Below are 57671 nucleotides of genomic sequence, written 5' to 3'. Positions count from 1 at the left end.
GCCGTGACGCGTGGGCTGCGCGACATGGCGACGGCGCTCGCTGCGCTCCCCGCGGGGTCGCCGATTCGCCTCTCGCTCGACGGCGCGGTGACGCGGCGCGGGAGCGACGGCGGCTTTGGCGCGCTCGAGGAGAACCGCACACGCTTCTCCACCGACCTGGGGGCGGCGCACGCGCCGGCGGCGGCGCTCTTGCAGCTGGAGCTGTCGCGGGTCGACGTCACCGCGGCGGCGATCACGGCGGCCGCGAAGCCCATCGCCCGTCTCCGTGACCAGTTGCTTGGCTTCCTTCGGCAGTTGGGGATCAAGCGCGTGGGAGATGGCATTGGCGCGATCCTCACGGAAGTGCTTGAGGTGGCGAGTCCGCAGCGCCTGGCGGCGATCGTCGTCCCCATCTTCACCGCGGTGCGCGCTCGCGCGACGGCGTTGCTCGCCTCGGTCGTCGATCCCGTCAAGCAGGCCATCGACGACCTCATCGCCCTCCTGCGCTCGCTCGACCTCGTGCGACTCACGCAGGGAGTGAAGGACGTGATCAACGCGGGAAAGCAGCAAGTCCTGGCGCTCGACCCGGCAACGCTGCTCGCCCCCACGCTGGGCGCCTTCACCACGCTCAAGCAGGAACTTCAGGCCTTCGACCCGCTGGCGGCGGTGCGCAGCATCCTCGACGCGCTCAAGGGGCTCATCGCGCGACTCATCGGGACGCCGGAGTCACCAGGGACACTAAGTGCGCAGCGCATCCTCGCACCGGCGTCGGAGTTGTTCGATGCCATCATCCAGCAGTTGCGCGCCCTCGATGTGGAACCGATGCTGCGTCCGCTGCTCGACGCGTTGCAGCAGCTGGCGCAGGACATCCACGATGGCGTGGAGGGATTGCGTGGCGGATTGAAGCGGTTGCAGGAGGCGATCCCGTCGACCGACGGGCTCGGCGTGGGCGTGTCCGTCGACATCGGCTTCTGAGGGAGGCGCGCGATGCCAGCCATCCTCACGCACCAGGCGATCATGCTCCTCGCGCGCGAACGCGTGCGCGACATTCGCGATCGCCTGCTGTGGAAGAAGATTGCCAGCGGGCCGTTGACCGACCTCGAGCTGCGCGTCCTGCGCCTGTCGTCGCTGACCTTCATCATCATGTCGGACGGTGATGACCGGCCGGCGGTGAACCCGGCGCTTCCCAGCGACCCGGCGTGGCCCGCGGGGTTCGGGCAGGGGGTCTCTCGTTATGCGGTGATGGGATCCATGGGGCCCGACATTCCCGGGTTGGCGGCGATCGTCGCGCCGGGGCAGGCCACCTGGTTCGACACCCTCCACAAGGGGACGCCGGACAGCAATCGCGAGCCGATCAACTCGCGCTCCACCGACATGGCGCTCGAGTTCTACCGTCGCGCGTCGCTGGCGCTCACCGACCGTCCGTCAGATGGGGCCGACGCCGCGCGCGCCTACCTGCGCGACCTGAATCGCATCCGGGCGTACATTCTCGGGCACGTCACACACATTGCCGGCGACGTACTCGCGCACCCGTTCATCAACGACGTCGAGTGGCATGTCCCGTCGCGCGAGACGGTGAAGCTGTTCAACGCCATCCGCCTCACCGAGCTGCGCAAGTTCGGGCACGACAAGGTGGAGGGCTCGCTCGACAGCCAGGTGGCGCGCGCCTTCTACAACCGCCCGGGGCCCCGTGAGGGTCAGCCGTGGAGCGCGTGGTGGCCGACGGTGGACGAGGTCCCCGCCGAGCTCTTTGCCGGCTACGCGCACGCGTATGATGAGACCTACCGATCCGGAGCGGCACGGGCAAAGGGGCTGGGCGGCTTCGAGGAGGAGATCAGCAAGTTCACGCTCCCGGCTCCCGACGCGGACTTCTTCCGAGACGGCTATCGCACGCTCAACCACGCCGGCGTCGGTCTCCTGTACGACTGGGGGTACGGGCACTGGCTGGGCTTCCTCTCGATCGCGATCCTCCCGTTGCTGGCAACGATGCCGATGGCGTTCGCCCTGGCACGCGGCAAGAAGGTCTTCGAGACCAGCATCCCAAACGCGGGAGAGCGTGCGGCGTTCGAGGTTTTCACTCTCCCGCTGGCGATGAACTGCATCACGCCGCTGGCGATCGGGATCCTGGCCGCGGGGAAGACATGGCGCGGGGCAGAGGGAGAGTTGACGTCTGGACTCATCGGAGCGGGTTTCTCGACGTTCACCGGGCTGTTCGCCCTCCCATTCTTCTTCGTCGACGGCGACATCGGCGCCGGGTGGCGCTGGGTGCTCCTCTTCGCGCTCCCCGCGGCGTACGGCTTCGCGATGTCGATCGCCTCGCTGGTGCAATCGCTCAGGGGGGAGAGCCGGCGTAGCAAGCTGCCGTTGATCTTCGCCCTCCCATTCATCATTGCTGGCGCACTCGCACTCCTCCTTCTCCTCTTTGCGGAGTTGATCGGGAACGAGGCGAGCGAGGATGCAGGCAAGGTGCTCTGGATCGTCTTCTCGGCGATCATCGGTGTCGTGGCGCTGATCCTCCTGTTCGCGCTTCCGGCCACGTTGCGCGACGCGAAGCTCCCCGAGAAGCCGGCGCCGTTCCCGGCGTTGCGCCCGCACCATGTGCGACTGTTCGACCGTTCGTCGCTCTTCGAGCTGCGCGGCCAGCGGGACGACACCGTGCAGGAGGCGCACTTCCCCAGCGGGGTGCGTCCGCTGCTCAAGGTGTGGTGGACGGGGGCGGGAACGCTCTTCATCCGCTCGCGGCGCACGCACCTCGAGGTGGTGACGGCGATCGACGGCAGCGCGCCGACGATCGTCCCCGCCCCGATCACGCCGATGACGCTCGAGCAGCTGGCGACGTACCTCCCGGCCGCCTTCGCCTCGCACGGCTTCAACGGGCTGCAGTGCGCGCTGGCCATCCCCGAGGACAAGGCGGTGAGCCTCCCGCCAGGTGCAACGTTCGCCGACATGGGCGACCTCAAGCAGCGGGATGAAGGCGATGCGCCGGAGTCGGTGTTGAGCAGCGCGGCCGCCGACTTCGCGCAGCTCACGGGGGCCAACGACGGCGACAGCGTGAAGCTCTTCCACGCCCCCAAGCGTGCGCAGGCGGTGCGATTTGACCGCTTCGGCCCCGCCCCGTTCGACCCGCGCGAGTCGGAGACGGTGCGCGGCCCGGGGACGGTGACGGGAGACGGGAACCGGCTGAGCGGGACCGGGACGTCGTTCCGCTTCTTCTTCGCCGAGGGGGACCGGGTCGTCATCAACGGCAACGTGCGCATCGTGACGCGCATCGAGTCCGACCTGGCGATGGTGATCTCGTCGGCATTCTCGCCGCAGCCTAACGGCGCGACCTACGAGCGGCTGGGGCAAGGCGACGAGATCGGTCGCGGCTACACCTTCGTGGCGCGCCCGCACGCGGCGCGCGATCGCGGCGACTCGATCATGGAGCTGGCGGGAGACCTCGGCGCGATCATGGCCATGGGGGCGGCGTCGCACACGCTCGATGCCATCGAGGCGCGCGTCGACAGCTTCGATCGCATGACGTTGCAGGGGGGCGGCGCCATCCCGCAGGCGTCGCTGACCAAGGTCACGCGCACCTTCCGCAACTGGTCGCTGGACCGGCGGTTGGTCGACGAGTGGCGCGAGATCGTCACCGGCGGCGCGCCGGTGCCTAACGGGGCCAGCGTTGGCGAGACGATCCTGCGGCAACAGGGGTGGATTCCTGCGCTGCGCAAATGGCTGCGCGTGGTGGACGACGAGACGGAGAGCGCCGCCGACGCGGCGCTGCACAGCGCCGGTGCAAACGAGCCATCCAACCTCGAGCTGTCGCAGGCCATCGCGACGCTGTTCGACATGCCGGCGCCGAGCGTCGTGGTAGCGGCGCCATGAGCGGCCAGGACTTCGACCCGTTCGCGCCGCGCGAAGACGAGGACGCGCGCGAGGAGCGTGCCGGCGAGATCGCGCGCCACTTCGGGACGACCCCGAACGGGCTGTCCGGGGTGACCGAGGCGGCGCGGCGCGCGGCGGTGACCGCGACGCCGGACGCCAATGCGAGCAGCTGGGTCCCGTTAGGTCCGCGCAACGTGGGCGGGGCGATTCGCTGCGTCGCGTTTCGCCAGCCCACGGCCAGCGAGCTGGCGCAGAAGCTCCCGTTGCATCTGGCGGCGGGTTCGGCGCAGGGCGGGCTGTGGATCTCGCGGACGAGTGGCTATCGCTGGGAACAAGCGGGGCTTCCCGACATCGTGGGAGCCGTGGGGGCGGTGGCGTGGTCGGCCGCCGACCGGCGCGTGCTGTATGTCGGGACGGGCGACCTCCCGCTCCCGTACCCGGGAGGGATCGGCTTCTTCCGGTCGGAGGACGGCGGGGCGTCGTTCACGCGGCTGGTGACCGACAGCGGCGGCAACGGTGCGGCGGCGCACTACCTCAAGATTGCCATCGACCCTAACGACGCGCGCCGCGCGTGGATTGCGTCGGACACCGGGCTGTGGCGGTTGGATGGGAACTCGTTCTCCGCCGAGGCGATCACGGGCGTCGCCGCGGGGAGCACGGTGACCGACGTCGCCCTCGCGGCTGATCCGGCGAACAACAACCAGTACTTCCTCCTCGTCGGGATCCAGGGGATCGGGACCGCGATCGGGACGTGGGATCGTCGCAACCGCCGCATGACAGGGTGGCAGGTGACGACCGCCGGTGCGGTGGGGACGCCGTGGCCGGCGATGGTGGGGATCGTGCGCGTGGCGTGGGGGCCGACGAATCCGGTGCCGACGGCGCACGCGATCATGCAGGACACGACGCCGGTAGGCGCGCCGCCTGCGGCGAGCAATCGGCCGACGCCGCTCTTCACGTCGACGAACCTCGGGGTGGGTTGGGCCTCGGTCGCTGGTGCCAACTCGCCGGAGCCCGGCACGCGCATCGCCTGGTATGCGTTGTCGCTGGCGGTGAACCCGCTCAACCCGGCGATGGTCATCGCGGGGTCGACGGATCTCTTCCGCACCACCGACGGCGGGGCGACGCCGTGGACGCGGATCATGGATTGGACGCGCTACGACAACGGCGACCACGCGCAGCATGCCGATCACCATGCGACGGTCTTCGAGCCCGGGTCGACGCGGGTGTGGGTGTGCAACGACGGCGGGATGTCGACCACGGACAACATCGGCGCAGCGGCGCCGGTGTGGCGCAAGCGGAGCTATGGCGTGGTGGCGGCGCAGCTGTTCGACATCACCTCGCACGCCACCTTCCCCGGGCTCTGCGGCGGGGGGATGCAGGACAACGGGACGTTCGTGTCGTATGGCGGGCCGTCCTGGTACTCGATAGACGGCGGCGATGGCGGGGCGATGGCATGGCACCCCACGAGCCCGTATCGGATGTACAGCAGTTGGCAGGGCTCAGCCGATCGCGTTGACGTCTCCACCTTCAGCGTCGCGGCGTTCCACATCGTTCCGCTCGTCGACCTCGCGCCGCCTAACAACCAGTTCGCGCCGTATCACGAGACGCAGGCGATCCAGGCGCCGACCAACTTCTTTGTGCGCGCCCTCGCCGCACACCCGACTACGCCCGATCTCGCGCTGTACGGGTCGACCGGGGTGCTCCAGTTCACGAGCGACGGCTTCAACATCGCGACGGCCAACACGGGGATCCCCGCAGCGTCCAACGTGACGACTGTCGCCTTCTCCCCGGATGGCAACCACGTGTGGGGCGGGGGCGACCGGGGCGAGGTGGTGCACCTGGCGGGCGCACTCCCCTCCAGCGTCGGAGGCGGCGTGGTGGGGCCGGCCTGGACGCGCGCGCTCACGCTCGCCGGCTTTCCGATCACGTCGATCGCGGCGCATCCCGCCAACGCCGCCGTGGTGGCGGTGACGACTGCACTCAACGGTGGTGCACGAGGGCAGGTGCACATCACGCACGACACCGGCGCGAACTGGCACCAGGTCGACACCGGGCTCCCGGCGAGCCCATACCTTGCCGCGGCGTGGGACCCGGCGAGCCAGACCACGCTCTTCATCGGGACGGCGGCGGGGGTCTACGTGGCGCGCGACCTGCCCGCCGTGGGATCGATGGCGCCGGGTGCGGGGGCGAACCCGACGTGGCGCACCTTCAGCCAGGGACTCCCGCTCGTCCCCATCACCGACCTCGAAACACACGCCGTCACGCAGACGCTGCGCTGCGCGACGTTGGGGCGCGGGGCGTTCGAGGTGTCACTCGCCGGGGTGACGCCCGCGGCATTCCAGTTCCCCCCCGTGCGACTCGTGATCCGCAACCACGCGGGCGACGATGGACGTCCGTACGTGGCGGCCAACACGTTAGGCGCCGACCCGCGCGTCGGCATCGCCGCGCGTCCGCCGGTGGGGGCGGCCGCGCCAGCGGCACCGCCGACCCCCGCCGGCCCCGTCGATGTCACGCACGCGATCGACATCCGCATCGACTCACCGCGCTACCAGCGCTCCGAGGCGTGGAACTTCGGCGAGCAGATCGACGGCGCCGAGTTCGACGAGGTGCTCGTCCCCGACCGCGCGCTCGTCGGCGACCAGAACATCGTCTACGTGCAGGTGCAGAACCGCGGGCACTCGGTGGCCAACAACGTCGACGTGCATCTCTACTATGCCGACGCCGGCAACCCGGTCGCCGTCCCGGCCATCGACGCGGCCTTCAACTTTCCCGGCACCCCCGGCGCCGGGTCACCGTGGACCAAGGCGGACAAGATCACCGAGGGAGAACTGCGACCCGGTGAGCCGCACGTCGTCGCGTTCCGTGTGATCCCGAAGCTGGAGATCACGACGAACATCGCCTTCCTCGCCATTGCCACGAGCGGACAGGATGCGCTGGCGAACGTCCCGGCGGGGGCGGTGGACGCCTTCGTGCGCGGCGAGCGGCGGGCCGCGTTGCACGTGGCGGGGGTGGATCGCGACACGATCCTCATCCGCGACGTGACTTCGGACCGCGGCGAGCGCGGAGGGGTGGCGTGGGGGGGGCGCAGCCCCGATATCATCGTCCGGCAGGCGCAAGTGCCGGCCGCCAGCCTCGCCAATGAGTTCGTCGACCTCACCGACGCGCACGCGGGCGACGTGGCGCACGGCGGCAGCAACTTCGTCTACGTGCGGGTGACCAACCGCACGCAGCAGCCCATCCCGCGCAGCGTGGTGCGGCTCTTCATCGTCCCCCGCGTCGCGCTGGGTGTTCCCGGCCCGGATGGCGCCAACTGGCGCGAGGTAATCCCCTCGGCGACGCTGACGAACATCCCCGCTGGCGGGTGGGCCGTGGCCGAGTTCCCGATGAACTTCGCCGCCGGTCCGGCGAACGACCCCGACCCGGACAACGCGCCCGGGCAGAAGGGGATCATCCTCGTGGCGATGGCGAACGTGACCGACGCGGCGGGGACGACGGTGCTCGACCCGTTCCCCGACCTGGTCGACATCACGGGGATCGACAGCTTCTGGCGCTTCTTCAATGGCGGCGCGTTAGGCAACAACGCCGCCATGCGTGCCCTGGCGTTCCAACCGTGAACGAGGGGACATGCGCATCCGGCCGATGATCGGGGGGTGGTCCCCGCCCAGCATCACCCGCATCCGCGCCTCCGAGGCGCGGCGCCTGGTGACGCTCGAGGTGCCGGGACTCTCCGGCGACCTGCACCAGGACCTGGGGCGCGGGGCGCTGGTGATCGAGATCGAGGGATCGCTCTCCGGCGACGACGCGCGCGACACCTTCCTCAAGGACGTGCGCGAACAATACCTCGCCGGCGCCCCGGTCGACTTCGTCGCCGACATCGCCAAGGAGAGCGAGCTCGAACAAGTCTGGATCGAGGCGCTGGCCTTCGAGGAGTCGGCCGATGCACCCGACACCTTCTTCTATCGCATTGTGCTGCGCGAGTTCACCGAGCCACCCGCGCCGCCAGCGCCGGCGAGCGACCTTGGCTCGGAGCTGGGGCTGGAACTCGATGCGCTCGCCGAGCTCGGGCTCGACGCGCTCGACCTCCCCGCCATGGTCGACACACTCCCCGAGGTGGGGGATGTGGTGGCCCCGATCAAGCCGGGGGCCGATGCGCTCAAGTCGGCGTTAGGCGGATTGGGCGAGGTGCTGTCACCCCTCAAGTCGCTCTTCGGGGGGGCGTGACATGGCCGAACTCGCCTTCCTCGATGCAGTCACCACCTACCTCGCCGCCACGCCGCTCTCCCCCGTGGTAGCCGCGTCGCGCATCGGGGTCACCGATCCCTTCGCCGCCGGCGACCTGCCGAGTGTGGTCTTGTCGCTCGATGCCACCGAGCGGCGTCGCGTGGGGCTCGGCGATCGCGGCGAGTTGATGCACGGCGCACTCCCGGTCGCGACGTCGATCGATCTCGCCAACCCCGTACTGGCAACCGACCCGACGTTCACGCTGTTGAGCGCCGACCGTCGCTCGCTCGTGATGCCGCATGGTGGGCAGGTGCGTGCCGACGGGAGCGAAGGGGCACTGGCCAATGTCGACCTCATCGTGCGGCTCGGCGCGTCGACGTTCACCGTGGTGCCGGGGGCGCCGCAGGCGGGAGACGTGCGCGCCGATGCGCTCACGGGGACGCTGGTCTTTGGCGATGCGCTCCCCAACGCCGGCACGTTGCAGCTGCAGTACTTCCTGGGGGAGTGGGAGCGGCGCACGGAACGCATCGTGGGGACGCTGCGCGTCGACTGTTGTGCGGCGAGCGCCGCCGACGCGCAGGCGCTGGGCGCCTCCGTGGTGCGGCGCCTCCAGGGCCCGGAGGCGCGCGACGACATCCAGCTCCTGCTCTCGATCTCCCTTACGTCGTTAGGGGTGGCGGCGCATCGCCCGCCAATTGCCAACGTCGCGCCCGCCCAGCAGGCGGTCGCGCACTTCCGGCGTGCGGCGACCTTCGCCTTCGAGTACCAGCACCTCATCGACCGCGCCGACTCGTCAGGCGGCGTGATCCGGCGCATCCCGGTGAGGACGCGCCTCGAGGCAATCACGACCGACCGCGCGACGGGCGCGATCGTGCGCGACGTCATCACGGTACCCGGTTGATGCCTCCACCCTTCACGCCCCACTCGCGCGACGTACCCAGCGTCGCATCGCACCCTCACCACCCACGCACCACACGGCACGCCCTGGCCACAAGGAGATGACATGAGCGAGACAATCACCGAGACGATCCTCCCGGGCACGTACATCGACGTGCGGGCCGAGGGCTTGATAGGCGTGGGAGGGATCGCGACTGGCAACGTCGGCATTGTTGGCACGGCGCAACGCGGTCCGCTGGGGCAGGTGGTGACGCTGGGGAGCTACAGCGAGGTGCTCGACACCTTTGGGGCAGCCGACCGCTGGCCCGACGCCACCAGCGCGCAGGCCGCCGCGCTCACCCTCACGCGCGCCTGCCAGCAACTGTTTGCCGGCGGCGCCTCCACCGTGCTCGCCGTACGCATCGACGGGGCGGGGATGGACTCGGCGGAGTGGAGCATCCCAGATGCAGCTGGCGGCAACAGCCCGGCCACGCTCTTCACGCTCACCGCGACGTCCAGGGGGACGTGGGCCAACAGCGTCGTGGTGACGGTCACCGACGCCCAGGGGGAGCCGGCAACGATCACCCTCACGCGCGGGCGTGAGAAGGAGACGTTCAGCGGCGCCGGCGCCGGCGAGCTGGCGGCGGCGATCAACGACACGTCGCGCATTGCCACGGCGGGAGTCGTTGCAGCTGGCGACGTGGCCAAGCGGCCGCGTGCCGGCACCGTCGCGCAATCCAAGGCGGGGGCGGGGAACGGGAATCCCGCCACCGCTACCACCATCGCCGACGCGCTGGCCCTTCTCGAGGGGGCGACGGTGAACATCGTCGTGGTGGCAGGGGAGGGGCCGGCCACGGCCTCGGCGCCGCTCCTGGCCCATCTCGAGGCGACCGAGAACGCCGCGCACGAGCGCATCGGCGTGCTGGGCGCCTCGAACGGCGACGCCAGTACCGTCAACAGCGAGGCGACCTCGTTGCGCAACGGACGCCTGGTCTTCGTGGCGCCGGCCATCCGCGCCGATGACCCGGCGCGCGCGGGGGAGAAGACGACGGTCGTCACGCTCCCGCCCCCATACACCGCGGCACTCATCGCCGGGAAGATGGCGGCGCTGGCCCCGCACATCTCGCTCACCAACAAGGACCTCCCGGTGGCTGGCCTCGTCCCCGAGTACACGCGCGCCCAGCTCAAGGGGCTCGTGAACTCGCGCGTCCTCGCCGTGAGGAAGGACCTGGGCTTCCGCATCGTGAAGGGGATCACGACCGATGACGGCCCGTTCAAGCAGGTGAGTGTGCGCCGCATCGTCGACTTTGCCAAGGAGGGCGTGCGGCGCGGGAGCAATCCGTACATAGGGCGCCTCAACAACTCGCGCGTGCGCGCCGCGCTCAAGGCGACGCTCGATGGCTTCCTGTCGGGGATGGTGCTGGACGAGATGCTGACGGGCTACACGCTCGCCGTCACCGCAACGCGCGCGCAGGAGATCAACGGCGAGGCCATCGTGACGATGACGTTGCAGCCGACGTTCTCGATCGATGTCATCAAGGTCATCATGAACCTTCAATAACCAGACGGAGCATCGCACATGGCCACCACAGTGTACCACGGCGCCGACGGAACGATCTCCGTGGCGTTCGAGAGCGGTCCCGCCGGGGATGCCGCCAAGAAAGTGTCGGACACCTTCTCGCTCACGCCGGTTGGGCGCTGCACCGGCGTCACCATCAAGGTCACCAACGACGTGCGGGCGTTCCACGAGCTGGGGCAGCGCTTCGCGACCGACATCCGTCCGGGGAATCTCAACGTCACCGGGAGCATCCAGCGCGCCTACGTGAACGGCGCCCTGCTGCGCCTGATGTTGGGCGACGCCGCGGACGCGCGCCCGGCGGGCGCCTTCGTGGGGCCCTCGTTCAACCTGAGCGTCGAACTCAAGAACCCCGCCGATCCCGACAATCCTGCCACCGTCACGGTGATGGGGGTGCAGCTCAGCGCGTGGAACTACTCGCTCCCGGAGGATGACTTCGTGATGGAGAATGTCGACTTCCGCGCGTTGTGGGTGAAGACGGACGAGAAGAAGGCGAGCTGACCGTGGCCCGCCGACTGTCGGCCAGCGACCTGCTGGCGTCGAGCGAGACGACGTTCACGGTGGAGATACCGGGAGCGCTGTTCGGTCGCACGCCGGCCGCCGCGGGCCACTCCAACGACGACGTGCCTGCGGGGGAAGTGGTGTTGCGCCCGCTGCAGGTGCGCGACGTGGACCGCGCCGTGCGCGCCGCGCGTGAACAGCGCGTCCTCACCAGCGTCCTGATGGTGCAGCAGTCGCTGGTGTCACCGGCCATGACGGTGGAACAGGTGGCATCGCTCCCCGCCGGCGTCGCGCAGTACCTCACCGAGCAGGTCAACGCCATCAGCGGTCTTGCCGTGGACGGTGACGACCTCGAGGAAGCGGTGCGCGCCCCGCTCGCCAAGGCGTGCTTCATCCTGGCGCGCGAGTTCGGCTGGACACCGAACGAGTGCGCCGAGCTCACGGTGGGGCAGGTCCTGCTCTACCTGGAGATGCTGTCGCGCGAAGAGCGCCCGGTGGCCACGGCATGAGCCGCGCACCGCTCCCCTCGCTTCGTTCGCTCTTCGCCGCCGGCGGGGCGCCACTGGCGCTCGTCCGTCACGACGAGCAGCTGGCGGAGCGACTGGTGCGCATCGCGCGGGATCTCGTCCCGCCGATCGTGGAGCAGGGAGCGCGCGCGACGCAGGTCCTCACGGCGGTTCCCGACATCGCGCAGTTCCCCTCGTCGATCGATGCGCATGCCGACGAGTCGAGCGACGCGAGTGAGGCGCGAAACGACGAGCGCGCCGCGTCGCCGCGCCGACGCTCGTCGAGCACCGTGTCGAGCGCTGCGCCGCACGAGATGGAGAAAGCCGGCCACCCGCGCGGACCGGTGGCCGAGTGGCACAGGGTAGATCAGTTGTTGAAAGAGGAGAAGCGCGCAGCCCGACCAGAGCTCGGTGCCGCCGGCGAGGAGCGAGCGAGGACCTCGCGGGCCATGGAGCACGAAACCACGCGCAAGGAGAACGAGGGAGAGCGTCTCGCGAAGCTGCTCGGCGACCTGCTCGCCAACGTCGCGCGCCGCCAGATGGCACTCGGAAGGACGCCCGCCGTCAGGCGCAAGACTGACGCGGCAGGTGTGGCGCGCAGCGTGGTGCGTGAGGTCGCGAAGTCTGCCGCTGGAGTCGCGCGCATCCTGTCGCAGTTCGACAAGGACGCTACGACGTCACGAGGCGCCAAGGAAGGTGAGCGACAGGCTACGCGAGACAAGGCCACGACGCGTGAGAGGGTGCGCGACGCGCTCGGCGCCATCGACGCCATGACCAACCTGGTGCGCCGCCTCGAGCGTCGAGGCGCGAAGGAGTACGATGCGCGGGCGAACAAGGCGTTCACGACTCGGAATGTTGCAACTGACGATCACGCGCGCGAGCGGCGTCCGTCCGCTTCGGGCGGCGTTGCGATGCGGGGGAGCGCACCACGCGACGGCGAGCGCAGTGGCGTGCGCGCTGAGTCGCGGCGCGGTGATGAGCGGAGCGGTGTGACGATGCCGGCAATGAGCGAACCGGTCGCCCCGGCCGGCGGCTTCCGCGGGCTCGCACGCTGGGCGGCCGAACAGTCGGGAGACGCGGAGCTGTCGACGGCCATCGAGCGCGGTGACGTCGAGCGCGCCCCGATGCTGCAACAGCTGCACGCCACGCGGCGCGGTTGGACGCTGAGTGGCGACGAGCTGGCCTGGACGCTCGACAGTGCGGCGCGCAACGAAGGGCTCGACCTGGACGAGGTGGCATCATGATCATCCGTCACCCGGTCGCCAAACTCACCTCGGGAAGCCGTTCGCTCACCTCTGCGGAAGGCGGCGTCGTCCTGGTGGAGGCGCGCCTTGCGTCTGGCGGAGAGCACGACGCGATGCGCGCCGTCCTCTGGTCCACCTCGAAACTGGCGAACCTCGCCCCGGGCGATCCATTTGCCCTCGCGATGGGCGAACGCGACGCGCTCGAGGACGTGTCGGCAGGCGAAGTGACGCGCGCCGAGGTGCGTGAAGGGTACGTAGTGATCGACGCGCTATCGCACACCGCGAAGCTCTCGCGCGACCGTCGCTCGCAGAGCTGGGAAGACCAAACCGTCGGCGACATCGTGCGCGACATGTTGGGCTCCGTGCAGGCAGACGAGATCGATGCCTCGCTCCGTCTTCCCTGGTTTGCCGTGGATGTGCAGCGCACCATCTGGTCGCACCTGCGCGAGCTGGCAGCGGTGATTGGCGCGGAAGTGGGGTCGAGTGCCACTGGCGGCGTGCGATTCGTCCCGGTGAACGCGGCGCCCAACGTCCACACGTTGCGCCGCGGCGCCGATCTCGTGCAGTGGCAGCTGGCGGGGTACACCCAGCCGGACGCGCGCGGCGCGCGCGCCTACGGGGCGGCGAGCGAGTCGGGTTCGGCGCAATGGCACTGGCTGCGCGGCGACTCGGCGAGCGGCGCCGGTGGCGCGATCGGCAATGCTATCGCCGGCGCGCTGCGCACGCTCGACGCGGCCGATGCCGTCGCCACGGCACGCCAGCAGCGGCGCAGCCGGCGCACTGTGCAGGGGGTCGTCATCACCTCGGGCTCGCCCAAGGTGCGCCCCGGCGACGTGCTCACGCTCGAGGGCGTGGACGGTGCGCCGGCGACGCGCTGGCGCGTGCGCACCGTGACGCACCGGCTCGACGGTTCGCGCGGCCTCGCCACCACGCTGGGCGTGGAAGGAGCCGCCGCATGACGTCGCCATTGGCCACCATGCGTGCCCTGGTGCGTGAGGAGCACGACCGGCGTCGCTTTCCCGAGTTGGGGATCGTGACCCAGGTCTTCGCGAAGGGCGACGACGGGGGCAAGGAGAACCACCAGGTGGGGATCAAGCTCCCGGCCAGCGATGTGGAGCTGCTGCGGGCGCCGGTGGCGGTGGGGCGGCTGGGACTCGCGGCACTTCCCCGCGTGGGCGACATGGTGCTCGTCGTCTTCGTCAACGGTGACATCAACTCTCCCATCGTGGTGGGGTCGCTGTACGACTACCAGCAGCACCCGCCCAAGGCGACGGGGGATGAAATCGTGTACCAGGTGCCCGACGCCGCCGCGTCCGGCGTGCGGCGCGTGCATGTGGAGCTGCCGAGCGGTGCCACGCTGACCATGGACGATGACAAACTGGCCGTTGTGTACGGCGACACCAAGCTGGAAGTGAATCGCGACGGGAGCGTCGACATCGAGTCGTCGACGTCGGTTTCGATCAAGAGCGGGAGCGACCTCACGCTCGAGGCGCAGGGGAGCATCACGATCTCCGCGCAGCAGAATCTCGACCTCAAGGGGTTGCAGGTGAACGCGCAGGCGCAGGCCGCGGCGTCGCTCAAGGGGGCGCAGATCTCGCTGGCTGGCATGACACAATTCTCCCCCGCCTGACGATGCCCGGACCTCCCGTTTCCATCGGATGCAGCGTGATCGTCTCGCCGGGCGCCGCCGGGCCGCCGGACAGCGGGGTGCTACTGGTCGTCCCGCAGGGGGCGGTGACGGCGGGGGGGATGCCGCTCGCGGTGGTGGGGTCGATCTGCCAGATGGTCAACTCGGTGTCGGGGGTGCCGTATCCGCTGCCGATTGCATCTGGCGGTTCGACCGGCGTGACCATCAACGGGATGGGGATCCTGCGCGTGGGCGACGTGATCCAGGCCGGGTCGGGGATGCTGATGCTCCTTGGACCGCCGGCTGCACCCTACATCACCGATTCGGGGGCCTGATGACCGGACCCACGCGGTTCGACCGATTCGCGCAACAGGTGGGGCGCGACCTGCGCCTCGATTTCGCGCAGCATGGCGGCTTCCATGAGGACGCCGACCTCGGCGCCGGCCGTTCGGGCTCGCGCGCCTTTGACACCGATGTCGCGCTCGTCGAGGGGCTCCCCGCGTTCGAGCAGGCGGTTGCCATGCGCCTCAAGACGCGGCGCGGCGAGCTGGCCGCGTTAGGCCACCCGGACTACGGGTCGCGCCACCACGAACTCATGGGTGAGCCCAACACGCAGCGCACGCGCGACCTCATCAAGCTCTACGTCCTCCAGGCGCTGCGCGACGAGCCGCGCATCCGCCGGGTGCAATCGTGCGAGGTGGCTGCGGAGCACGCCCCGCCACGCGAATCGGTGCGCATTACCCTCGTCGTCGAGGTCATCGACTCGCCGGTCCCGCTCAACCTCGTGATTCCATTCTCGCTGGGAGTCTCCCCGTGAGCTACGCGCAGGAACCGTATGCCCAGTTCGTCGACGACCTGCTCACGGCGCTCACCGGCGGCGTGGCGCGCGAGCAGTTCGTCTTCGATCCCGACGGGGGGACGTACCGCCTGGAACCGGCGTCGCCCCTCCTCCCCTCCACGGTGCGCATCGTGGGGCAGCACGAGGGCGCCTTCACCACCTTCGAGCGCGATCGCGACTGGACGCTTGGCGTCGATGACGTGGTGCAGTGGCGCCAGCGCGCCGACGGGACACCCGCGGCCAACGCGCTGTGGCCCGATGGTGGGACGCTCTTCTTCGTCAACTACGATGTGACGCCGGTGGCAGGAGCCTTCCCGCTCCTCACCGATCGCAACCCGGGGAGCGTGACGCGCCTCCTGTCCGAGAGCTTCGCGCGAGAGTTCGCGGTTCTCTCTCGGCAGTTGGAGGGGGTTTATGAGTCGGGCTTCATCGACACCGCGACGGGACGCGACCTGGACCAGCTCGTGGCACTGGTCGGTGTCACGCGCCTCACCCGCTCGGCGGCGGTGGGCTCGGTGATCTTTGCCCGCTCCACGCCGGCCGCCGCCGACATCACGATCGAGGCCGGGACGCGCCTGTCGAGCGCGCAGCCGCCAGCCGCAACATTCGAGACGTCGTCCACGTGCGTGCTGCGCCGCGGGACGTTGAGCGTGGAGGCGCCGATACGCGCCCTCGTGAACGGGAGCGACGGCGTGGTGGCCTCGCGCGCCATCACGGTGATCAACCGTCCTGTCTTCGGCATCGACCAGGCGTGGAACCCTCAGTCCACGCGCCTCACGGGCGAGGATGAGACCGATGCCGCGCTCCGTGCACGCGCCAAGCGCGCCCTGCAGTTTGCCGGTCGGGCGACCACCGGCGCTATGCTGGGGGCGCTGGCCAACGTTCCGCAGGTGCGAGAGAAGGACGTGCGCGTGGCGGAAGATCCGCTGGCAAGCCCCGGCGTGGTCACGGTGAAGGTCGCGGTCCCGCTGTCACAGGACGATCGCAATCGCGCCGTGGAGCTCATCGAGCAGACGCGCCCGGTGGGGGTGCGTGTGCAGCACAACCTGGATGTGGATGCAGGCGCCGGTGCGACTGTCGAGGTCGGGGCCAACCCGGACGACGACACGAGCGTCGAGGACGCCGAGTTGCTCGATGCCTCGGGCGAGACGCTGGTCGCGGCGGGAAAGCTCTTCTATCCCGTGGCCGTGAAGGCGGTGGTGGTGCCTGCATCGGCGTTGTTGAGCGCGAGCGACCGCAACGACCTCAAGACGCGCGCGCTCACGGCGATCCAGGACACGGTGGCCGAGTGTGGCATTGGCGAGGCGGTGATCTACAATCGCCTCGTGGAGCGGTTGATGGCGATCGAGGGGGTGCTCGACGTGACGCTCGACCTGTGGGCCAACGTCGAGAACGCGGTGATTCCCAGTCACCGCAACCTCATCCCGCCCGCCACGTTGCGCCCGACGGTGCTGGAAGGCGAAGGAGGGATGGTCGCAGTGGACGTGGGAGCGCGCCTGGTCGCGCTCGACGTGCGCGTGAAGATCGAGCTCAAGGGGGCGGGGTTGCTCGGGAACGTCGCCACGAACCTCGAGGATGCGCGCGTGCAGGTGGCCGGTCAGCTGCGCGCCGAGGTCGACACGGTGACGTCGCTGTCGGTGGCGGAGCTGATGAAGCTCGTCGTCGACTCCGAGTTCTATGCGGTGACCGGGCTGGAGTTCACGATGGAGTACGTCGACGCCGGCGTGCGCCTGCATACGACCTTCACCGTGGCATCGCCGGCCGTGGCGGTGTCGTCGCTCGAGCGGTTGTGGGTGCGCACCGTGCGCCTGCTGGAGGATGCGTGAGCGCCACGGGTGAGACGCTGACCTCGCGTGGCCGGGCGATCCTCGGGCGCTTTCCCGTGCACCTGGACGTGGAGCGCGGGGGGAAGCAGCTCTCGCACGTCGTGGAGGCGTTAGGCGCCCCCTTCGACCCGATGGCCAGCCAGTTGGCGCGGGTGCGCAACGCGCGCCGCCTGGACTACGCCGCGGCGCTGCGCGACCTGGCGCTGCTGGGCGCGCTGCACGGGGTGGACGAGCGTGACCTCGGGTTGGTCTACGCAAAATCCGAGCAGCTGGCGGAACTGGTGGCGGCCGTGCGCGCGGAGATCCCCGTTGGCGGCGACTCGCTGCGCAGCGCGGCGCTGCGGCTCCTCGATGCGCTCGACGTGGCCGGTGGCGACGAACGGCTGGCCTCCTTTGCGCCTGCCGGCAACCCGGCCGACGCGCCTGACGAGCAGGCGGCAGCGCGCGCCCTGCTGGATGGCGTGGCACCGCTCATCGGCTTCGACGCGGTGCTGGAGGCGACGCGTCGTCGCCTGCGCGACATCTGCGACCTGCATGGGGGCGGGAACGGGACGGTGCGCGCGCTCATGATGGCGACGCTCTCCGTCCTCGACATGGAGGCGGATGCGGCGTACAACGCGACGGTGAAGGACGGGTTGCGCGCGGCCAACCGCACGGAGGACCTCGACCTCAACATCCGCGACGAGTTCTTCCATTCGGCGGACCACTTCTGGCACTCGTCCTACGTGCGAGCGTCGGCGCCGCTGGTGGTGGCCATCGGCGTGACGCTGCCGGCGGCACCCGTGACGATGGCGGAGGACGAGGCGCTGGTGGTGCTGTCTCAGCGCACCGGCGTTGCGGTGGGAACGCTGCTGGCGCGCGCCGCGGCGTTAGGCATTGCCGATCCGTCGCCGTCCACCCGCGTCGCCTTCGACGTCGCCGACGACATTGGCGCGGCCGGGGGGTTCGAGGTACAGCGCACGCGCCGCGGCTCGATCACGCTCACCGGGGCGATCGATCGTGCCTCGCTTGCCCGCCGCCTCGGCGCGGCCGACGCGAGAGTCGCACGGACGCTCACCGCGCTGCTCTCGCTCGACAGCGCGAGCGACACGATGCTCACGCCGCAGCAAGCGGCGGTCGTCGCCCGCAAGTGGGGGATGTCGGTGGCGCTGCAGCCGGAGCCGAGGCACGAGGCGGTGGGGTTGGAGGAGAACCCGCTCAAGCGGCAACGCATCCCCAGCATCGATTGCGAGCATGGGCGCCTGTTCACAGTGCGGCGACGTGGATTCGGGCGACAGACGCTGCGCATCCTGGTGGACGGCATCGAGACGTTCACCGTCGGCCCCATGTTCGTCAATCGCGACGAGGGGCGCGGCGTGGTCTTCAACGGTGATGTCCCTGCCGGGTCGCAACTGATGGTGACCGAGGAGGGGCGCGTCTTCCTCGACGGTGCAGACCAGACCTCGCGCGCGTCGTCGTGGGAGGGAGGGTGCTTTGCCGACGCCGCCAATCCTGCAAAGCGCGACTTCGTCTTCGACGGGCTCAAGGTGCCGGCGCGGACTCGTGCCCGCTTTGCCACGTTTGTCCCGGCCGGATCGCTCGATCGCGAGAGCGTGGTGCCGCACGCTCCGCTCTCGCTCACCATGCCGGGGATCAACATCGGCGAGACTCGTTTTGCCTTCTTCGTGCAGCTGGCGCACCACGCGCATCGCGGGACGCCACCTGAGCTCGACCTGCTCTCGACGCCGCGGATGTTCATCGGCTTCGCCGACCAGAGCACCTTCGCCGGCTCCGACGTCCCGGGCTCTCCCTCGCCGGAGGACCCGCCCGTGGGTCGCGTGACGCTCTCGTGGCTGGAGCACGAAGGGTACGTGGTGCGCGTCCTGGTACCGTCGCGCTTTCGCGCCCTGGATGGCGATGAGCCCGGTGTGCTGGCGCGCGTGCGCGCCGCGCTCGAGCGCGTGCGCCCGGCGGGGATCGAGCTGCGCGTGGAGTACGCCGACGATCGCTGGACGCTGGGGGAGGGGACGGTGACCGACCCGACGACCGTGCTCGACGACAATCCCAACGACCTGCTGCAGGGGGGGACGCGACTCTGGTCTCCCGACGACATCTAGCGCGCTCTCGCCTCGCACTCGCAACGCCTTCGCCTCGCTTTCGCCTCGCTTTCGCCTCGCTTTCGCCTCGCTTTCGCCTCGCTTTCGCAACGATCTCGACCGACGCTCATTCGGAGTGCACGCCATGGAACTCAAGCCATTCGTCCGCACCCTCGTTCGTCCCGGGCAGCCGCTCACCGCGCAGGGGTGGAACGACCTGGTGAACGGCATCGACAACGTGCACACCTTCCTGCGTGCGACGCTGCACGTGGTCTCGGTGCACATCACCAACACCGGACTCGATGCACGCGACGTGCGCGTGACGGCTGTCCGCAGCGACCGTCCGCCGGTGGAAGGGGTGCGACCCACCGAGGCGACCGGGGCGCACACGCTCACCGGGCTCGAGGCCGGTGGGTGGACTGTGGTCGCCGTTGCTCCCGGCTTTCGGGCCGCCTCGCAGGCGGTCACCATCGCCGACGAGGGGAACACCGACGTCAAGCTGGCGCTCGAGGCGTCGGCCCGTGCGATGCCGGACCTCTTCGGCCTCACGCTCAACGACGCGATCGCCCAGTTGCAGGTGACGGGGATTCCGCTCACACGACTGCTCGACTTCGAGGGGAGCGACTACGCGCCGGCCAATCCGGGGCGCGAGCAGCTCACGCAGCCAGTGCTGGCGCAGTCGCCCGTGGCCGGTGCGCTCCTGGACAGTGCGGCCACCAGTCGCGGTGCCGCCGTCGTCATCGCCGTACCGGCGCAGCTCGAGTCCGTGGTGGAGGTGCCATCACTCGCCGGCCTCACGCAGGACGAAGCGAAGCGGGTCCTCGAGGACCTGGGGCTCCGCCTGGGCAAGGCCACCGTCCTCCAGCCGCGCACCTAACGACCTTCCAGAGGATTCCGACATGACGAGCCCATTTCGCCTGAACCCGATCAAGACCGCCACCGTCGACGCGTCGGTGCTCGCGGCGGCGAATCCGTCGGCCTTTGCCGCGGTGCGACCGGAGATCTCCAAGGTCGTCGACCTCGAGGCGACCAAGACCAAGGCGACGATCGTTCGCGGTACCGAATCGGTGGAGACGCCGGAGATCAACATCACGCGTGCCTCGGGGATCCTCGATGCCTTCATCCCCATTCCGCGCGTCGGCATTCCGCGCGGCGTGAAGCAGAGCATCGCACCGGGGACACTGGTGGCACGCGGGACGGCGATCGACATCGAGTTCCTGGCTCCCGACCTGGTGCAGCTGGGACTCTTCGAGGGGGTGCACCTCGACCTCCGCGCGCGCACGGTCCCCGCGGTGGCCACGCTCCTCGACGATCCCGAGGTGGTCGCGGCCCTCAAGAAGGACAGCACCACGCTCACGGCAGCCGAGCGACAGAACGTCTCGGTCAAACTGGCCGCAGCTGGCGTGACGGTGGACGACACCAGCGCTGACAAGTCGTTCGGTGCGGCGCTGGTGGGGCTCAAGTCGGCGCAGGCCTTCCGGTAGTCGCATGGCCGACGCCATCGCCCAGGAGATCACCGCCACCCAGGCGGCGATCATCCTCCCCTTCTTCGGGTTCCCGCCGTCGGTGACGAACGGCGGGGCCGTGGTGTCGCAGGTGCTCTCGCTCCCGCTGAACGGCGTGCTCACGTCGCTCCCCGTGCAGCTGCAGGTACTGCGCGCCGAGTGGTTCTCCGCCACCGACGTGGCGCAGGTGCGCGATGGCGGGAGTCCGGCGAGCGGGGAGCGCGCGCTGGTGGTGGACTTCGGCACCTCGCGCACCGTGGCGGCGGTTGCCTCGGCTTCGGTCACCGCGGCGACGATCATGTCGGTCCGGCGTTGGCTGGGGGCGGCCTTTGATGCGACGCCGCTCTCGCTGCAATCGGGATTGTTTGGCGGGGCCACGACCTTCGCCTCCGAGGTCCGGAGCGAGCGCCTCCTCGTCACGTGCAAGGCATCGTCGTTCGAGGCGGCGCGCGATGCGATGGCGGTGCAGCTGCCGGAGATCCCTGCCGACCTGGAGCTGCGCATCGATGGCGGGGCGCCGGTGTGGACCTCGGTGGGCGCCGTCACGGCCGGGACGCTCCCCGAGGGGACACCCGCGTTGCGGCTGGCGGCGACCGGGACGGCCAACGGGACGCAGCGCTGGCGGAGCGTGGCCGCCACCGGAACCACCGCCCCCGCCTCCTTCCTCCAGGAACTCGACCTCGCGGAGCCGCTCAACGCCCTCATCGGAGATTCCGATGCGCCGCATGGCGCGCTGCGCGAGGTGAGCCTCTCGTTGTCGTCGCGCATCCCCGGGGCCATCGCCCTCACGACCCCCGTCGACCTGCACCCCTTCCTGCAGCATCGCTCGCGCGTCACACTCGGCTCCACCGACGCGCAACGCAGCGTGACCTTTGCCACCGAAGGATTGCAGGAGATCTCGCTCACGCTCCCCGAGTGGGCCGAGTTGGCACTGGGCGCCAGTTGCAGCATCGTCGGCACTTGCGACGGGACGCGCGTCATCCCGCCCACCGGCTCCGATGCCGCGCCGGTCGATGCTCCCGTCCAGCTGCCGGCGGGAGACAGCGCGGCGTTGCCCGTGCCGCTGGCGGAGCTCGTCCTCGACGGGGCGCGTTCGCTCGCGCTGGCGATCACCAGCACGCAGGGGCTCCTCACGCTGTCGGGAGTCCGCGTCCCGCTCATCGCCGACGTGGGCGGGTGCGAGGTGCGCGTCGTCCTGCTCGCGCACGACGCGGTAACCATGGCACCCGCCGCGCCCATCGATGGCGGGACGGGGAAGCCGGTCACCGTCGAGGCGCGTGGCGACGGTGGCGAGCAGTGGGTCACGCTCCCGCTGCAGTCGCCCTACACACTGAAAGCAGGGGAGATCGTCCACGCGGCGCTCCACCTGTTGCGCGGCGCGGCGACGATGGCGGTGGCGGTGGCGGTGCCGTACGTCGTCCCCGCTGACCGCGCGAGCGGGGAGGCGTGGCCCGCCGTGAGCGACTTCGCCCTCCCGTTCCGCGGCCCGCCGGTCGGCCCGTGGGAACTGATCCCGGCGGCACCCGACCTTGCGACGTTTCGCGGGCGGTTGCGGCTGGTGGGGAGCGCGCCCAGCGACCGTCCCATTGCCCCGGTGCGCGTGGCGCTCGGTCGCCTTCCCGGCGCCGGCGATGGCGTCACCCCCACCGCGAAGGGGGTCGCCGTGCAGCTGACGGCGGCCTCCGAGTCGACCGGCACGCTCCAGCTCGTCGCCCTCACGCCGTGCACGCTCACCGTGCGCGACGTCGTCCTCACCGTCACGGCTCGAGTCTGACCTATGGCCACCGACGCGCGTGCGCAATTCCTCGATGGGCTCCGAGTCACGTCGGAGCACCTGACCCACCTGCAGGACCGACTGTACGAGGCCATCCACGACCTGCGCACCACGGTGGGGCTGGGGCGCGTGGGGTGGGGGTTCCGGGTGAGCGCCGATGCCGGCGGGGTCCACGTCGAACCCGGCGTCGCCTTTGCGCCTGACGGGTCGCGTCTCTCGCTCGAGTCGGCGGCCACCTTTCCCCTTCCCTCCGACGGCGTACACAGGGTGCGGCTGGCGGTGACGGCAACCGACCGCGAGGCGTTGCGGCTGGACGGGACGCCGACGCTCATCCTCACCACCACCGACGTCGTCGTCGAGCCCGACTCCGCCGACGCCGTTGTCGCCAGCTCGCTGGTCGTTGCCCAACTCACGATTGCCGGCGGCAACGCCACGGTGGCGCAGGACGAGGCGCGCTTCGTGGCGGTGGGCGGTCACTCGCATAGCGGCGACTTCGTGCAGGACGCCGAGGGGCGGTGGCACTTTGACGGAGTGCGCCTGTCGCCGCAGGCCGCTCAGGGGCCCAGGGGCGATGTGGGTCCGGTGGGGCCTGCCGGTCCACTGGGGCCAGCGGGTCCCGCCGGCCCTCCCGGTCCACAGGGCGACGCCGGGCCGGCTGGGCCGCCGGGACCGGAAGGGGCTGCAGGACCGGCCGGCGCGCAGGGGCCGGTTGGCCCGGCCGGGGGGACACAGGGAGTTCCAGGGCCGGCCGGCCCCGCGGGCCCCGCGGGTCCTCCGGGTCCCGACGGTGCGCCGGGCCCCGCGGGTCCTCCCGGTGTCCCCGGGCCGGCGGGCGACGCTGGCCCTCCCGGCCCGGCCGGGATTCAGGGTCCGCAAGGCGCGACAGGTAATGAAGGCCCCGCGGGTCCCGCCGGTCCTCCGGGGCCAGTTGGAGCGGACGGACCCCCAGGGCCCGCCGGTCCTCCGGGGGCGATCGGGCTCCCGGGGCCGGTCGGCCCGCCGGGGCCTGCCGGTGTGGCGGGCGATGTTGGTGCTGCGGGAGTCGCTGGCCCCCCCGGCCCACCGGGCCCCGCCGGTCCCGTGGGGCCGCGCGGCCCCGATGGCGTTGCCGGAGCCGACGGCGCTCAGGGCCCGCCCGGCCCTGCGGGACCGGACGGTCCGCAGGGGGCGCCGGGTCCTCAGGGCGTTCCGGGGGGCGACGGACCTCCGGGTCCGGCTGGGCCTCCAGGTCCCATTGGCCCACCCGGGCCCGACGGGCCGCAGGGCGTGCCGGGAAACGACGGCGCGGTTGGTCCGGCTGGCCCTCCGGGGCCCCAAGGCGTTCAAGGTGACCCGGGAGAGCCGGGCCCTCCGGGGCCACCGGGGAGCGTTGGCGCGCAGGGGGTTCCGGGGAACGACGGTCCCGCGGGACCGCCGGGCCCTCCCGGGGCGACCGGCGCAACCGGGGCCGACGGCGCGGTGGGGCCGCAGGGGGCGCAGGGGCCGGCGGGGCCCGGACTGGAGAGCCTGGACCTGACGGTGATTCGTGCGACGTCGTGGAAGCACGACGACACGGTCGCCGCCGACGTGGCGCTGCAGATGCTCGACGACATCGCGGTGACGTTCAACCGCTCGATGGAGACGAGCATCGTGAGGGCGCAGCCGCCGGTGGTGCAGGTCTGGTACGAACGCTTCGACGCGAACAACACGCCGCAGCAGCTGGTTGTCCTGCAGGGAAAGCTCGTCTACTCGGCGCGTATCGTGCGCTGGTCGTCGATACACGCGGCGGCGGACATGATGCGCATCATGAAGGGCGCGACCGGGCGCTATCTCATCCGCGTGCATTGCAGCTACCTGCTCGACGTGAACAAGAAGCCCATGTCGTCCACGCCGGAATTCATCCTCCAGACCGGCTTCCCGCCATGGCCGGGCGGGGTGTTCGAGAGCTGGTTCTTCGCGAAGGGGTAGCCTAACGAACTATCGCCTGCGACTCCCACCCGTTCACCATGCGCCGAATCCCATCGCGCAGGTGAGCGGTGTGGAAGTTGATGAGGAGGCCAATGCGGTACCGCGACAGGCGCAAGTAGGTGAGCAGCTGCGCTTCGTGGATGGGGATGAGCTTGGCGACGCTCTTCACCTCGACGACGATACTTTCCTCGACGAGTAAGTCGACGCGGTAGCCAATGTCGAGAAGCATCCCATCGTAGCGAACAGGAATCGGAACCTGGGATCGCGCGGAGAGGCCACGTCGCCGCAGTTCATGCTCGAGGCATGCCAGATAGGTCGCCTCCAGAAGACCCGGCCCGAGGATCGAATGCACCTTCATGGCCGCCTCGATCACGGGACGAGTTTCCTTCCACATCACACGTTCAGTCATTGCCGTGCCCTCCGTGCCTCCGTGCATCCTCCGTGTTGAAACACAAGCGCGCCGGCTTTCGGCGCCAGCAACGCTACGAGGTTGCGTCACGTGGCCGTCACATGGCCGGCGGTGGCGTGCGGGGGATTTGAACACGGGGGACGCACGGAGACACGGAGGGGCACGGAGGACTGCGATGGGGGGGTCGCTCTGTCTCGTCGGGACAGCGGCTACCGTGCCTTCTCCCTACAAATCGATGCGCGCCGACGTGTCGAAGTCGCGGTCGCCTTCCAGTGCCATGCCCACCTGTTCCACCGCCGCCTGTCCTGGCGGGGTGAGGCGCCCTCGGCGCAGGAAGTCGGCGATGTCCTCGGCGGGCATTGGCCTGGCGAACAGGTAGCCCTGGGCCTGCGTGCAGCCTAACGAGGAGATCCACGCCAGGGCGCCGCCCGATTCCACGCCCTCGGCCGTCGTGATGCAGCCGAGCCGCTTGGCCATCAGCGTCACCGCCTCGATGATCGCCCCGCGGTGCTCGATCGAGGCGCCGCCGGCCACGAACGATCGGTCGATCTTGATCTTCGTCACCGGATACGTCGTGAGGTGGTTGAGCGACGAGAAGCCGGTGCCGAAGTCGTCCAGCGCGATCCCGATGCCCAGGGCGCGCATGTCCGTCAGCAGCTTGATGGTCCCCGCGTCGTGCGAGAGGAAGAGCGCCTCGGTGATCTCGAACTCCAGGCGGTGTGCCGCGAGGCCCGAGCCCTGGAGGGCGTCGCGCACGGTCGCCAGGAGCGATGGGCGCCCCAGCTGCGCCGGCGAGAGGTTCACCGCCACGTGCAAGTGCGCGGGCCACTGCGCCGCCTGCAGGCAGGCCTCGCGCACGATCCAGTCGCCTAACGGCGCAATGAGCCCCGACGACTCGGCGATGGGGACGAAAGCGTCGGGGGCGAGGAGTCCACGCGTGGGGTGCTGCCACCGCACCAGCGCCTCGAACGCCACCGTGTGCCCCGTGACCAGGTCGATGATGGGATGGTAGTGCAGGAGGAACTCGTCACGCACGAGGGCGAGCGTGAGGTCCTCCTTGATCGTACGCAACTCCTCCGCTTCGGCCAGCATGAGCGACGAATAGCGCGTCGCCGTCCCGCGCCCGTTGTCCTTTGACCGGTACAGCGCGAGGTCCGCGTTGCGGATCAGGGTGTCGACGGTGTCGCCGTCCTCGGGACCAAAGGCGATGCCGACCGACGCCCCCACCGTGACGCGCGTCCCCTGGATGGTGTAGGCACGCGCCACGCGCGCGATGACCCCCTCGGCGTGCGCCTGGACCTCCTGCGCCGTGGCGGTTCCCCAGTAGAGGATCCCGAACTCGTCGCCACCCAAACGACCGACAGCGATCGTCGCCCCTTCGATGGCGCGCAGCTCGGCGGCGACCTCGCGCAGGAGGTCGTCGCCCGCCGGGTGCCCCAGCGTGTCGTTCACCGTCTTGAAGTGATCGAGATCCACGCAGGCAATCGCCATTGCCTCGCCGCGACGCCGTGACTCGAGCAGCGCCTCGGCCGCCCGCGCGCGGAAGGCCGAGCGATTGCGCAGCCCGGTGAGGATGTCGGTCTGCGCCATCCACGCAATCTCCTCACGCGCCCGGCGCACGTCCGTGCTGTCCGATCCCACGCCACGCCAACCGGCAATCGCTCGTTGGTCATCGTGGATCGGCGAGGCGCCGATCGACCACCAGCGCGTCTCGCCGGCCACGATGGCCGCCACCTCGAGGTCGCGGAACGGCTTCCCCGACGCCAGCCGCTCGCCCAGGCGATGGCGGCTGACGGCGTCGAGCAGCTCGAGGAAGGGGCGCCCGATGAGCGAGCCATCGCGCGCGGCACTCACCTCGGCGAAGCGCGCCGAGTGCTCGGTGATGATGAAGTCCCCATCGAGCTCGAAGAGCCAGTCGGAACCGTTCTGGTCGAACTCCGCCAGCAGCAAATCGATCACCTGGCCGCGCTCGCGCAGGTCGAACTCGGCCAGCAGGCGATCGACGAAGATCCGGGACGTGGCCCGCGCGCTCACGTACACCACGGCGCCGTACCCCAGCAGCAGCCCCATCATGGGCAGGCGATAGGGGGTGTGCGACAGCGCGAGCGCCCCAAAGGCACCAAGCGACAGCACGGTGATGTACGACCCCGATGCGGGAGGGACGGTGGCGAGGACGAAACCGCCGGCGCAGAGCATCCCGGTCACGACGGTGCCGAGGACGAGCTGCGCCTCCGCATCCACGAGAGGGAACCACGCCATGGCGACAAAGGCCCACAGCGCCGCCAGCACTCCCGCATGCATCGCCGCCCGTCGGAAGGCGCGCTGCGACGCTCTCGCGCGCGGGGCGCGACGCTTCCCCTCGTACCACGCCCGCGAGCCAAGGACGACGACCGCAAGGACCGCCGTCATCCAGAGCGCGATGGCGCGATGACTCACCTGGTCGGCAATCGTGTTCGCGACCAGCCCCGCGTTCACCACGTTCACGAGCATGGTGAGCGGCGTGAAGCGGAAGATCTCGTGCAGCTGCGCGGCACGAATGCGCGCCGCCGTGTCCTCGTTGGGCAAGCGATCGGGCGTATCGATCGCGTCGATCGGCGTGCCGGGTGTAAGGACGGTCACGCCAGCGTCGTGAGGGGCGTGCGGCACGCGATCGTTGGCCGGCAGGACGCGAACCGGGGGCGGAGACCAGGGGAATTGGTCGATCGTTCGTTCATATCACGAAGTCTCGGGAAGTGCCCCCCGAGGCTGGAGTGCTGAAGTAGGGAGAATGGGCGCAAGAATGCACGCCAAAATGGTCGGTGAAATCACCGCACACCGACTGCCGAGAGACGAGTGGCGCGGGACCCGGGTTACGCGTCGGTCGCAGGGCATCTCCAGTGGGCTCACGGGTGGCGGAATCGGGGCGGGAATCGCCATCTCCGTGGCTCGCATTCGGGCGAATGGCGTCCGCGCCACACCGCAGACGGTCAGTCCCCCAGGCGATAGTATTGCCAGAGAGAAATGCGACGGATCCCGACGTTGTCTGCGTCGGTGCGGCCCCGTCGCCCGCGCCAAATGCTCCGGGCCCGCGATGCTGCGACTCGTCACCGCTCCCCACCTCACCCCGCTCCTCGACGACCTCGCCGACGAGATGGCGCGCTCGCCTCTCCCCCCGCGGGAGGACGAGGTGATCGTGGTACAGTCGCAGGGGATGCGCCGGTGGGTCACGTTGCAGCTGGCCGACCGGTTCGGTTGTGCGGGCGGGGTGGAGCTGCCGTTCCCCACGACCTTCGTGCGCGACCTGGCGCGCACGGTGCTGGGCGAACACGGGGGGCGGGACCAGCACGACCCCTTCGCGCGCGACGTGCTCACCTGGCGCATCGATGCGCTGCTGGACCGCGTGCGAACGAGCGCCGCACCCGCCTTCGCCCCACTGCGAACGTACCTCGCCGGCGCCGACCAGCGCACGCGCTTCGGTCTTGCCGCCCAGGTCGCGGCCCGCTTTGACGATTACCAGATGTTCCGTTCCGATATCCTCGCGCGCTGGGATGCCGGCGACGACGACGGGGTGGCCAACGGGCGCTGGCAGGGGGCGTTGTGGCGGATGCTGCGCGAGGAGAGCGGGTCGGACGCCCCCCACACCGGGACGCGACTGCAGCGACTGATCGACACGTTGGCCGCGCCGTCACTTGGTGATGGAGGGGGGCGCCTCATCCCTTCGCGGGTGACGGTATTCGGCGTGAGCGCGCTGCCGCCGCTCTTCATCGACCTCCTGGCCGCGCTGGCGCGCCACGTCCCGGTGCGCGTCTACACGGCTGCGCTGGGCCATGACACGTTGGGCCACGATGCGTTGCATCCGCTGGCCGCCGCCTACGGGGCACAGTCGCGCGAGTTCGCGGCGTTGCTCGAGGCACGGGGGGCGGCGGTGGACCGGCTGGGAACTACCCCGTCAGGTGCATCGCTCCTGCGCGCCTTGCAGCGTGAGCTTGCGGCTGGCGACGCCGGGACGGCGCCGCTGGTGCTGTCGCTGGGCGACGACTCGCTGCGCATCCACGACGCGCACGGCGAGCTGCGCCAGCTCGAGGTGGTGCGCGACCAGCTGTTGGCAGCGTTGGCCGCCGACGCAACGCTGCGCCCGCACGACATCCTCCTGCTCGTCCCCGACGCGGCGGCGTGGGCCCCGGCGGTCGACGCGGTCTTCGGCGTGTCAGCGCACGAGGCGCCGCGCATCCCCTATCGCGTGGCCGACCGCCCCCTGCGCCGCGCGCAGCCGGCCGCCGAGGCGTTCGCACGACTGCTCGCGCTGGAAGGGGGGCGCCTGGAACGCAGCGCGGTGTTAGGCCTCCTCTCGCTCCCACTCGTCAGGCAGGGCGCTGGGCTCGCCGCGGGGGACGTGGACTGGATCGAGACGGTGCTGGAACGCGCCAACATCCGCTGGGGTTACGACGGCGACGCGCGCGCGCGACTCGGCTTCCCGCACTATGAAGACGCGAGCTGGCGCGCCGGACTCGATCGGTTGCTGCTGGGGATTGCCGTGGGGCGCATCGATGACGAGGTCCTCTCGCTCCTCCCCGAGGCCGGCGACCTGCTGGGCGAACCGGAGCTGCTGGCAGACCTTGCGCGCTGGGTCGACGACCTCGCGGACACGCTGGCGCTGTGGCGCAACGACCAGACGCTGGCTGACTGGGCGGCGACGCTGCTCGGCGCGGTGGAGCGCTTTCTTGCGGCTGACGACTCCAACGAACAGCAGATGGTGGGTGCGGTGGCGGCCAACATCCGGCGGCTGGTGACGCTGGGCGAGATGGCGGGGTACGACAAGACCGTCCCCTTCGCCGTGGTGCGCGACTGGCTCGAGACGGAGCTCGACGACGAGGGGTTCGGGACGGGCTTCCTGCAGGGCGGGATGACGGTCGCCGCGCTCAAGCCGATGCGCTCGCTCCCCTTCCGCGTGATCGCGATGGTGGGATTGGACGACGGCGTATTCCCGCGACGCGACCGGCGCTCGGCCTTCGACCTGCTGGAACAGGAGCGGCGCCCGGGCGACCGCGACCTGCGCAGCGACGACCGGCAGCTCTTCCTCGACACGCTCATGGCGGCGGGCGATCGCCTCATCCTGGCCTATGCCGGGCGTGCCGTCAGCGACAACTCGGTGCGGGCGCCGAGTGTCGTGCTCGACGAACTGCTCGACCATGTGGGGCGGCGTGCGGTGCGCGTGCCGGCGGATGAAGACGATGACGTGGCGCGATGCGCCCTCGTCGTGCGGCACCCGTTGCAGCCGTTCTCCGCGGAGTACTTCGGGGCGGGGAACGACCCGCGCCTCTTCTCCTACTCGCGGGAACAGGCCGGGGCGGCGCGCGCGCTGGCCAACCGTCTGGAGGAGGAACCCCCCTTCGTGGTCGGAGAAATCGAAGCGGTGGATGGGGAAGGGGATGCGCCGTTTCTCCTCACGCTCAAGGATCTCACCGACTGCTGGTCCAATCCGTCGAAGTTCTTCTGCACGCGAACGCTGCGCGTCTTCCTCGGCCACGAACTCGACGAGGGGGCCGATGAGGAACGGTTCGCGCTGGACCACATGGAGCAAGGGGGGATCAGGTCGCGCATGCTCGCCGCGGCGCTGGCGGGGACGCGCGACGATGCGGGCCAACAGCGGCGCCTGATTGCCGACGGGTCGCTCCCGCCTAACGAACTGGGGAAGGCGTGGCACGATTCGTTGTCGAAGCAGGTGGCGCTGGTGATGGCGGTCGTCCCTGGCGACGTCGCGGCGGCCACCATTCCCGTCACCATCGAGGGCAATGGCTGGCGGTTGACGGGACGCATCAACGGCGTGCGCGGCGGCGTGCGCTACGCCGTGCGCGCGGGGTCTCGCCGGTCCGAGCACGTGATGCGCGCCTGGGTCGAGCACCTGGCGATGCTCGCGGCGCGCGCGCAGGGCGAGGTGAAGCTCCCCGAGACGACCGTGATGGTGTGGCGTGACGCGGACAAGGCACGCACGGAGACGTTTGGCCCCGTCCCGGCGGCGCCGGAGAAGCTCGCGGCGCTGGTGGCGGCGGCGCGCGAGGGGCTGCGGCGCCCGCTCCCGTTCTTTGCCCAGGCGGGAGAGGCGTGGGCCCAGGCCACCTACGTGCAACCGGCGAGCCCCAAGGCGAAGGGGAAGAAGGGGAGCAGCGCGACGGCCAAGGCGCCGCCGGAACCGAAGGACCCGCGCAGTGAGGCCTCGCGCAAGTACGACGCGCAACCGAACGACCACACCCCCAGTGGCGATGCGCACGACGACTACGTCGCCCTTTGCTTCCGCGGCATCGACCCGATGGAGGAGAGCTGGGACGAGTTCGAATCGCTCGCGCGGCGGCTGTTCGATGGGTGGGACGAGGCACACGGAGGGGAGGGATGACGCCTAACGCGCCCGCGCCGTTCCGCGCGCTCGACGTCTCGCTCGATCCCGGCATCACGCTCGTGGAGGCCAGCGCCGGGACGGGGAAGACATTCGCCATCACGCGCCTCCTCCTTCGCCTCCTCCTGGAACGCAAGGTCGAATCGCTCGCGCGCATCCTCGTCGTCACCTTCACCGAGAAGGCGACGCAGGAGCTGGTCACGCGCATTCGCACCACGCTGCGTGAAGCCGAGCAGGTGTGGAGCAACTCGCCCCCCGAGCGCACGGCCCGCAACGGCGACCTGTTCGCGCTCGCGGAGGAGCACGGCGCCGACGGTGGCGCGATCATCGCCGCGGCGCTGCGTTCGCTCGATGATCTCGCGGTCTTCACCATCCACGGCTTCTGCCAGCGCGTGCTGGGCGAGAGCGCGCTCGAATCGCGCATCCCCTTCCGCACGACCTTCATCGAGGACGATACCGAGCCGTTCGGCCGCGCGGCGCGCGACTGGGCGCGCAAGCGATTGATCAACGACGCCGCCGATGCAACGCTCGTCGTCGACAGCGGCAAGCCGTTCGAGGGGTGGGTGAAGAGCCTGGTGATCCCGTATCGTCGCCACGAGAGGACGCGCATCGCGCTCGATGCGGCCGATGGCGCGCAGGGGTTGCTGGCGCACTTCACCTCGGTGGTGCACGAGTCGTTCGAGGAGGAAAAGCGGCGCCGCCACCTGCGCGGGTTCGACGACTTGCTGCGCACCGTCAAGGATGTCCTCATCGAGGAGGGGAGCGACGGCCCACTGGCGCAGCGTATCCGCGCGCGCTTCGGGGCGGCGCTCATCGACGAGTTCCAGGACACCGACCGCACGCAGTATCCGATCTTCTCCACGGCGTTCGCGGGGTGTCCGCTCTTCCTCATCGGCGATCCCAAGCAGTCGATCTACCGCTTTCGCGGGGCCGACATCCGGGCCTACCTCCGCGCAGCGAGTGAAGCGTCGCGCCGCTTCACGCTGTTGGAGAACTACCGCTCCAGCGATGCCTACGTGCGTGCTGTGGAGGCGTTGTTCACGCGGATGCCGTTGCCGTTCGGGGTGAGCGAGGACGAGATCGACTTCCCGCGCGTGACGGCGGCCACGACGCCGGAACCGCCGGGGACCATGGCGGGCGACGGTCGCGCGGCGCTGGAGTGGTGGTGGGTCGACGGGAGCCATCGAAGTCGCGGCATTGTCTCGAAGGAGGCAGCCGCAGAGATGATCAATGACGAGATCGCGCACGAGATCGTGCAGCTGCAACAGCGTGGCGTGCCATACGGCAGGATGGCGGTGCTGGTGCGCTACAATCGCAGCGCACGCGCCCTCAAGCGCGTGCTGGACCGCGCGCGCATCCCGGCGGTGATCGGCGCCGACGACGACGTGCTGCAATCGGACGAAGCCAACGAGATCGTGCGCCTGGCGACGGCCATGGCCGACCCCGGCGACGGCGGGGCGGTTCGCTCGGCGCTGGCGACGCGCCTGTGGGGGAGCGATGCGCGCGAGGTCGCGTCGATGCTGCGTCCGGAGCAGGAGGGGGCGTGGCAGGGGCTCGTGGAGCGCCTGACGGCGGCGCGCGAGTCGTGGCGCTCGCGCGGTTTCGCGGTGGCGATGAGCGAGCTGCTGGCGGAGCGTGACATGACGGCGCGCCTCCTCGCCCTCCCCGACGGTGAGCGCCGCATGACCAACGTGCGGCACGTGATCGAGCTGCTGCACGATGAGTGGGCCGAAGCGGCCGTCCCCCCCGAGGGGTTCGCGGCGTGGATGGCGCGCGAGCGCACCGTCCCCAACACTCCGTTGCGCCGCGAACTGCGACTGGAGACCGACAGCGCCGCCGTGCAGCTCCTCACCGTGCACAAGGCCAAGGGGCTCGAGTTCGACGTCGTCTTCTGCCCCGAGCTGTGGGACCGCAAGGCGGAGAAGGCGGTCGCCTTCAAGGTGATTCCGGCCAACGTGGTGGAGGGAGAAGAAGGGATCCTCGACCTTGGCGGCACCGAGCACGACGCGCGGCTGAAGGCGCAGGCGCGGGAGATGGACGAGGAGGAGTTGCGCCTGACGTACGTGGCGCTGACGCGCGCCATTCATCGCTGCTACGTGGTGTTTGGGGAGATCGGGAAGCCGGGAAAAGCTTCGGTGCATGCGTCGCTGGCGAGCGAGTCGGCGCTCGGCTGGCTGTTGCGCGATGCGGAGAGTGGGACGGCCAGCCGTGCCACGCTGCAGGCGATGGTGTCGGCGAGCGGCGGGACGATGGCGATGCGCGAGGTGGGGCATACGGTGTGGAATGCCGTGGCGCCGGCGCTGCCGCCGGTCGCCACGGTCCCCAGGCCGCGCACGTTGCAGCTGGCGCGTGGCCAGCTCGCCACGTGGCAACTCACGTCGTTCACCGCCCTCGTGGCCGACACCCACAGCGAGGAGGGGCGCGACGTGGCCGATCCGCTCCTGTTGCGCAGCGAGCCCCACGAGCGGCGCGCGACAGTCGGCTTCCGCGCCTTCCCCGCCGGGCGCGTGGGCGGCATCGCGCTGCACGACGTCTTCGAGTCGCTCGACTTCTCCCGCCCCCTGGAGCCGCGCAGCCGCGAGATGGTGCAGCGCACGCTGGGGCGCCACGGCATCCTGGACGACGTGGACACGGCCGAGCAGCGCGTGGATGACGTGATGGGGATGCTCGACACCGTCTGCCGCGCCCCCGTGCCCGGTGGCGGCTTCTCGCTCGCCGAGATTCCGTTGCGCGCCGGCGTGCGCGAGTGGCGCTTCGACCTCTCCGTGGCGTCGGCGTCGGTCCGCCGGATCGCCGACGCGCTGGCACTGCACGGAAGCGCGCACGCGCGCGCCTATGTTCCATTCCTGCGCACGCTGCGAGATTCCGCCGTCGGCGGCTACCTGAGCGGGGTGATCGACCTGGCCTTCGAGCGCGATGGGCAGTGGTGGGTGATGGACTGGAAGTCGAACCACCCTGGCGACGACGATGACGACTACGCCCCCGCGGCGCTCTCCAACGCGATGATGCAGGCGCACTATACCTTGCAGTATCACCTGTATTGCCTGGCGCTGCACCGGCACCTGCGAGTGCGGCAGCGTGACTACGATCCGTCGCGGCACTGGGGAGGGGTGGCGTACGTCTTCCTGCGCGGCGTGGACGGCGCCTCGGACCGCGGGTGGTTCCGCGATGCACCCACCCCCGCGCTGCTCGACGCACTGGACATCGCGCTGGGGAGGCGGGCGTGACGTCGCGTGAGGTGGTGGGCGCAACGCCCGGTGCGTCGGAGGGGATGGACGGCATCGATGGGACGGTGGCGTCGTTCGAGGTGCGCGACCTGCTGGCGGCGCTTCACTCGGAGCGGGCGCTGGAGTCGATCGACGTGCAGCTGGCGGAAATGTGCGTGCGCCGCGGCGAGGTGGGAGACGAGGCGCTCGCCGTCGCGCTGGCCGCGGCGCTGGTTTCGCGCGCGCGGCGCGAGGGGCACAGCGCGCTCACGCTCGAGCAACTCGCGCGTCAGGCGCGCGCGGCGGTGCGCCTGGTCGCCGCGGCGGTGGAGGCAGCCGGCGCGCCCGTCCCCGAAGGGCTGCCGGACGGCGACGATGCGTGGTGGGGTGACGTGCTGGCGCGCTCACGTGTGGTGAGCGATGGCGTCACGCCGCCCGTGGTCCCACTCGTCCTGCGCGATGGCGTCGTGCAATTCCGCCGCTACTTCGACGCGGAGCGGCGCATCGCGCAGCACGTGCAACGACTGGTGGCGCTGGGGGCCGAGCGCGGGGCCGATGCCTTCTCCATCATCACCGGCGGGCCCGGCACGGGAAAGACGACGCGCGTGGCGGAGATGCTGGTGGATTGGGCGCGCCAGGGGCGCGGGATGCGCGTTGCCCTCGCCGCGCCCACCGGAAAGGCGGCGGCGCGCCTCACCGACTCCATTCGCCAGCGACTCGACGCCATCGAACGCGAAACGGGGACGCGCGCCCCGTTTCCCGGCGAGGCGCGCACGCTCCACCGCTTGTTAGGCTATCACCCGCAGCACGACACCTTCCGCTTCAACGCCAACGACCCGCTCGATGACGACCTGGTGATCGTCGACGAGGCGTCGATGGTGGATGTGCTCCTCCTCGACGCGCTCCTGCGCGCCCTCAAGTCCGGCGCCCGCCTCATGCTCGTCGGCGACCACAACCAGCTGGCCTCGGTCGACGCAGGCGACGTGCTCGGCGCCCTCTGCCGCGCGGCGTTCGCCGAGCCGGAGGGGAGCGCGCTGCGGCACTCGGTCGACCTCCTCACGCACTCCTGGCGCTTCGAGCGGCACCCCGCCATCGGGATGCTCGCCGCGTCGATCCTGGCTGGCGATGCCGACCAGGTGCTGCAGACGTTAGGCAGCGATGCGCATGCCGAGGCGCAGTGGCGCTCTCCCGCCGCCGACACCGATGCGCTGGTCGCGCCGCTGGTCCCCAACCTCGAGCGCTGCCTGGCGGCCACGACGTCCGGTGAACTGCTCCACGCGCTCGACGCCTTCCGCATCCTGGCCCCCGAGCGCGAGGGGCGCCTTGGCGTGAGCGGGATCAATGCCGCCGTGGAGCGCTGGCTCCTCACGCGCGGCCACTCGGTAAAGGATCACTGGTACCACCGGCGCCCGGTGCTGGTGACAGCCAACGACTACACGACTGGCGTGTTCAACGGCGACATCGGCGTGGTATGGCGCGACGACGAGCGCGGGCGCGCCATGGTACACTTCCGGGCCAACGATGGAACGATCCGCGGCGTCGCCCCCACGCGCCTTCCGGCGTGCGAGACGGCGTGGGCCATGACGGTACACAAGTCGCAGGGGTCGGAGTTCGACGACGTGATGGTCGTCGTTCCCGACTACGAGAGCCGCGTCATGAGTCGCGAGCTGCTCTACACGGCGGCCACGCGGGCGCGACAGAGCGTCACGCTCGTGGGAAGCCATGCCGCGATTCGCGCGGCGGTGGCGCGTACCACCGGGCGCACCAGCGGGTTGGAGGCGCGCATGGCTGACGCACGGCGCGCGAACCCGGTTCGCCAGCAGCCGGCGTGATTCTCGATGGAGGTGGGGCGGTGAACGACAGCACGACGCAACCGTCAGGAGACATGGACGCCGGCGAGGGGACCCCAAACCCGAAATTGCAGCGGTGGGTCGACCTCGTGGCATCGCTCCTCGCGCGCAAGTTCCCGGCAACGTTCACGCAACTGGCCGCCGACGTCCCGGCGTACGCCAACGAGCTGGCGGAGACCGAGCGCCTCCCGGCGGGGGCGGAGCGCACACGGCGTCGCGAATCGCTCAAGCGCGAGTTCGAGCGCGACAAGGACGAACTCAGGAAGTTCGGGATTCCGATCGTTCCCGTGGCCGATGAGGACGGCAACGCCGGCGGTGCGTATCGACTCGAGCGTCGCGACTTCTATCTCCCCTACCTCTGCTGTGCCGTTCCCGATGCCCCGGCCACCGCGCCGCCACGCGTCGACGCGTACGGCTATCACGCACTCGCGGCGCTGACGTTCGAGGCCGACGAACTGCAGGCGGTGGTGGACGCGGCGGCGCTCGTGCGAACCCTCGGCGACCCGATGCTGGCGCTGGAGGCCGAGGGGGCGATGCGCAAGCTGGCGATCGACCTTCCCCTCGACGCCATGGCGCCCTCGGCTGGCGAGCCGCACATCGTGGCAGCGCGCACCCGCCCCGACGCCGCGACGTTCGAGGCGTTAGGCGATGCGCTGCGCCGCCGCAAGCGCGTGTCGTTCGAGTACCACGCCATGAGCACCGACCGCGCCGAGCGCCGCACGGTGGAGCCATACGGGCTCTTCTTCCTCAGCGGTCACTGGTACCTCGCGGCGCGTGACTGCGGTCGCCAGGAGTTGCGCAACTTCCGCCTCAACCGGATGTCGGCCGTGTCGGTGAACGGCCAGCGCACGCAGCGCGCCGACTACGAGATCCCGGCAACGTTCCGCCTGCGTGACCATGGCCGCTCGCGCCATGCCTGGGAGCTGGGGGACGGCGACGCGTTGACCGTGGACGTCGCTTTTCGCGGTGAATCTGGGCCGACCGTGGCGGCGATGAAGCTGGGGAGTGACGTTCCGGGGGCGGGCGACCAGCGTCGCTTCACCGTGCGGCGCGCCGACGTCTTCGCGCGCTGGCTCCTGTCGTTTGGCGGCGAGCTCGCGCCAGTTGCCCCCGCATCGATGGTCGAGGCGTTCCGCACGCTGGCGCGCGAGACGTGCACGCTGTATGGGCGTCCCTCGCCGGACCCGCTCCCCGCGCCGACAGCGATGCCGCCAGCCGCAACTCCACGCCGCGCCCGCGCCGTCGAGCCGTGGAGCGCCACCGGGGCCGTGGCGCAGTTTCGGCGCATCCTCCTCCTCGTGCCGCAGATTGCCAACGGCGAGGAACATGACGTCGAGGAGGTTGCACGCCGCATCGGGACCACGGTCGCGGTGCTGCAGAAGGACCTCTTCTCGCTCGTGACGCGCTACGATGCACCTGCCGGCTTCGTGGATGGCGTGTCGGCATATGTCGAGAATGGGCGCGTGTCGGCTCGCTCCGATCACTTCCTGCGCCCCATGCGCCTCACCGTGCCCGAGCTGTGTGCCCTCGAGCTGGGGCTCGCCGTGTTGCGCACGCAGCGCCCGCCTGACGAGCGCGGCGCGCTGGACCGCGCGCGCGATCGGCTGCGCCAGGTGATCGCCAAGCTTCCCTCGGACACCATTCCCGATGGCGTGCACGGCGCGTCGCTCGGCGAGGCCACGCACACCGAGCACCTGGCGGCGTTGCGGCGCGCCATGCGCGACCAGCGCACGCTCCGCCTCGTGTACCGCAGGTCGGGGAGCGAGACACCCGGCCAGCGCGTGATTCACCCGTACATGTTCGTGGCCAGCAGCGGGATGCTGTACGCGATTGCCCACTGCGAGACGTCGAACGCCATCCGGGTCTTCCGCCTCGATCGCATCGAATCGGCGATGGTGGGCGACGAGACGTTCGAGCGCCCGCGGGAGATCGATGTCGGGCGCGTCCTGCAGGACGGGCGTGTCCTGCAGCACGACGGCATGCGGACGATGCGCATCCGGTACTCGCCGCGCATCGCGCGCTGGATCGCCGAGCGCGAACGGCGCGTGCTTGCAGCCGACGAGTCGCTCGTGATGGACCACCCGCTGGCCGACGAGGCGTGGGGCATTCGCCACGTGCTGCAGTACGGCCCCGACGCGGAACTGCTTGCGCCGGCCGCCATGCGTGACATGCTGCGCCAGCGCCTGTCGGCACTCACGGAATCGTGATGGTCCCGGTGGCCTGCGCCGACTTGTACACCGCGCCCGCCACCGCCTTGACGTCGCAGTATCCCACCTGCATGCAGAAGACCTCCTCGGTCGACCCTGGGTCGCCTTCACCGCCCGTAAAGGTCCAGCGCACCCCGGCGCCCCGCCGCAGGTTCCAGAAGGCGGTGAAGCCCACGGCCGCCGTGAGGTCGGGAACGGCAACGTCGTAGGCGCTCCCGGCGCCTAACGCGCCCCGCGAGGCGACGATCATGATGGCGCGCGGGTCGGCGATGGTCTCGCGCAGGTACAGCGAGGCGCGGGCCGTGTAGTCAGCGCCCAGCGTCCCCGTGGCGCGCACCAGCCACGGCGCCACGGCGCCGCTCCCGCCAGCGATCGATGGCGCCGACAGCGCGGGGCCGAAGTCGAGCGTGCGATTGGAGACCTGCGCGGCGTAGGCGATCACGGCGCGGCGGGCGCTCGTGTTGCCGGTGGTCGCCACCAGTTGGTGCAGGTCCGTTGGCTGCAATTGCGCGTTGGGGACTCCGTACCAGGTGCGGCTGGTGGTGCTGTATCCGGCAGAGGCGTGGAACATGGCGTTCAGCCCCTGCGCCGTGAGGAAGTTGGAGATGAAGCTGAACGTCTCCCCGTTCGTGTTCCCCATCGCCACGCTCCCCGTGGCGGGCGTCATCCCGTCCGTGGCGAAGGAGAGCGCCGGGAGCCCAGTCCCCGACGCGGGGTCCAGCGCGCGCTTGAGGATGAACTGCTGCGTCACGATGGGGACGCTCCCCCCCGCGCTGAAGCTGGAGCGCGTCACGAACAGGTCAAACGCCCCGGGCTGGAGGTTCTGCGCCGTCAGTGTCGTGGTGGCGAGTCCGGTGCTCCCCGGGTTCACGATGGCGTAGTTGCTCGCCGATCCCACGACCGCATCAAACGATTGGTAGCCGGTGAGCGAGCCGGAGGCGCTGCGCGTGCTGGAGTCGGGGTGCCGGACACACTCCGCCGCGGCACGATCGGCCACCTCCTGCGCCGTGAGGTAGTACACGTCCCATCGAAAGCCCTGGATGAGGGGCGAGGCGCTCGTCTTCTCGCCCAGCGAGACCATGGCCACCGCCGCCGTTGGTTGCGAGAGCGAGAAGGAGTAGATCGTCGGATCGGCACGCGTGGCCGCCGCTGGCCCCGATGGCACGATGTGCCGCCAGGCCCCGTTGCCGTCGCGGACGGCGAAGTAGCGCGGGACGCGGCTGGCGGAGCAGAACTTCCACTGGATGCTCCCGCTGCTCGGCGGCGAGACGCGAAGGCGCACCTGCGTCGTCTGCTCGGCGAAGCCGGGGGCGGTCACCTTCACCGTGACCGGATAGACGCCGGGCGCCGTGCCGCCAGCCGCAAGCGCGAACATGTTGGTCATCGTCTCGCCAGCAGCAATCGTCGACGGCGTGGGCGCGACGGCCGACCCCACCGCCCCCACGGGAGACGAGATCGACACCGTTACTGCACCGGCGAAGCCGTTGAGCCGCTGCACGGACACGACGCCATAGCCACTCCATCCATTGCCCGCGGGAAGCTCGAACTCCACCGGGTCCACGCCCATGGAGAATCCGATGGGAAGCGCGGCCGTGATGGTGAGCGTGAGGGCCAGCGTCTTGTCAGCGGCGCCGGGGGCGCTTGCCTTCACGGTGACCGGATACGTGCCGGGTGTCACCGACGCGCCCACGGTGAGGGTGAGCGCCGAGCTGTTCGCCGTCGTTGGTGAGGGGTTGAAGCTCCCGGTGATCCCGGCCGGTGGGTTGTCGAGCGCCAGCGTCACGGCGCCGGTGTAGCCGGCGGAGCGTCCAATCGAGATCGTCGAACTTCCCGTGGCCCCGGCGACGATGGTGAGTGCGGTCGGCGTCGCGAGGATGGTGATGGCCGGCTGCACGATGACGAGTTGTATCGTCCCCGTCTGCGTCGTGACCCCGCTGCCGGAGGCAGAGACGGTGAGCGTCGCGTTCCCCGCGACGGCGCTGGTGGCGGCCGACAGGGTGAGCACCGACGAGGTCTGCGTCCCGTCGAGCGACGACGGCGCAAACGTTCCGGTGACTCCCGCCGGGAGCCCACTGACCGAGAGCGAGACCGTGCCGTTGAAGCTCCCGCCGCGCGAGATGGTGACCGACATCGTCGCGCTTCCTCCGACGGTGAGCGAGGCGGCGCCCGAGGGGATGGTGAGGGCGAGCGTCCCAGTCGGGGGTGGTGGATTGGTGGTGCCGCCATTGCCGTCGCCTCCACCGCCGCCGCACGCGGCCAGGAGGGCGAGCGCGGCCAGCCACTGGCGACGATTGCGCGCAGACGGAGCGTGGAGGTGCGAGCGAAGGGAAGGCATGGCGGCGGCGAGAGCGGGGGGACGGGCGGGAGGGCTCTCTCCATTGCGCAGACCAGCGCTGCCAGCAATCACGCGCTGCATCCGGCCTCTGGCGTTCCACTGGGCACCACGCGAGGTTGGGGCTTCGGGCATGGACGCCTGACCGTCGCGTGCGCCGTCGACACCTCGCCCCCCGCCTCGCACTGTCTCGCCCCCCTGATGATCGATCGAGAGCGCCCGGACGGTTCGTCTCCGTCGCCGTCATCCGACCCTTTGGCGGAGGCGACTCGCGTCGTCTCGGACGAGGATCGCCGGGCGCTCGATGCCGTCTTCAGCGAGGCGTACGAAGAGCTGCGCCGGCTGGCCACGCGCGTTCGTGAGGGAGACCCCAGCGCGACGCTGAGTCCAACGGCGCTGGTGAACGAGGCGTGGCTCAAGCTCGCCGACTCGCCGCACGTCGCGCGCACGTCTCGCCTGCACTTCCGGCGCATCGCCGCCCGCGCCATGCGACAAGTGCTGATCGAGGCGGCTCGCCGGCGGAAGGCCGAGAAGCGCGGCGGTGGCAGCGCCTTTGTCACCTTCGAGGATTCGATGGACGCCGCCGGGGTGATGCCGACCGCTGCCGACGAACTCCTCGCGCTCGACGAGGCGCTGGACCGGCTGGCGACGCTGAGCCCGCGGCAGTCCACGCTGGTGGAGGCGCGCTTCTTTGGCGGACTCGAACTCAAGGAAGCGGCTGCGCTGCTCGAGATCTCCGAGGCCACCGCCGTGCGCGACTGGCGCACCGCGCGCGCCTGGCTGGCCACCGAACTCCGCTCTGGTCGTTAGGCGCCGGCCGCGGCGCGGGAGGGACAATGGACGCTGAGCGCTGGCAGGTGGTCCAGGACCTCTTTCATCGCGTTGCCGACCTCGCCCCCGAGGAGCGGCAGCGAGTCCTCGACGAGGACTGTCGCGGCGACGACACGCTGCGAGCCGAAGTCGAGCGCCTGGTGGCGTCCGATGCCCAGAACCGGACGCTCCTCGACGCCGACGTCGCGCACGTCGTCCATTCCGTGATCGGCGGCGCCGACTCGGCGTCGCGCGTCCCCGACATCCGTTGCGGCCCTTATCGTCTGCTGCGGATGCTTGGGGAAGGGGGGATGGGCGTGGTCTATCTCGCCCGCCGCGACGACCTGGGGAGCGACGCCGCCGTGAAACTCCTGCGCGACGCCTGGGCATCCCCCGCGCGGCGCGAGCGCTTCGTCGCCGAACAACGCACGCTCGCGCAGCTCCACCACCCCGCCATTGCCCACCTCTACGACGCCGGCGCGCTCCCCGACGGGACGCCGTGGATCGCGATGGAGTTCGTCGAGGGGACGACGCTCACCGACCACTGTGCGCAGCACCGGCTCCCGCTGCGCGAGCGATTGCGGTTGCTGCGCGCCGTCGCCGAGGCAGTGCTGCACGCCCACCAGCAGCTCGTCATCCATCGCGACCTCAAGCCGTCCAACATCCTCGTACGCGTCGACGGGACGGTGAAGCTCGTCGACTTCGGGATCGCCAAGCAACTGGAGCCGGGCGATACGCCCGACGATGTGACGCGCACGGGGCTGCGCCTCATGACCCCGGCCTACGCGGCGCCCGAGCAGGTGCAAGGGATGCGCGTCGGCGTGCAGACCGACGTCTACTCGGTGGGCGTCCTGCTGTACGAACTCCTGACGGGCGTGCTCCCGTTCGACCTCGCGGGGCGCACCCCGCGTGAGGCAGAGGCGCTGATCACGGCCTCCGATCCCCTGCGCCCCTCGGCGCGCGCCCGCCTGAATGTGCACGGCAAGGAACGCGGCCACACCGCCGCGGCGCAGCCGCTCCCGCCGGTGGAGGCGCGCGACTCCGAATGGGACGATCTCGACGTTCTCGTCCTCACCGCGATGCACAAGGATCCGTCGCGGCGCTATCGCTCCATCGACGCCTTCCTGCGCGATCTCGATCACTTCCTGGCCGGTGAGCCGCTCGACGCGCGCGGCGACTCGCTCGGCTATCGCGCGGCCACCTTCGTCAGGCGCAACGCGCGCGGCGTCGCCGTGGCCGCGGCCGCCGTCGTGGCGATTGTCGCGCTCACGACGTTCTACACGATTCGACTGGCCCAGGCGCGCGACCGCGCCCTCGCCGAGTCGGTGCGCACGCAACGCATCCAGCGCTTCATCACCACGCTCTTCCAGGGGGGCGACGAGGCGGCCGGTCCCGCGGAAAGCCTGCGCGTGGCGACGCTGCTCGATCAGGGGGTGGTCGAGGCCCGCGCCCTCGACCTCGAACCGCGCGTGCAGGCCGACCTGTACGAGACGTTGGGCGGGATCTATGCCCAGATGGGCGTCCTCGATCGCGCCGACTCGCTCCTGGCCACGGGGCTCGCGCAGTGGCAGCGCATTGCCGGCGCGCGCAGCGAGGAGGCCGCGCGCGCCATGGTGCGCCTGGGCGACCTGCGCACCTCGCAGGCACGCTACGACGAGGGCGAGCGCCTGATCGGCGACGGCTTGCGCACGCTCCAAGGCGCCGGCGCCGACGATGGCGTCACGGTGCGCGATCCGGTGGTCGAGGCGCGCGTGGCGTTAGGCAGGGCCTTCACCGAGCGCGGTCAGCACGCCCGCGCCATTGCCACGCTCGACTCGCTGGTCACGTCGCTGCGACAGACGCGCGCTGAGCCCAACGTGGTGCATCAGGCACTCGGCGAACTGGCCAACGCGCACTTCTACGCCGGCAACTACGACAACGCCGACTCGCTCAATCGCCAGGTGCTCGCGCTCACGCGCACGCTCTTTGGCGCACGCCACCCGCGCGTGGCCGAGGACCTCATGAACCTCGGCGCCACCGAGCAGGAACGTGGCAACTACGCGGCGTCGGAATCGCTGTTCCGCCAGGCGCTCGACATCTCGACCGCATTCTATGGAAGCGAGCACTTTCGCACCGCGGGCAACCTCACCTACCTCGGGCGTGCGCTCCTCCTCCAGAACCGGTACGACGAAGCCCGCGTCCCCTTCGAGAAGGCGCTGGCCATCCGCGAGCGCGTCTTTGGCCCGTCGCATCCGTTCGTTGCCAACACGCTCAACGAACTGGGGAACCTGGCGCTGCGACAGGAACGCTACGACGACGCGGTGACGATCTTTACTCGCGTGCGCGACATCTACGCTCGCACCTATCCGGGGATGAACTTCCGCACCGGCGTGGCCACCGCCAACATGGCCGATGCGTACCTCTACCAGAAGAAGTACGCGCTGGCGGAGCCGATGTACCGGCAGGCACTGGAACACTACATCGCCTCGCAGGGGCCCGATCACCTCAACACGGGGATCGGCTACATCAAGTTGGGGCGCGTCCTGTTGCGCAGCGGGCGCTTTCGCGAGGCCATTCCCGAGACCGAGCGCGGCTACGGCATCGTGAAGAAGATCACCGCGCCTAACGTGAGCTTCCTGCAGGCGGCCCGCCTCGACCTGTCGCTGGCGCTCGACTCGTTAGGGCGGCACGACGAGGCGGTGAAGTGGCGCGCCGAGCGCGAACAGTTCCTCCCCAAGCCCACCAAGTGAAGGCCGACGACGCGCGCCCGGGGTGCCACCGTGCGCACCCCACCCCCCACCCCCCACCCCGGACGCCGCCGCCGCGCCGACGCTACTTCCCGCCCCCCAGCCCGAACGTCACGCCAACGTTCAGCGTCGACGCCCCCGCCCCCACATCGCCGTACAGCGCGAGACGCGGCTTCATGAAGTAGCGCAGCCCCGCCCGCCCAATGAAATAGATGCCGCTGGAGTAGTCGCCCGCCCAGTCCGTGCTCACACTGCTGTTCCCCAACCCCAGCCCGAAAAAGGGATCGAGCTTGGGGTTGCTCTTCACGTCGAAGTGGTAGTTGGCGGTGACGCCGATGTTGAGATAGCGGAAGTCGTAGTCGGTCCCGACGTAGCGATTGTTGTAGTTCCAGATGTCGACGCTGGCCTGGATGCCAATGGTGCCGTTGCCGAGATCGGGGAGGCGCTTGATAGCGCGCTCGAAGCGCCCGCCAAAGGCCATCCCCGCTTCACCAATCCCACCCAGCCCCACCGTGGGCCCCAGATCCATATAGCCGGGCGAGAAGATCGAACTCCCCGCTTCCTTGCCCTGCGCTGCGGCTGATGAGGGAAGGGCGACAATAGACGTCGCCGACAGCACAGCAACGACGAGGGCGAGGCGCGCTCGCGGCGCGCGGGGAATGAGGCGGGCGACAACGCTTGGCATGTTGGACTCCTGCGAAGGGATGGGACGGTCGTGCGAAGGCACAACTCCCTTTGCGCAAGAGCTCGGCGCCAACGGTCATCGAGGCGCCGGTCGGAGGTCGCTATTCCTCGAACAGCGTCGCGAGGTCGATGCTGAACGGCGTCGCTCCCGCCGCCGGCTGCCACGACAGCACGCGCTCCTCCATCTGGGGGAAGGTCGCATCGGGCGTCCAGGCCTCGGCGCGGCGCTGCTCCACATCGATGAGCCAGTACAGGGGGACGCGCCGTTCCTGGTACAGGCGGCGCTTGGTGAAACGGTCGTAGCGCGCGGTGGTGGGGCTCAGGACCTCGATGACGAGCGAGAGCTGCTGGATCTCGATCCACTCTCGCACGCGCCCAAAGCGCGACGGAACGACGAAGAGATCCGGCTGGACGAGCACATCGGGGAGCCCGCCCCACGAGATGTCGGCGGGAGACATGAGTACCTCGCCGGCGTGGTGCTCCTCGACAAACTGCATCAGCGCGAAGTGCAGCCGCCCGACCACGCGCTGATGCCGAGTCCGTGGCGCCGGGCTCACCAGCAGCTCCCCATGCACGAGCTCGTACCGGTTCCCGTCGTCGGGGAAGGCGAGCACTTCCTCCCTCGTGTAATACCGATCCAGCGCGGCAGGCATGGACATACGATCTGCTCGGCTCGGCCGAGGGCGCAAGGGTGAGGTGGGGACAGCATCCTGCACGCTGGCGCGTGGGCCTTGGCGCCGCGTGATCATTCGGTTGCGTTCCGTACCGATTGTCGTGCCAGCGGGAGTCGCGAATGCGCGTTCATGCAATTGTCAGGATTCACGTTGCGCGACTGTATGCAGAAGAACGTCGCGCCCCGCCGCTGCGTAGTGCTTCCAGCATCGATAGAATCCGCATCATCAATCCAACCCCAACCCCCAGGGTCCGATGTCTTCGTCCGTTCACAGCTCGGGCAGTCGATGGCGCGACGCATCGATTGTGGTCGCCGTTGTTGCCGCCGTCGCGGCCGTAGCGCTTGCCGCGGGATCGGCGCCGCTCGTCGCGCAGGCGCGACCGGCCGGCGTGCGCGCGCAGGTTGCTCCCGCTCCCACGGCGCCCATGGTGGTCGACACGTCGCTCTTCTCCGCACTGCGCTGGCGCGAGATTGGACCGGCGCGCGGTGGGCGGTCGGTTGCTGTCGCCGGTTCGGCGCAACGCCCGCTCGAGTACTGGATGGGGACCACCGGTGGCGGGGTCTACAAGACCACCGATGCCGGGATGAACTGGCAGGCGGTGACCGACCGCTATTTTGGCGGGACGATTGGCGCCATCACCGTTGACCCGCTCAACCCCGACGTGGTCTGGGTGGGCGGCGGCGAGACCGACATCCGCGGCAACACGTCGCACGGCGATGGCCTGTGGAAGACGTCGGACGGTGGGCGCACCTGGCAGATGCTTGGCTTCCGCGACGAGCACATCTCCACCATCCGCATCCATCCCACCAACCCCAGCGTCGCCTACATCGGCGTGTTTGGGGACGTGTTCAAGGCGACGCCCAATCGCGGTGTGTACAAGACCACCGATGGCGGGAAGACGTTCAACAAGATCTTCTTCACCAGCGACTCGGCGGGCGTGATCGACATCGCGATGGACGTGACAAACCCCGAGGTGCTGTACGTCGCGATGTGGCAGGCGTGGCGCTCGCCGTGGGGGATGTCGTCGGGCGGTGTGCATTCGGGGATCTACAAGACGACCGATGGCGGCGCGAGCTGGACCAACCTGGTGAAGGAGTCGAAGGGGCTCCCGCAGGGACTCATCGGGAAGGTGGGGCTCGCCGTGTCGCCGGTGAACCCGCGGCTGGTGTGGGCGCAGATCGAGGCCGACTCGGGCGGTGTGTACAAGTCGAGTGATGGCGGCGCGACGTGGGCGTACATCAACCGCGAGCGCAAGCTGCGGCAGCGCGCCTGGTACTACTCGCAGATCTACGCCGACACCAGGGACACGAACATCGTCTACGGGCTCAACGTGGGCTTTTTCCGCTCCAACGACGGCGGGAAGACGTTCCCGGTGTCGATCAACCCGCCGCATGGCGACAACCACGACCTGTGGATCGCACCTAACGACAATCAGCGGATGGTGCAGGGCAACGACGGCGGGGCCAACGTGACCTTCACCGCGGGGCGCACGTGGACCGACCAGGAGTTCCCGACCGCGCAGTTCTACCACGTGACCACCACCAACGAGTGGCCGTACAAGATCTGCGGCGCGCAGCAGGACAACTCGACGCTCTGTGGCCCCTCGCGCAAGCAGGGGACGATCGAGATTGCCGACTGGTACGATGCCGGCGGCTGCGAATCGGGGTACATCGCGGCGCACCCGCTCAAGCCGAACGTCACCTTCGCCGGCTGCTACGGCGGCAACCTCGATCGCAAGGATCGCGAGACCGACTTCACGCGCGACGTGACCGTCTATCCGCGCAACCCGATGGGGCATTCGTCGGAAGACATCAAGGTCCGCTTCCAGTGGACCTTCCCGATCGTCTTCTCGCGCCACAATCCCAACGTGCTGTATGCGGCGGGGTCGCAGCTGTTCCGTTCCACCAACGAAGGGGAGTCGTGGACCGCGGTGTCGCCGGAACTTGCGCGTCGTGACCCCAGGACGATGGGCCCGTCGGGCGGTCCGATCACCAAGGACCAGACCGGCGTCGAGACGTACGGGCTCATCTTCGCCTTCGATGAGTCGCCGGTGACGCCCGGGCTGTTGTGGGCCGGGACCGACGACGGCTACATCTGGATCTCGCGCAACAACGGGGTCAAGTGGGACAACGTGACGCCGAGTGACATTGGCGACTTCACGCGCATCTCGATCATCGAGCCGTCGCGTTACGCGGCGGGGACGGCGTACGTCGCGGCCAACCGGTATGCGTTAGGCGACAAGACGCCGATCCTGTACAAGACGACCGACTACGGCAGGACGTGGACGAAGATCGTCAACGGGATCAAGGGCGATCACTTCGCGCGCGCGATTCGCGAGGATCCCGTCCGTCGCGGGTTGCTCTTTGCCGGCACCGAGCGCGGCGTGTACGTCTCGTTCGACGACGGGCAGAACTGGCAGTGGCTGCAGAAGAACCTGCCGTTCGTTCCCGTGCATGACATCGCGATCAAGGACAACGACGTCATCCTGGCCACGCACGGGCGGTCGTTCTGGGTGATGGACGACATCTCGGCGATGCGGCAGTACCAGCCGGACATTGCGCAGAAGGCGGCGCACCTCTTCAAGCCGGTCGATGCGTACCGGACGCAGTGGAGCGGGGGTGGCGGTGGCGGCGGTGGACGCGGCGGCGCCACGGTGGGCGCCAACCCGGCGTCGGGCGCGGTCGTCTACTACATGCTCAAGTCGCCCAACCAGAAGGTCACGCTCGACTTCACGGACGCGAAGGGTGACGTGATCCAGTCGTTCACCAGCGACATGGACCCCGACGCGGCCGCCGATTCGGTCCGTCAGGAGCAAGCGCGGGCCGCGCGCGTCGACTCGCTCGTGCGCGCCGGCGTGTCGCGCGACAGCGCGTTGCGTGTCGTGCGCGCGGCGGCCGGCCCGGGGGGCCCGGGTGGCGGCGGCTTCGGCGGCGGTGCGCGCCGTCCGCGCGTCGCCAACCGCGCGGGGCTCAACACCTTCTCGTGGAACCTGCGCTATCCCGATGCCGTCACGTTCGACAACCTGATCATGTGGGCGGCCAGCACCACGGGTCCCGTTGCGCCTCCCGGCACCTACGCCGTCAAGCTCACCGTGGGCGGCGAAAGCCAGGTGCAGCGCTTCCTGGTGAAGAAGGACCCGCGCGGCACCGCGACCGACGCCGACCTCCAGGAGCAGTTCCGCCTCCTGATCGCCATTCGCGACAAGACGACGGAGGCAAACAATGCCGTGCGCATGGTGCGCAACATGCGCTGGAACGTGAACGATCGCACCGGGAAGCTCACGGGCGACCAGGCCAAGGAGTTCACGTCGATCGCCGGCGGCATGATGAAGGAGATCACCGCGGGCGAGCAGGAGGTCTACCAGACCAAGAACGAGTCGAATCAGGACCCGCTCAACTTCCCCATCCGGCTCAACAACGAGATTGCCGGCGTGGCCAGCTACGTGGGGCAGGGCGAGTATCGCCCCACCAAGCAGGCGTACCAGGTGTTCGGCGACCTCAAGGTGGAGCTGGACAAGCAGCTCAAGGCGATCAAGGCGTCGATGGATCGCGACCTGCCCCGGCTGAATGCGATCCTGCGCGCGGCGGGGCTGGAGGAGCTGAAGCCGAGCACCGAGGAGATCAAGGGGAACAAGCCGAACGTCGTTTCGTAAGGGCAGAAGACGAGAAGACGAGAAGACGAGAAGACGAGAAGCCTGCCCCAGCGAAGGCTGGGGACGAGAGGCCTGCCCCAGCGAAGGCTGGGGACGAGAGGGGCCCAGCCGGTGGCTGGGCCCTTTCTCTTCTCATCATACCTCGCCTCTACTTGAGCTCCAGCTTCCCCTGCGGCCGCAGCCCCACCACCCGCCAGCCGCCGCCACCGCGTTGCAGCTCCGCGGTGAAGCGCGCGCTCTTGCGACGGTTGGCGCCGAACGGGGAGCGGACGTTCACGCTCGCGTCGAACTCCGCGGTGGCGCGCGAGCCGTGCAGGCGCACCTCGGGTGCACCGCTCACGCTCATCGAGATGCGCCCCTCCCGCATCAGCGCGCCCCACTGCTCCTGCGTGCCACCGTCGAGAAGCGACGCCGCCGACGAGTTGCTGCCGCTCAGGAGACTCGCCGCGCTCCCGATGGCAGCGCGGATCGCGTCATTCGCGGCCGACTCGCTCTCCACCGCCTCGCCCTTGGGCGACTCGTCGCGCGGTGCGTCGGTGCGCGGCGGTGGATCGTTAGTAACCGGCTCGGTGGGCGAGACCGGGCGAGACGTCCCACCCGCCGGCGGCGCGGCTCGCTCGATTCCGCTCCCGCCCCCGCTCCCGCCGCCCGGGCGATCGTTAGGCGGCACGACGGCTTCGCGCGGTGGTTGCGCTCGACGCCCCCCCGTTCCGTTGTCCCCCCCCGATCCGCCGCCGCCCGACTGCGCCGGCGGGTTGATGATGAGCGACGACGCATCCTCGGTGCGCGGCGGAGGAACAACCTGCGCGATGTCGGTTCGCGGCGTGGTGTCGGCCACTTGCGCCTGCGCGCTGTCCGGGCGCGTCCCCGGCATCTCGGTGACGTCGGTGTCCGGACGAAGTATGCGCACGCCGAGCCCGGCGGCGACGAGTACGGCGGCCGCCGCGGCGAAGGTCCGCCAGTCGCGCGTCCATCCCTCCGACCATCCCTCCAGCGATCCCCATGGTCGCAATTGCGCCTGACGGGGCGACTCGGCGGTGTGGAAGGTCCCCGTCACCGGGGCGGCATCGTCGGCAAGGCGCGTGGCCGGCGCTCGGTTCGCGGCGTCACTGGCCACGCGCGTCCCCGCTGGCCCCTGTGCACCCAGCGCAACCGGCGCACCCAGTGCACCCGGCGCGTTCTGCGCGGCGGACTCCACGGCCAGGCGCGTCTCGGCGGGGATCGGCGTGCGGCGTGAGGGCGGAACGTCGAGCCCGGAGGCCAGGAGCAGCGCGTCGCGGAACGCCGTCGCATTGGCGTAGCGATCGTCGCGTTGTTTGGCCATCGCCCGCCGGATGATGTCGTCCACCGCCGGTGGCACGTCAGTTACGTACGAACTTGCGGCTGGCGGTGGATCGTTGAGCTGCTTCATCATCAGCCCGTAGTCCGAGTCGGCCTCGAAGGCCATGCGCCCGGTGACCAGCTCGAACAGGACCGCGCCCACGGCATAGAGGTCGGTGCGCCCGTCCACCTCCTCGCCCCGCAACTGCTCAGGGGCCATGTACATCGGCGTCCCCACCGCGTGCCCCACTTGCGTCTGGCGGGACTTCCCGATGAGCCGCGCGATGCCGAAGTCCATCACCTTCACCGCGCCATTGTTCGCCAGCATGACGTTGGCCGGCTTGATGTCGCGATGGACCACGCCCTTGTCGTGCGCGTGGTCGAGCGCGTCGAGCACGGCGGCGCACAGCTCGCAGGCGCGCGCCCAGGCAATGCGCCCGTTGCGATGCACGATGGCCTCGAGCGTGTCGCCGCGCACGTACTCCATGATCATGAGCAGCGACTCACCGTGCCGCTCGAGCCCGTGCAGCGTGGCGATGCGCGGATGATTCAGGCGCGCGAGCGCGACCGCCTCCAGGCGGAATCGCTCGATGAGCGCGGCGTTGCGCGCCAGCTCCGGCTTGAGGACCTTGATGGCCACGTCACGGTCGAGCATCTCGTCGACCGCGCGAAAGACGGCCCCCATCCCGCCGTCGCCAAGCTTCTCGACGATGCGATAGTTGCCGACCGTGGTCCCGATCATTGCGGGATCTCCACGCCGCGGGTCTCCTTGGCGCTGTTTACGGAGGGCTCGCCGGCCACGCTCATCATGAGGATCGCAACGGAGATGTTGTCGTGCCCCCCAGCCTCGCGCGCGAGCGTCACCAGGCGATCGCAGGCAACCTGCGGATGCGCGTCGCGCGCCACGGCGAGCAGGGTCGCGTCGTCAATGAGGTCGTAGAGACCGTCGCTGCACAGGAGGAAGCGATCGCCGGGAAGGACGGCGAAGGGCTGCGGCCATCCCGTCACCTGCACGTCGCGATGGCTCCCGAGGGCGCGCGAGATGACGTTCTTGTCGGGATGATGCCGCGCCTCCTCACGCGAGATCACCCCCTGCCTGACGAGGTGCATCACGGCCGAGTGGTCCTCGGTCATGAGGAAGATCTCGCCGGCACGAATGAGGTAGAGGCGCGAGTCGCCAACATGCGCGCTGTAGGCGTGCCCGCCGCGCAAGATCAGCGCGGTGCACGTCGTCCCCATCCCCTTGAGCTTGGGATTGCGGTCGGCCGAGTCGAAGATGGCGCGGTTTGCCGCCTGCAAGGCACGCGGGAGCGAGACGAGCGGATCGCCATCGTCCTCGTCGAAGCGCAGCACGATCGTCTCCATCGCCAGGCGCGAGGCAATCTCGCCAGCCTCGTGCCCTCCCATGCCGTCGCACACCACGGCGAGCAACCCCTGCCGCGCCAGGGCATCGGGAGCGGTCGGGCGGATGATGCGCACGCAATCCTCGTTGATCTCGCGAATGCACCCGGGGTCGGTCGCCACACCGGCCTCGATGCGAAGCTCCGCGGCGTGCCCACCGTCCACGCCGCCCATGCGTCCCAGTTCGGTGGTGGGGCGCGCGCCCTTCGATACGGCGCCAGCGCCGGCAGCTGCAGCCGATCGGGAGCGGGAGAAGAGACGGTCGAGAAAGGACATCGTGTGCACGGAAAGGGGCAATGAGGGAGTGAGCGTCAGGGCAATGCGACGTTGCAGTGGTGACTCGCGTGGTTCAGGGGCGCCGGCACCCGGTCAGGCTCTCCATCGTCTCCTGCATCCCTTCCTCGAGACGCAGCGGTCGGCGGAGATCGTCGCAACCGGGGCGCCGCAGCGTGAGCTGCACCTCGGTCCCCACCGGGGCACGCCAGGTGTAGGGCGTCGTGCCAACGCGCACATCGTTGATGTAGACGTCGGCCGTCCCCTCCATCACGCGGATGATCAAGGGGCGGCGGCTCACGGAGTCGGCCAGCGTCGCGGAGATTCCCGCCATCGATTGCACCGCCAACGATTCCGGGCGCATGGGTTCGGTTGGCGTGACGGCCTCCGGGCCGAGCGAGATTTCGTCGCGCCCGGCGGAGCGAACACCCGGCACGTCGCCCCGCTCCGTTGGCCCCACGCCGATCGTTGTCGTGCCGCTTCCGGTCGTTTGGCCTTGCTCACCACCCGGCGATCGGAGGCTCCACGCAAAGAAGACGATCGCGGCCACGGCGACCATCCCCGACAGCGCGAGTCGCCACTGCCTGGCGATAGTGGTTGCGACCTCGCCGCTCGTACGCAGGAGGTCACGCCCGCCGATATTGCCAAGCGCCACCAGCGACGGCAGGTGGCCAGCCGGCTTCTCCCCCGACTGCAGGCCGCGCAGGTCGGTGAGCAGCGCCTCGGCCGTGGCGTAGCGATCGTCCGGGCGCACCTTGAGGCAGCGCCCGATGATGCGGTCCACCTCGCGCGGGAGCCCGGGACGCAGCTCGCTGGCTGGTGCATAGGCGCCACGCAGGATCTTCTCGCCTATGAAGCCGTCGGCGCCCCCTTCGAACGGGAGTCGCCCGGTGAGCATCTCGTAGAACAGGATCCCTAACGCCCAGATGTCGGAGCGCGGCTCGGCGCGTCCGGTGCGCAGTTGTTCCGGCGCCAGCGACATCAGCGTGCCGACCACGTTGCCGGTGCTCGTCAGGCGAGGGGTGGAGTCGCCGACGGCGATGCCGAAGTCGAGGAGCTTGACGGCGCCAAGGATGTCGACCTTGACGTTGTTCGTCTTGAGGTCGCGGTGCACGATGCCGCGCTGGTGGATGTAGCTGACGGCATCGGCGAGGGCGGCGAAGATGCGGATCGCGTCGCCGACGGGGAGCGGGCCGCGGGCGCGGATGAGCTGCTCCAGCGTGTCGCCGTCGACGTACTCCATCACCAGGCAGGGAGCCCCGTTCACCTCGAGGAAATCGTACATCTGCGAGATGGCGGGGTGCGACAGCGCCTGGAGGATGCGCGCCTCGTTGCTGAAGCGCTCCAGGGCGCGTGGGGCGGCCGTGGTGTTGAGCACCTTGGCCGCCGCCACGCGCCCGGTGGCGCGGTGTGCCACCCGATACACCGTCCCCATGCCGCCGGCCCCGATGTAGTCGATCACCCGGTACGGGCCGATCGAGCTGAGCATGGGAGGTCCGGCAGACATGGGGAGGTGATCCGATGGCTCGTGTTGTGGCTGGCGGGACTAGCGGGCGGCCGTCGGGTCGCCGATCCGGAGCAGCTCCATCCCGTAGCGGATCGGGATCGAGAAGGAGATCTGGGCGTCGGTCGTCTTCCCCGCGAAGTAGATCCCGATCACGTTGCCGAAGGCGTCGAACATCGGGCCACCGCTGTTGCCGCCACCGGTGGAGTTGATCGTGAGCTGGTACGTGTCGCCGCTCGGCGCAAAGGTCATGAAGCCGTCGCGCACCTCGGCATCGGCGGCGCGCAGGATCTTGCCGATGTTCCCCGTCGACAGCGTCGGCATGGGCAGGACGCGCTGCTGCACTTCACGGTTGAACATGTCGCGCGACTTGATGAGGGTGATCACCTCGTCGGACACGCCAGGGTAGCCCATTACCGTTACGGCATCGCCCTGTTTGGTCTTGTCGTACGTGTCGACCATGTTGACGTACTGCAGCGTGGGCGGGGCATCGACCTTGATGAGGGCCACGTCGTGGCGCTGCGAGGGGCGGACGTTCTGCGCCTCGAACGGCGTGGGATCCTTCGGGAAGCGCACCATCAGGTACTCGACACGCGCCTGGAAGTCGCCGATGTCGCCCTTGGGGCCGGCCTGCTTGGTCTCCGACGGGATCCACTGCTGCGGCGGGCGCGTGAGGACCGGACCGCCATTCTCGTCGAGGAGCACGGCGCCCGTGCGCGGGTTGATCACGGGACCCACGTCGCCCTGCGAGTCGAAGCGATACCAGGTCTGCCAGTTGTAGGCGACGTGGCGGTTGGTGAGGATGAAGCCGTTGGACGTGACGACGAAGCCCGAACCACGCGCGCTCACGCCGATCGGGCGCCCCGCGCTCGGGTCGAGGGTGAGCGCAGGCTCGAGCGCGTTGTCGACCTGGACGTAGGCCGGCAGCCCTTCACGCCCGTTGTCGATGATTGGGTGGAGGCGTCCGTCCTTTCCCTTGTAGCGATTGGCCACCACGCGGTGATACACCTGGCCACCGGTCTCGCGATACGTGAGCTTCCAGCTGAAGTCGACCTGCACCACCGCGGCGCCGTACTTCTCGGCGATCTCCGACGGCTGCAACTGCTTGGACAGCTCGTCGGCGCGCCCGAGCTTCGCGCCCAGCGCGGCCATGCCGGCCTGCTGCGCCCGGGTGACACTGTCCTTCGCCGCCGCCAGGGCGGTCGCCGCCTTCTGCTCCGCTTCATGCGCCTTGTCGTCGGAGACCTTCTTGGCGTAGGCCGCGGCCGCCACCACCAGCACCAGCGCCGCGGCGCCGACGAACATGGAGTTGCGGTTGGACTTGGCCTTGGTCTCGCCAATCATGCGCTCCACCGTCGCCTTGCCGATGGCGTTAGGCGCGGGGATGGCGCTGCTGGCACTACCGGCGCTCGCCGAGGCGGAGGCGCCCGACGAAGCGGCGGTCCCGCTCACCCGCGTCTCGGCCACACCCTGCACCGTGGCGCCAACCGGCCCCGCCACCCCCAGGCGCGTCGCCTTGACGTAGAGCGCGGGGAGCGGGTCGAGGTCGAATTGCAGCTCCGGACCGCCGGCGCCGAGCTGGATCACGTCGCCCGGCTGCAACGGCATCTCCCCAACCACGCGCAGCTTGTTGAGGAAGGTCCCGTTGCGCGAGTTGAGATCCTGCAGCTTGAAGCGGTACGGATCCGCGGTGTCCTTCGAGATCCGGGCATGCTGGCGCCCCACCAGGTCATCCTTCTCGGGGTCGAATCGGATGGTGGAATTCGGGTCGCGGCCGATCGTGAGCTCGGCGAACTGCTGTAACGGGAACTCCTCCAACTGTGATGCCTTGGAGCCCTTGAGATGGCGGAGGATGACGCGTTCCATGGTGAAGTCTCCTGGGGAGGTGCCGGGGTCGGGGACCAACGGGGCGGACGACGTCCGCAACTGCTCACCAGGACACGCGCACCCAAGGCGGGAAACAGCTCATGAGGGAGAAGACGAGAGGACGAGAGGACGAGAAGACGAGGTTGAGCACCCCCTGCGCCGAGTGCCGGCGCCTGAGGGTCAGAACCTCGTCTTCCCGTCTTCCCGTCCTCTCGTCTTCTCGTCCTCTGCCCTACCTCCGCCAGCCCCGCGCCTCCTCGGCGCGGCCGGTCTTCTCCAGGACCTCGGCGATGCGCTCGGCGGTGGAGCGCGTGGGGCTCGCGTCCGCGCCGCGGGCGGCCACGAGCTTGCGGTACGCACGGCGGAGCATCGGCTCGCCCTCGGCCACGTGCCCGGTCATTGCCAGGTGGTGCCCCAGCACGCTCTCCGACGACGCGATTGCCCAGTGGTCGGCAGGGAGATACTCGCGCCGCAGCGCCAGCGAGCGGCGAAAGGCGCTGTCGGCGGCGGCGTCGGCGCCGCGCTCGGCCAGGGCGAAGCCCAGGTTCTGCAACGCAACCGCAGCCTGCGGATGGCTGGGGTGGAGCGCGCCGCCGATGTGCCCCACCACCTCACGCGCCGCCGCTTCCACCGCGGGCCAGTCGTTCACCGAGGCGCGGAGCACCGCCAGCTGCGAAACCGAACGCAGGTACTCCTGGTGCGACGTCCCCACGGCCTGGCGCAGTATCTCGACCGACTGGCGAATGGCGGTGTCGGCGGCCTCGGGGTGCTTGGCGAAGTCGAGGACGGTCGCCAGTTGGCGGAGTGCGGCGCCGTAGTTCGCCGACGTGCGACCGCGCACCCGTGCCTCGGCCTCGAGTGACTCGCGCGAGAGACTCTCGGCGCGCGCGATTTCTCCCTTGTACAAGTACGAGACCGAGAGATTGACCAGGGAATACGGGAGCGCATCGGCCGACGCCGAGTCGCTGCTTACGCGCCGAATCGCGAGCGACTTGAGCTGGAAGTCCAGCGCCTCGTCCAGGCGCCCCTGATTCTCGATGTACCGGCCCAGGTTGTCGTACGCGGTCGCCAGCTCCGCGTTCGCGCGTGGTGCAATCCGGCTTTGGATGTCGACGATGCGCCTGGCGATCGCTTCCGCCTCGGCCAGGTTGCCGCGCGCTTCCTCGAGCGCGGCGAGGTACGACAGCGACATGCTCGTTCGCTGGTCCAGCTCCCCATACTCCGTCTCCCGCAGCGCGACGGCACGCTCGACGTGCACGCGCGCCGAGTCGTAGAGGGCGAGTTCCGTATAGGTCTGGCCAATGGTGTGGCGGATCTGGGCCTCGACCTCGGGGGCGAGGTGCTGTCCCTCGATGTCCTTCGCGGCCTGGGAGAGCACCTGGGCCACGGTGACGTTGCGCCCGGAGTTGCCCGGATCCACGGCGGCCAGCATCCGCGACAGGAAGGCATTCACCTGCTGGACCTTGGCGCGTTCCAGTTCGGCAACGCGCGCCTGACGAGTCGTGGCCACCACGCCGCCAATGAGTGCGGCCACGGCGATGATGCCGCCCGTCACCTCCACGCGGCGGCGACGGACAAACTTCCCCAAGCGGTAACCCGTCGCATCGCGTCGCGCGCTCACGGGGAGTCCGTCGAGGTGGCGCCGGAAGTCCTCGCCCAACTGCTCGGCCGAGTGATAGCGGCGCGCCGGCTCCTTGCGCAGCGCCTGCAGGATGATCGCGTCGAGGTCGCCGGCCAGTCGACGTCGCAGGCGCGCGGGTTCCTTCTCGCCAAACGTCACGGCGTGCGCCGCGGTGACGAGCGACGAGGGGGCGGGCGCCGGCACTTCGCTGATGACCTGCTGCATCTCGGCAAAGAGGTGGCCGTCGAAGGCAAAGGGGCGGCGGCCGGTGAGGAGTTCGCAGGCAATGACCCCTAACGAGTAGAGGTCGGAGGAGGTGGCCACGGGGAGGCCGCGGACCTGCTCGGGGGAGGCGTAGTCGGGGGTGAAGGCGTGGGCGCCGCCCTGGGTGGGGGGGAGCTGGT

36 protein-coding genes (1 of these 36 running past the window's edge) are annotated in these 57671 nt (G+C 69.9%); 26 read left to right on the top strand and 10 right to left on the bottom strand.

The annotated features are described in order from the left end of the window. The 19 genes from IT359_03860 to IT359_03770 form a co-directional block, all read left to right on the top strand. On the top strand, positions 1 to 954 hold the end of the coding sequence (locus tag IT359_03860) for a hypothetical protein (GenBank protein MCC6928109.1). The gene continues 2379 nt to the left of window position 1, outside the view; only the last 954 of its 3333 coding nucleotides appear in the window; its start codon lies beyond the left edge, outside the window; it ends in the stop codon at positions 952 to 954. 12 nt (positions 955 to 966) lie between these two features. Continuing rightward, positions 967 to 3846, top strand: a complete 2880-nt coding sequence (locus tag IT359_03855; GenBank protein ID MCC6928108.1) for a hypothetical protein — start codon at positions 967 to 969, stop codon at positions 3844 to 3846. Further along, positions 3843 to 7460 carry a hypothetical protein gene (locus IT359_03850; protein ID MCC6928107.1) on the top strand — a complete coding sequence of 1206 codons (3618 nt, stop codon included), beginning with the start codon at positions 3843 to 3845 and terminating at the stop codon, positions 7458 to 7460. Before IT359_03855 ends, IT359_03850 begins: the two co-directional genes overlap by 4 nt. 10 nt (positions 7461 to 7470) lie before the next feature. Further along, positions 7471 to 8067 (top strand): hypothetical protein, encoded by a 597-nt coding sequence (locus tag IT359_03845; GenBank protein ID MCC6928106.1) that lies wholly within the window; start codon positions 7471 to 7473, stop codon positions 8065 to 8067. A gap of 1 nt (position 8068) precedes the next feature. Further along, positions 8069 to 8968, top strand: a complete 900-nt coding sequence (locus IT359_03840) for a hypothetical protein (protein MCC6928105.1) — start codon at positions 8069 to 8071, stop codon at positions 8966 to 8968. Positions 8969 to 9070: 102 nt separating this feature from the next. Then, complete coding sequence (locus IT359_03835; protein ID MCC6928104.1) at positions 9071 to 10504, top strand: hypothetical protein; 1434 nt, start codon at positions 9071 to 9073, stop codon at positions 10502 to 10504. Positions 10505 to 10522: 18 nt separating this feature from the next. Beyond that, positions 10523 to 11020, top strand: coding sequence for a hypothetical protein (locus tag IT359_03830; GenBank protein MCC6928103.1), 498 nt, complete (start codon positions 10523 to 10525; stop codon positions 11018 to 11020). A 2-nt stretch (positions 11021 to 11022) separates the two neighbouring features. Continuing rightward, entirely contained in the window at positions 11023 to 11529 is a 507-nt protein-coding gene (locus tag IT359_03825; protein ID MCC6928102.1) for a hypothetical protein, read from the top strand. Continuing rightward, complete coding sequence (locus IT359_03820) at positions 11526 to 12770, top strand: hypothetical protein (GenBank protein ID MCC6928101.1); 1245 nt, start codon at positions 11526 to 11528, stop codon at positions 12768 to 12770. Before IT359_03825 ends, IT359_03820 begins: the two co-directional genes overlap by 4 nt. After that, a complete protein-coding gene (locus IT359_03815) occupies positions 12767 to 13729 on the top strand; it encodes a hypothetical protein (GenBank protein ID MCC6928100.1) in 963 nt (320 codons plus the stop codon). Before IT359_03820 ends, IT359_03815 begins: the two co-directional genes overlap by 4 nt. Beyond that, positions 13726 to 14400: a hypothetical protein gene (locus tag IT359_03810; protein MCC6928099.1), complete on the top strand. Its 675-nt coding sequence runs from the start codon at positions 13726 to 13728 to the stop codon at positions 14398 to 14400. Before IT359_03815 ends, IT359_03810 begins: the two co-directional genes overlap by 4 nt. Before the next feature lie 2 nt (positions 14401 to 14402). Next, on the top strand, positions 14403 to 14732 hold the full coding sequence (locus tag IT359_03805; protein MCC6928098.1) for a hypothetical protein: 330 nt from the start codon (positions 14403 to 14405) through the stop codon (positions 14730 to 14732). Continuing rightward, complete coding sequence (locus IT359_03800) at positions 14732 to 15214, top strand: GPW/gp25 family protein (protein ID MCC6928097.1); 483 nt, start codon at positions 14732 to 14734, stop codon at positions 15212 to 15214. Before IT359_03805 ends, IT359_03800 begins: the two co-directional genes overlap by 1 nt. After that, positions 15211 to 17061, top strand: a complete 1851-nt coding sequence (locus IT359_03795) for a hypothetical protein (protein ID MCC6928096.1) — start codon at positions 15211 to 15213, stop codon at positions 17059 to 17061. The genes IT359_03800 and IT359_03795 overlap by 4 nt, the downstream gene beginning before the upstream one ends. Next, the gene (locus IT359_03790) at positions 17058 to 19157 is read left to right on the top strand and encodes a hypothetical protein (GenBank protein ID MCC6928095.1); all 2100 of its coding nucleotides are present in this window, start codon (positions 17058 to 17060) and stop codon (positions 19155 to 19157) included. The genes IT359_03795 and IT359_03790 overlap by 4 nt, the downstream gene beginning before the upstream one ends. 124 nt (positions 19158 to 19281) lie before the next feature. Next, positions 19282 to 20013, top strand: coding sequence for a hypothetical protein (locus IT359_03785; GenBank protein ID MCC6928094.1), 732 nt, complete (start codon positions 19282 to 19284; stop codon positions 20011 to 20013). Positions 20014 to 20035: 22 nt separating this feature from the next. Continuing rightward, a complete protein-coding gene (locus IT359_03780) occupies positions 20036 to 20620 on the top strand; it encodes a hypothetical protein (GenBank protein MCC6928093.1) in 585 nt (194 codons plus the stop codon). A gap of 4 nt (positions 20621 to 20624) precedes the next feature. Continuing rightward, entirely contained in the window at positions 20625 to 22415 is a 1791-nt protein-coding gene (locus IT359_03775) for a hypothetical protein (GenBank protein MCC6928092.1), read from the top strand. A gap of 3 nt (positions 22416 to 22418) precedes the next feature. Beyond that, positions 22419 to 24362, top strand: a complete 1944-nt coding sequence (locus IT359_03770) for a hypothetical protein (GenBank protein ID MCC6928091.1) — start codon at positions 22419 to 22421, stop codon at positions 24360 to 24362. 1 nt (position 24363) lies between these two features. Here IT359_03770 and IT359_03765 read toward each other — a convergent pair whose 3' ends face one another. Beyond that, on the bottom strand, positions 24364 to 24771 hold the full coding sequence (locus IT359_03765) for a GxxExxY protein (protein MCC6928090.1): 408 nt from the start codon (positions 24769 to 24771) through the stop codon (positions 24364 to 24366). Positions 24772 to 24996: 225 nt separating this feature from the next. Then, a complete protein-coding gene (locus IT359_03760; GenBank protein ID MCC6928089.1) occupies positions 24997 to 27390 on the bottom strand; it encodes an EAL domain-containing protein in 2394 nt (797 codons plus the stop codon). A 451-nt stretch (positions 27391 to 27841) separates the two neighbouring features. On the opposite strand from IT359_03760, the gene IT359_03755 reads away from it, so the two are divergent. The 4 genes from IT359_03755 to IT359_03740 are packed head-to-tail and all read left to right on the top strand — an operon-like array spanning position 27842 to position 38404. Continuing rightward, on the top strand, positions 27842 to 31141 hold the full coding sequence (locus IT359_03755; GenBank protein ID MCC6928088.1) for an exodeoxyribonuclease V subunit gamma: 3300 nt from the start codon (positions 27842 to 27844) through the stop codon (positions 31139 to 31141). Further along, positions 31138 to 34368, top strand: coding sequence for a UvrD-helicase domain-containing protein (locus IT359_03750; GenBank protein ID MCC6928087.1), 3231 nt, complete (start codon positions 31138 to 31140; stop codon positions 34366 to 34368). The genes IT359_03755 and IT359_03750 overlap by 4 nt, the downstream gene beginning before the upstream one ends. After that, positions 34365 to 36179: an exodeoxyribonuclease V subunit alpha gene (gene recD / locus IT359_03745; GenBank protein MCC6928086.1), complete on the top strand. Its 1815-nt coding sequence runs from the start codon at positions 34365 to 34367 to the stop codon at positions 36177 to 36179. The genes IT359_03750 and recD overlap by 4 nt, the downstream gene beginning before the upstream one ends. A gap of 20 nt (positions 36180 to 36199) precedes the next feature. Then, positions 36200 to 38404 carry a WYL domain-containing protein gene (locus IT359_03740; GenBank protein MCC6928085.1) on the top strand — a complete coding sequence of 735 codons (2205 nt, stop codon included), beginning with the start codon at positions 36200 to 36202 and terminating at the stop codon, positions 38402 to 38404. Here the strand turns inward: IT359_03740 and IT359_03735 are convergent. Further along, complete coding sequence (locus IT359_03735; protein ID MCC6928084.1) at positions 38391 to 40739, bottom strand: hypothetical protein; 2349 nt, start codon at positions 40737 to 40739, stop codon at positions 38391 to 38393. The genes IT359_03740 and IT359_03735 overlap by 14 nt on opposite strands. A 198-nt stretch (positions 40740 to 40937) precedes the next feature. Between IT359_03735 and IT359_03730 the strand changes: the two genes are divergently transcribed. Continuing rightward, positions 40938 to 41546: a sigma-70 family RNA polymerase sigma factor gene (locus IT359_03730; protein MCC6928083.1), complete on the top strand. Its 609-nt coding sequence runs from the start codon at positions 40938 to 40940 to the stop codon at positions 41544 to 41546. A 26-nt stretch (positions 41547 to 41572) separates the two neighbouring features. Continuing rightward, on the top strand, positions 41573 to 44275 hold the full coding sequence (locus IT359_03725) for a serine/threonine protein kinase (protein MCC6928082.1): 2703 nt from the start codon (positions 41573 to 41575) through the stop codon (positions 44273 to 44275). A gap of 82 nt (positions 44276 to 44357) precedes the next feature. Here IT359_03725 and IT359_03720 read toward each other — a convergent pair whose 3' ends face one another. Next, positions 44358 to 44957, bottom strand: a complete 600-nt coding sequence (locus IT359_03720) for a hypothetical protein (protein MCC6928081.1) — start codon at positions 44955 to 44957, stop codon at positions 44358 to 44360. Positions 44958 to 45057: 100 nt separating this feature from the next. Further along, entirely contained in the window at positions 45058 to 45615 is a 558-nt protein-coding gene (locus IT359_03715; GenBank protein ID MCC6928080.1) for a Uma2 family endonuclease, read from the bottom strand. A gap of 268 nt (positions 45616 to 45883) precedes the next feature. Between IT359_03715 and IT359_03710 the strand changes: the two genes are divergently transcribed. After that, positions 45884 to 49282 carry a glycosyl hydrolase gene (locus tag IT359_03710; protein MCC6928079.1) on the top strand — a complete coding sequence of 1133 codons (3399 nt, stop codon included), beginning with the start codon at positions 45884 to 45886 and terminating at the stop codon, positions 49280 to 49282. A gap of 148 nt (positions 49283 to 49430) precedes the next feature. On the opposite strand, the gene IT359_03705 is transcribed toward IT359_03710, so the two are convergent. From IT359_03705 to IT359_03685, 5 genes are all read right to left on the bottom strand, one after another. After that, positions 49431 to 51344, bottom strand: a complete 1914-nt coding sequence (locus tag IT359_03705; protein MCC6928078.1) for a protein kinase — start codon at positions 51342 to 51344, stop codon at positions 49431 to 49433. Beyond that, a complete protein-coding gene (locus IT359_03700; protein ID MCC6928077.1) occupies positions 51341 to 52279 on the bottom strand; it encodes a Stp1/IreP family PP2C-type Ser/Thr phosphatase in 939 nt (312 codons plus the stop codon). The genes IT359_03705 and IT359_03700 overlap by 4 nt, the downstream gene beginning before the upstream one ends. Positions 52280 to 52352: 73 nt before the next feature. Then, complete coding sequence (locus IT359_03695; protein MCC6928076.1) at positions 52353 to 53765, bottom strand: serine/threonine protein kinase; 1413 nt, start codon at positions 53763 to 53765, stop codon at positions 52353 to 52355. Positions 53766 to 53822: 57 nt separating this feature from the next. After that, entirely contained in the window at positions 53823 to 55646 is a 1824-nt protein-coding gene (locus IT359_03690; GenBank protein ID MCC6928075.1) for a trypsin-like peptidase domain-containing protein, read from the bottom strand. A 232-nt stretch (positions 55647 to 55878) separates the two neighbouring features. Beyond that, positions 55879 to 57671, bottom strand: a 1793-nt coding sequence (locus tag IT359_03685; protein MCC6928074.1) for a tetratricopeptide repeat protein, incomplete at its 5' end; no start/stop codon positions are given.

This window comes from Gemmatimonadaceae bacterium (assembly GCA_020852815.1).
In the GTDB taxonomy this organism is placed as follows: domain Bacteria; phylum Gemmatimonadota; class Gemmatimonadetes; order Gemmatimonadales; family Gemmatimonadaceae; genus SCN-70-22.
Note: the sequence above shows the minus strand (reverse complement) of the source record. Positions and strands in the feature narration are given on the sequence as shown.

Excerpts from the sequence above, each read along its gene's own strand:
- IT359_03725 (MCC6928082.1), top strand. The coding sequence starts at position 41,573 with ATGGACGCTGAGCGCTGGCAGGTGGTCCAGGACCTCTTTCATCGCGTT.
- IT359_03780 (MCC6928093.1), top strand. The coding sequence starts at position 20,036 with ATGACGAGCCCATTTCGCCTGAACCCGATCAAGACCGCCACCGTCGAC.
- IT359_03690 (MCC6928075.1), bottom strand. The coding sequence starts at position 55,646 with ATGGAACGCGTCATCCTCCGCCATCTCAAGGGCTCCAAGGCATCACAG.
- IT359_03810 (MCC6928099.1), top strand. The coding sequence starts at position 13,726 with ATGACGTCGCCATTGGCCACCATGCGTGCCCTGGTGCGTGAGGAGCAC.
- IT359_03800 (MCC6928097.1), top strand. The coding sequence starts at position 14,732 with ATGACCGGACCCACGCGGTTCGACCGATTCGCGCAACAGGTGGGGCGC.
- IT359_03730 (MCC6928083.1), top strand. The coding sequence starts at position 40,938 with ATGATCGATCGAGAGCGCCCGGACGGTTCGTCTCCGTCGCCGTCATCC.
- IT359_03830 (MCC6928103.1), top strand. The coding sequence starts at position 10,523 with ATGGCCACCACAGTGTACCACGGCGCCGACGGAACGATCTCCGTGGCG.
- IT359_03835 (MCC6928104.1), top strand. The coding sequence starts at position 9,071 with ATGAGCGAGACAATCACCGAGACGATCCTCCCGGGCACGTACATCGAC.
- IT359_03755 (MCC6928088.1), top strand. The coding sequence starts at position 27,842 with ATGCTGCGACTCGTCACCGCTCCCCACCTCACCCCGCTCCTCGACGAC.
- IT359_03750 (MCC6928087.1), top strand. The coding sequence starts at position 31,138 with ATGACGCCTAACGCGCCCGCGCCGTTCCGCGCGCTCGACGTCTCGCTC.
- IT359_03715 (MCC6928080.1), bottom strand. The coding sequence starts at position 45,615 with ATGTCCATGCCTGCCGCGCTGGATCGGTATTACACGAGGGAGGAAGTG.
- IT359_03700 (MCC6928077.1), bottom strand. The coding sequence starts at position 52,279 with ATGTCCTTTCTCGACCGTCTCTTCTCCCGCTCCCGATCGGCTGCAGCT.
- IT359_03710 (MCC6928079.1), top strand. The coding sequence starts at position 45,884 with ATGTCTTCGTCCGTTCACAGCTCGGGCAGTCGATGGCGCGACGCATCG.
- IT359_03805 (MCC6928098.1), top strand. The coding sequence starts at position 14,403 with ATGCCCGGACCTCCCGTTTCCATCGGATGCAGCGTGATCGTCTCGCCG.
- IT359_03850 (MCC6928107.1), top strand. The coding sequence starts at position 3,843 with ATGAGCGGCCAGGACTTCGACCCGTTCGCGCCGCGCGAAGACGAGGAC.
- IT359_03775 (MCC6928092.1), top strand. The coding sequence starts at position 20,625 with ATGGCCGACGCCATCGCCCAGGAGATCACCGCCACCCAGGCGGCGATC.
- IT359_03785 (MCC6928094.1), top strand. The coding sequence starts at position 19,282 with ATGGAACTCAAGCCATTCGTCCGCACCCTCGTTCGTCCCGGGCAGCCG.
- IT359_03735 (MCC6928084.1), bottom strand. The coding sequence starts at position 40,739 with ATGCCTTCCCTTCGCTCGCACCTCCACGCTCCGTCTGCGCGCAATCGT.
- IT359_03705 (MCC6928078.1), bottom strand. The coding sequence starts at position 51,344 with ATGATCGGGACCACGGTCGGCAACTATCGCATCGTCGAGAAGCTTGGC.
- IT359_03820 (MCC6928101.1), top strand. The coding sequence starts at position 11,526 with ATGAGCCGCGCACCGCTCCCCTCGCTTCGTTCGCTCTTCGCCGCCGGC.
- IT359_03845 (MCC6928106.1), top strand. The coding sequence starts at position 7,471 with ATGCGCATCCGGCCGATGATCGGGGGGTGGTCCCCGCCCAGCATCACC.
- IT359_03840 (MCC6928105.1), top strand. The coding sequence starts at position 8,069 with ATGGCCGAACTCGCCTTCCTCGATGCAGTCACCACCTACCTCGCCGCC.
- IT359_03720 (MCC6928081.1), bottom strand. The coding sequence starts at position 44,957 with ATGCCAAGCGTTGTCGCCCGCCTCATTCCCCGCGCGCCGCGAGCGCGC.
- IT359_03765 (MCC6928090.1), bottom strand. The coding sequence starts at position 24,771 with ATGACTGAACGTGTGATGTGGAAGGAAACTCGTCCCGTGATCGAGGCG.
- IT359_03855 (MCC6928108.1), top strand. The coding sequence starts at position 967 with ATGCCAGCCATCCTCACGCACCAGGCGATCATGCTCCTCGCGCGCGAA.
- IT359_03770 (MCC6928091.1), top strand. The coding sequence starts at position 22,419 with ATGGCCACCGACGCGCGTGCGCAATTCCTCGATGGGCTCCGAGTCACG.
- IT359_03695 (MCC6928076.1), bottom strand. The coding sequence starts at position 53,765 with ATGCTCAGCTCGATCGGCCCGTACCGGGTGATCGACTACATCGGGGCC.
- IT359_03815 (MCC6928100.1), top strand. The coding sequence starts at position 12,767 with ATGATCATCCGTCACCCGGTCGCCAAACTCACCTCGGGAAGCCGTTCG.